Annotated in this window: 46 protein-coding genes and 1 tRNA gene (1 of these 47 only partly in view); 31 read left to right on the top strand and 16 right to left on the bottom strand. The window is 71.7% G+C overall.

The window, feature by feature from the left end:
* The first annotated feature begins 370 nt into the window (after window positions 1-370).
* Both ACIQRL_RS05045 and ACIQRL_RS05050 read left to right on the top strand, forming a co-directional pair.
* On the top strand, window positions 371-1,813 hold the full coding sequence (locus ACIQRL_RS05045) for a sigma-70 family RNA polymerase sigma factor (protein ID WP_401328104.1): 1,443 nt from the start codon (window positions 371-373) through the stop codon (window positions 1,811-1,813).
* A 147-nt stretch (window positions 1,814-1,960) separates the two neighbouring features.
* Window positions 1,961-2,737: an SDR family NAD(P)-dependent oxidoreductase gene (locus tag ACIQRL_RS05050; protein WP_401327105.1), complete on the top strand. Its 777-nt coding sequence runs from the start codon at window positions 1,961-1,963 to the stop codon at window positions 2,735-2,737.
* Between the two features lie 143 nt (window positions 2,738-2,880).
* On the opposite strand, the gene pepN is transcribed toward ACIQRL_RS05050, so the two are convergent.
* Window positions 2,881-5,469: an aminopeptidase N gene (gene pepN, locus ACIQRL_RS05055; RefSeq protein WP_401327108.1), complete on the bottom strand. Its 2,589-nt coding sequence runs from the start codon at window positions 5,467-5,469 to the stop codon at window positions 2,881-2,883.
* A 112-nt stretch (window positions 5,470-5,581) separates the two neighbouring features.
* Between pepN and ACIQRL_RS05060 the strand changes: the two genes are divergently transcribed.
* Window positions 5,582-6,058 (top strand): DUF1203 domain-containing protein, encoded by a 477-nt coding sequence (locus ACIQRL_RS05060; protein WP_401327110.1) that lies wholly within the window; start codon window positions 5,582-5,584, stop codon window positions 6,056-6,058.
* A 103-nt stretch (window positions 6,059-6,161) separates the two neighbouring features.
* Here the strand turns inward: ACIQRL_RS05060 and ACIQRL_RS05065 are convergent, their stop codons facing one another.
* Complete coding sequence (locus tag ACIQRL_RS05065) at window positions 6,162-7,649, bottom strand: FAD-dependent monooxygenase (RefSeq protein ID WP_401327113.1); 1,488 nt, start codon at window positions 7,647-7,649, stop codon at window positions 6,162-6,164.
* Window positions 7,650-7,751: 102 nt separating this feature from the next.
* On the opposite strand from ACIQRL_RS05065, the gene ACIQRL_RS05070 reads away from it, so the two are divergent.
* The gene (locus ACIQRL_RS05070) at window positions 7,752-8,429 is read left to right on the top strand and encodes a TetR family transcriptional regulator (protein WP_401327115.1); all 678 of its coding nucleotides are present in this window, start codon (window positions 7,752-7,754) and stop codon (window positions 8,427-8,429) included.
* A gap of 122 nt (window positions 8,430-8,551) precedes the next feature.
* Here ACIQRL_RS05070 and ACIQRL_RS05075 read toward each other — a convergent pair whose 3' ends face one another.
* Genes ACIQRL_RS05075 through ACIQRL_RS05085 form a run of 3 tightly spaced genes read right to left on the bottom strand, consistent with a single transcriptional unit; the run spans window position 8,552 to window position 11,274 of the window.
* Entirely contained in the window at window positions 8,552-8,791 is a 240-nt protein-coding gene (locus ACIQRL_RS05075) for a hypothetical protein (protein WP_355855854.1), read from the bottom strand.
* 57 nt (window positions 8,792-8,848) lie between these two features.
* Window positions 8,849-11,005 (bottom strand): 4-alpha-glucanotransferase, encoded by a 2,157-nt coding sequence (gene malQ / locus ACIQRL_RS05080; protein WP_401327118.1) that lies wholly within the window; start codon window positions 11,003-11,005, stop codon window positions 8,849-8,851.
* Complete coding sequence (locus ACIQRL_RS05085; protein ID WP_401327121.1) at window positions 11,005-11,274, bottom strand: hypothetical protein; 270 nt, start codon at window positions 11,272-11,274, stop codon at window positions 11,005-11,007. The genes malQ and ACIQRL_RS05085 overlap by 1 nt, the downstream gene beginning before the upstream one ends.
* Window positions 11,275-11,646: 372 nt before the next feature.
* Here ACIQRL_RS05085 and ACIQRL_RS05090 point away from each other — a divergent pair, with 372 nt between their 5' ends.
* The 4 genes from ACIQRL_RS05090 to ACIQRL_RS05105 all read left to right on the top strand — a co-directional run bounded on the left by ACIQRL_RS05090 (window position 11,647) and on the right by ACIQRL_RS05105 (window position 17,587).
* The gene (locus tag ACIQRL_RS05090) at window positions 11,647-14,856 is read left to right on the top strand and encodes a beta-N-acetylglucosaminidase domain-containing protein (protein ID WP_401328107.1); all 3,210 of its coding nucleotides are present in this window, start codon (window positions 11,647-11,649) and stop codon (window positions 14,854-14,856) included.
* Between the two features lie 135 nt (window positions 14,857-14,991).
* Window positions 14,992-15,525: a PadR family transcriptional regulator gene (locus ACIQRL_RS05095; RefSeq protein ID WP_401327124.1), complete on the top strand. Its 534-nt coding sequence runs from the start codon at window positions 14,992-14,994 to the stop codon at window positions 15,523-15,525.
* Entirely contained in the window at window positions 15,522-16,250 is a 729-nt protein-coding gene (locus ACIQRL_RS05100; protein WP_401327125.1) for an ABC transporter ATP-binding protein, read from the top strand. Before ACIQRL_RS05095 ends, ACIQRL_RS05100 begins: the two co-directional genes overlap by 4 nt.
* On the top strand, window positions 16,247-17,587 hold the full coding sequence (locus ACIQRL_RS05105) for an FtsX-like permease family protein (RefSeq protein ID WP_401327128.1): 1,341 nt from the start codon (window positions 16,247-16,249) through the stop codon (window positions 17,585-17,587). The genes ACIQRL_RS05100 and ACIQRL_RS05105 overlap by 4 nt, the downstream gene beginning before the upstream one ends.
* 114 nt (window positions 17,588-17,701) lie before the next feature.
* Here the strand turns inward: ACIQRL_RS05105 and ACIQRL_RS05110 are convergent, their stop codons facing one another.
* Window positions 17,702-18,238, bottom strand: a complete 537-nt coding sequence (locus ACIQRL_RS05110) for an HNH endonuclease (RefSeq protein WP_326787747.1) — start codon at window positions 18,236-18,238, stop codon at window positions 17,702-17,704.
* A 273-nt stretch (window positions 18,239-18,511) separates the two neighbouring features.
* Here ACIQRL_RS05110 and ACIQRL_RS05115 point away from each other — a divergent pair, with 273 nt between their 5' ends.
* A complete protein-coding gene (locus tag ACIQRL_RS05115) occupies window positions 18,512-19,627 on the top strand; it encodes a mechanosensitive ion channel domain-containing protein (protein ID WP_401327131.1) in 1,116 nt (371 codons plus the stop codon).
* Window positions 19,628-19,984: 357 nt separating this feature from the next.
* Here ACIQRL_RS05115 and ACIQRL_RS05120 read toward each other — a convergent pair whose 3' ends face one another.
* Genes ACIQRL_RS05120 through ACIQRL_RS05130 form a run of 3 tightly spaced genes read right to left on the bottom strand, consistent with a single transcriptional unit; the run spans window position 19,985 to window position 21,287 of the window.
* On the bottom strand, window positions 19,985-20,200 hold the full coding sequence (locus tag ACIQRL_RS05120) for a hypothetical protein (protein ID WP_401327133.1): 216 nt from the start codon (window positions 20,198-20,200) through the stop codon (window positions 19,985-19,987).
* A gap of 35 nt (window positions 20,201-20,235) precedes the next feature.
* Window positions 20,236-20,742 (bottom strand): hypothetical protein, encoded by a 507-nt coding sequence (locus ACIQRL_RS05125; protein WP_401327136.1) that lies wholly within the window; start codon window positions 20,740-20,742, stop codon window positions 20,236-20,238.
* A 56-nt stretch (window positions 20,743-20,798) separates the two neighbouring features.
* Window positions 20,799-21,287, bottom strand: a complete 489-nt coding sequence (locus tag ACIQRL_RS05130; protein ID WP_401327138.1) for a hypothetical protein — start codon at window positions 21,285-21,287, stop codon at window positions 20,799-20,801.
* A 528-nt stretch (window positions 21,288-21,815) separates the two neighbouring features.
* On the opposite strand from ACIQRL_RS05130, the gene ACIQRL_RS05135 reads away from it, so the two are divergent.
* The 14 genes from ACIQRL_RS05135 (at window position 21,816) to ACIQRL_RS05200 (ending at window position 41,033) form a co-directional block, all read left to right on the top strand.
* Entirely contained in the window at window positions 21,816-22,652 is an 837-nt protein-coding gene (locus tag ACIQRL_RS05135) for a hypothetical protein (protein ID WP_401327141.1), read from the top strand.
* Window positions 22,653-22,979: 327 nt separating this feature from the next.
* Window positions 22,980-24,191 (top strand): ROK family transcriptional regulator, encoded by a 1,212-nt coding sequence (locus ACIQRL_RS05140; protein WP_401327144.1) that lies wholly within the window; start codon window positions 22,980-22,982, stop codon window positions 24,189-24,191.
* A 59-nt stretch (window positions 24,192-24,250) separates the two neighbouring features.
* Complete coding sequence (locus tag ACIQRL_RS05145) at window positions 24,251-25,588, top strand: ABC transporter substrate-binding protein (RefSeq protein ID WP_401327146.1); 1,338 nt, start codon at window positions 24,251-24,253, stop codon at window positions 25,586-25,588.
* A gap of 10 nt (window positions 25,589-25,598) precedes the next feature.
* Window positions 25,599-26,540 (top strand): carbohydrate ABC transporter permease, encoded by a 942-nt coding sequence (locus ACIQRL_RS05150; RefSeq protein WP_401327149.1) that lies wholly within the window; start codon window positions 25,599-25,601, stop codon window positions 26,538-26,540.
* A 3-nt stretch (window positions 26,541-26,543) separates the two neighbouring features.
* The gene (locus tag ACIQRL_RS05155) at window positions 26,544-27,437 is read left to right on the top strand and encodes a carbohydrate ABC transporter permease (RefSeq protein WP_401327152.1); all 894 of its coding nucleotides are present in this window, start codon (window positions 26,544-26,546) and stop codon (window positions 27,435-27,437) included.
* 2 nt (window positions 27,438-27,439) lie between these two features.
* On the top strand, window positions 27,440-28,705 hold the full coding sequence (locus ACIQRL_RS05160; protein ID WP_401327153.1) for a 6-phospho-beta-glucosidase: 1,266 nt from the start codon (window positions 27,440-27,442) through the stop codon (window positions 28,703-28,705).
* Complete coding sequence (locus tag ACIQRL_RS05165; RefSeq protein ID WP_401327156.1) at window positions 28,702-29,736, top strand: N-acetylglucosamine kinase; 1,035 nt, start codon at window positions 28,702-28,704, stop codon at window positions 29,734-29,736. Before ACIQRL_RS05160 ends, ACIQRL_RS05165 begins: the two co-directional genes overlap by 4 nt.
* Before the next feature lie 288 nt (window positions 29,737-30,024).
* Window positions 30,025-31,518: a hypothetical protein gene (locus ACIQRL_RS05170; RefSeq protein WP_401327159.1), complete on the top strand. Its 1,494-nt coding sequence runs from the start codon at window positions 30,025-30,027 to the stop codon at window positions 31,516-31,518.
* A 14-nt stretch (window positions 31,519-31,532) separates the two neighbouring features.
* Window positions 31,533-32,549, top strand: a complete 1,017-nt coding sequence (locus tag ACIQRL_RS05175) for a glutamate ABC transporter substrate-binding protein (RefSeq protein ID WP_401327161.1) — start codon at window positions 31,533-31,535, stop codon at window positions 32,547-32,549.
* Between the two features lie 78 nt (window positions 32,550-32,627).
* Complete coding sequence (locus tag ACIQRL_RS05180; protein WP_401327164.1) at window positions 32,628-33,962, top strand: hypothetical protein; 1,335 nt, start codon at window positions 32,628-32,630, stop codon at window positions 33,960-33,962.
* Between the two features lie 247 nt (window positions 33,963-34,209).
* The gene (locus ACIQRL_RS05185) at window positions 34,210-36,729 is read left to right on the top strand and encodes a tetratricopeptide repeat protein (RefSeq protein ID WP_401328110.1); all 2,520 of its coding nucleotides are present in this window, start codon (window positions 34,210-34,212) and stop codon (window positions 36,727-36,729) included.
* Window positions 36,730-38,178, top strand: coding sequence for a protein phosphatase 2C domain-containing protein (locus ACIQRL_RS05190; RefSeq protein WP_401327167.1), 1,449 nt, complete (start codon window positions 36,730-36,732; stop codon window positions 38,176-38,178).
* A 100-nt stretch (window positions 38,179-38,278) separates the two neighbouring features.
* Window positions 38,279-39,625: a VWA domain-containing protein gene (locus ACIQRL_RS05195; RefSeq protein WP_401327170.1), complete on the top strand. Its 1,347-nt coding sequence runs from the start codon at window positions 38,279-38,281 to the stop codon at window positions 39,623-39,625.
* Window positions 39,626-39,698: 73 nt separating this feature from the next.
* Complete coding sequence (locus ACIQRL_RS05200) at window positions 39,699-41,033, top strand: FHA domain-containing protein (RefSeq protein ID WP_401327172.1); 1,335 nt, start codon at window positions 39,699-39,701, stop codon at window positions 41,031-41,033.
* Between the two features lie 746 nt (window positions 41,034-41,779).
* On the opposite strand, the gene ACIQRL_RS05205 is transcribed toward ACIQRL_RS05200, so the two are convergent.
* The gene (locus ACIQRL_RS05205; RefSeq protein WP_401327175.1) at window positions 41,780-42,778 is read right to left on the bottom strand and encodes a methyltransferase domain-containing protein; all 999 of its coding nucleotides are present in this window, start codon (window positions 42,776-42,778) and stop codon (window positions 41,780-41,782) included.
* A 133-nt stretch (window positions 42,779-42,911) separates the two neighbouring features.
* On the opposite strand from ACIQRL_RS05205, the gene ACIQRL_RS05210 reads away from it, so the two are divergent.
* The gene (locus ACIQRL_RS05210; protein WP_401327178.1) at window positions 42,912-43,316 is read left to right on the top strand and encodes a globin; all 405 of its coding nucleotides are present in this window, start codon (window positions 42,912-42,914) and stop codon (window positions 43,314-43,316) included.
* Between the two features lie 138 nt (window positions 43,317-43,454).
* On the opposite strand, the gene ACIQRL_RS05215 is transcribed toward ACIQRL_RS05210, so the two are convergent.
* From ACIQRL_RS05215 to ACIQRL_RS05235, 5 genes are all read right to left on the bottom strand, one after another.
* A complete protein-coding gene (locus ACIQRL_RS05215) occupies window positions 43,455-44,204 on the bottom strand; it encodes a hypothetical protein (RefSeq protein ID WP_401327181.1) in 750 nt (249 codons plus the stop codon).
* Complete coding sequence (locus ACIQRL_RS05220; protein ID WP_355855780.1) at window positions 44,201-44,611, bottom strand: thioesterase family protein; 411 nt, start codon at window positions 44,609-44,611, stop codon at window positions 44,201-44,203. The genes ACIQRL_RS05215 and ACIQRL_RS05220 overlap by 4 nt, the downstream gene beginning before the upstream one ends.
* 6 nt (window positions 44,612-44,617) lie before the next feature.
* Complete coding sequence (ettA, locus tag ACIQRL_RS05225; RefSeq protein ID WP_266758857.1) at window positions 44,618-46,282, bottom strand: energy-dependent translational throttle protein EttA; 1,665 nt, start codon at window positions 46,280-46,282, stop codon at window positions 44,618-44,620.
* 402 nt (window positions 46,283-46,684) lie between these two features.
* Window positions 46,685-46,897 (bottom strand): hypothetical protein, encoded by a 213-nt coding sequence (locus tag ACIQRL_RS05230; RefSeq protein ID WP_401327184.1) that lies wholly within the window; start codon window positions 46,895-46,897, stop codon window positions 46,685-46,687.
* Between the two features lie 446 nt (window positions 46,898-47,343).
* The gene (locus ACIQRL_RS05235; protein WP_401327186.1) at window positions 47,344-48,234 is read right to left on the bottom strand and encodes a prohibitin family protein; all 891 of its coding nucleotides are present in this window, start codon (window positions 48,232-48,234) and stop codon (window positions 47,344-47,346) included.
* A 538-nt stretch (window positions 48,235-48,772) separates the two neighbouring features.
* Here ACIQRL_RS05235 and ACIQRL_RS05240 point away from each other — a divergent pair.
* The 3 genes from ACIQRL_RS05240 to ACIQRL_RS05250 all read left to right on the top strand — a co-directional run bounded on the left by ACIQRL_RS05240 (window position 48,773) and on the right by ACIQRL_RS05250 (window position 50,809).
* A complete protein-coding gene (locus tag ACIQRL_RS05240) occupies window positions 48,773-49,582 on the top strand; it encodes a hypothetical protein (RefSeq protein WP_401327189.1) in 810 nt (269 codons plus the stop codon).
* Window positions 49,583-49,652: 70 nt separating this feature from the next.
* Window positions 49,653-49,928 carry a hypothetical protein gene (locus tag ACIQRL_RS05245; protein WP_401327191.1) on the top strand — a complete coding sequence of 92 codons (276 nt, stop codon included), beginning with the start codon at window positions 49,653-49,655 and terminating at the stop codon, window positions 49,926-49,928.
* Between the two features lie 596 nt (window positions 49,929-50,524).
* A complete protein-coding gene (locus ACIQRL_RS05250) occupies window positions 50,525-50,809 on the top strand; it encodes a DUF1876 domain-containing protein (protein ID WP_326790949.1) in 285 nt (94 codons plus the stop codon).
* 706 nt (window positions 50,810-51,515) lie between these two features.
* Here ACIQRL_RS05250 and ACIQRL_RS05255 read toward each other — a convergent pair.
* Window positions 51,516-51,591, bottom strand: a tRNA-Arg gene (locus ACIQRL_RS05255).
* 271 nt (window positions 51,592-51,862) lie between these two features.
* Here ACIQRL_RS05255 and ACIQRL_RS05260 point away from each other — a divergent pair.
* The 4 genes from ACIQRL_RS05260 to ACIQRL_RS05275 form a co-directional block, all read left to right on the top strand.
* Entirely contained in the window at window positions 51,863-53,509 is a 1,647-nt protein-coding gene (locus tag ACIQRL_RS05260) for a dynamin family protein (protein ID WP_401327193.1), read from the top strand.
* A gap of 185 nt (window positions 53,510-53,694) precedes the next feature.
* Window positions 53,695-55,707: a GTPase gene (locus tag ACIQRL_RS05265; RefSeq protein ID WP_401327196.1), complete on the top strand. Its 2,013-nt coding sequence runs from the start codon at window positions 53,695-53,697 to the stop codon at window positions 55,705-55,707.
* Window positions 55,708-55,839: 132 nt separating this feature from the next.
* Complete coding sequence (locus tag ACIQRL_RS05270) at window positions 55,840-56,331, top strand: single-stranded DNA-binding protein (protein WP_401327199.1); 492 nt, start codon at window positions 55,840-55,842, stop codon at window positions 56,329-56,331.
* Window positions 56,332-56,589: 258 nt separating this feature from the next.
* Window positions 56,590-57,671: the 5' portion of a Cys-Gln thioester bond-forming surface protein gene (locus tag ACIQRL_RS05275; RefSeq protein ID WP_401327201.1), read on the top strand. 325 nt of this gene lie beyond the right edge of the window; the window shows 1,082 of its 1,407 coding nt (coding positions 1-1,082); the start codon lies at window positions 56,590-56,592; the stop codon falls past the right edge of the window.

Consider the following 57,671-nt stretch of genomic DNA (forward strand, 5'->3'; position numbering starts at 1 on the left):
CACCCCCGCTCGGGGGCGGCGCGGGTTCGGGGGGCCGAGCCGGGGGGGGGGGGGCGGGGGGCGCCCGGGCCCCCCCCCCCCCACCCCCGCGGGGGGGGGGGGGGGGCCCCCCGGGGGGGGGCCCCCCCCCCCCTCGGGTTCTCCCCGGGTACGGCGCTTCCGCGGCGCCCCGGGTGACGGGCCGGATACCGTCACGTCGTACCCGCGTGACGAAAGCCCGGAGGTCCCCGTGGTCGTCGATTCCGTGTGCCGCAGCTGCGGAAAGGCACTGCCCGAACGGGCCGGGCGTACGGGGCGCAGCTCGCTGTACTGCTCCGCGGCCTGCCGGCAGAAGGCGTACCGGGAGCGCCGTACGGCACCGGCCGACACCGTGCACGGACTGATCGAGCAGGTCGGGCGCCAGGTCGAGGCCCTGGTGCCGCAGCCGCCGTCCGTCTTCTACTCCGGGGTGAGCGAACTGGCCTCCTCGGTCGGACGGCTGCGCCGCGTCGCCCGGGTGGCCCGGGACAGCGCCAGGGGCGATTCCGTCACCCGCGCCGCCGTGACGAAAGCCCCGGGCGCACCGGCTCCGGCCGGCGAAGCCGGTACCGGGAACTCCGCCACGGCCGGGGAGACGTCCACCGGCGGTTCCGCCCGGTCGCGTTCCGCCGCGCGGGGTTCCGCCGTCCCGGGGGCCTCGGCCGACCAGGGCCCCTCCCCCGCGCCTGATTCCGTCACGCACGACACCGTGACGTCCGGGACCGCGGCGTCCGGCTCCCCGGCGTACAAGTCCGTGCCGCGCGAGTCCGACACCCACGACTGCGTGACGCGGCGCTCCGGGGCGCACGGCTCGCTCGGTGAGAGCGACTTCGCCGCGCTCGTCGAGCCGTACCGGCGCGAGCTGCGCGTGCACTGCTACCGCATGTCGGGCTCGTACGACGACGCGGAGGACCTCGTCCAGGAAACGTTCCTGCGGGCCTGGCGGGCGCGGGAGGGCTACGCGGGGCGGGCGAGCCTGCGGACCTGGCTGTACCGGATCGCCACCAACACCTGTCTGGACTTCCAGCGGCGCACCGCCCGCCGTCCCCGGCGCTACGAGCCGGTCCCCGGCATGAACCACGGCACGGCCGAGCCCCCGGACCGCGTCACCTGGCTCCAGCCGTATCCCGACGAGGACCTGCCCTCGGCCGAGGAGCAGCCGGACGCCCGTGCCGTCTCCCGGGAGACCCTGGAGCTCGTCTTCCTGGCCGCCATCCAGCATCTGCCGGCCCGCCAGCGTGCCGTCCTGGTCCTGCGCGATGTCCTCGGGTTCTCCGCCGCCGAGACCGCCGAGTCGCTGGAGATGACGCCGGCCTCGGTCAACAGCGCCCTGCAGCGCGCCCGGCCCACCCTGCGCGACCGGCTGCCCGCCCGCCGCACCGAGTGGACCGCCGAGGCGGACGCCCGCGAGCGGGAGATCCTCGGGCGCTACATGGCCGCCGCCGAACGCCTCGACCTCGACGCGTTCACCGAACTGCTCAGCGAGGACATCCGGCTCACCATGCCGCCGAACCCGTTCTGGTTCGTCGGCCGCGCCGCGATCACCGAGTTCCTGCGGATCAGCCTCGACCCCGCGTCCCCGCTGTTCCTCGGGCACTGGCGGCACCTTCCCGCCCGCGCCAACGGGCAGCTCGCGGCCGGAGGCTATGTGCGACGCCCGGGCACGACGGTGTACCGCGCGCAGGTCCTCGACGTCCTGCGCGTCGAGGGCGACCGCATCGTGGAGATCACCTCCTTCGAGCCCCATCTGTTCCCGGCGTTCGGCCTGCCGCTGCGGCTGCCCGCCGGCCGGTGAGCGGCCCGCGCCGCACGCCGGCCGATGAATGCCGGAGGTCGCGTACGTCTGCATGACCGACCCCTGCACGACCGACACGTACGACCGGCTCGTTCGGCGAACACCTCGTACGACCGGCTCGTACGCCGAACACCTCAGGAGATCACCATGCTGCTCACCGACAAGACCGCGGTCGTCTACGGCGCCGGCGGATCCATCGGCGGTGCCGTCGCCCGTACCTTCGCCCGTGAGGGTGCCCACGTGCACCTGGTGGGGCGTACGGCCGGGACGCTGGACGCGGTGGCGAAGGACATCGCGGCGGCGGGCGGGCACGCCGGGACGGCGGTGCTCGACGCGCTGGACGAGGCGGCGGTCGAGGCGCACATCGGCTCCCTGGACGCCGTCGACATCTCCTTCAACCTCGTCACACGCGGCGATGTGCAGGGCGTTCCGCTGCTCGACATGCCGGTCGAGGACTTCGTACGGCCCGTCGAGAACGGGCTGCGCACCACGTTCGTCACCGCCCGCGCCGCCGCCCGGCGCATGGCCGAGGCGGGCTCCGGCGTGGTGCTCACGCTCAACAGCGGCTCCGCGCACGGCAGTCCGATGATGGGCGGCACGGGACCCGCGGACGCGGCCATCGACACGCTGGTGCGCAACCTTGCGGCGGAGCTGGGGCCGCGCGGACTGCGGGTCGTGGGTCTGTGGGCGGCCGGGGTGCCCGAGACCCTGACCCGGGAGAAGCTCCTCGCGGTCGACAACGCCATGGACCTCGACGAAGCCGCCCTCCAAGGACTGCTCGCGAACCTCGCCGGGATGCGCATGACCCGTCGCAACCCCACCCTGGCCGAGATCGCCGCGACGGCCGCCTTCCTCGCCTCCGACCTGGCGGGCGGCATCACCGGCACGTTCGTCAACGTCACGGGCGGGATGGTCCCCCACTGAGTCCGCGGACCACGGCGTACGACAGTGGGCGGGACACCGGACCGGTGTCCCGCCCACTGCCCTGGGCGCCGTCCTGGGCGCCGGCACGCATGCCGGTGGCCGGTGGCCGCTCACCCCTGGTGAGCGGGCACCTGGGCCAGGGACTAGGCGGTCGCCGCCTGCGCGTCCGCCGCCTGGGCCTTCAGGGCGCGCTCGACGCCCGAGCGGGACTCCGAGACGAGCCGGCGCAGAGCGGCGTTGGGCTCGGCCGAGAGCAGCCACGCGTCCGTCTTGGCGAGGGTCTCCTCGGCGACCTGGATGCCCGGGTAGAGACCGGTCGCGATCTGCTGCGCGATCTCGTGCGAGCGGGCGTCCCAGATCTCCTTGACCACGGTGAAGAACTTGTCCGTGTACGGGGCGAGCAGCTCACGCTGGTCGGTCTGGACGAAGCCCGCGATGACCGCTTCCTGCACGGCGTTCGGAAGCTTGCCGGACTCGACGACCGAGGCCCACGCCTCCGCCTTCGCCTCCTCGGTGGGACGGGCCGCCCGGGCGGTGGCCGCGTGCCGCTCACCGGCGGCCGTCTTGTCGCGCTCGTACTCGGCGGCGATCTCCGCGTCGTCGAAGCGTCCGACGGTCGCCAGCCGCTGCACGAACGCCCAGCGCAGCTCGGTGTCGACGGCGAGGCCCTCGACGGTCTCGCGGCCTTCGAGCAGGGCCTCCAGGAGGTCGAGCTGCTCCGGCGTGCGCGCGGTCGCCGCGAAGGCGCGCGCCCAGGCGAGCTGGTGGTCGCCGCCGGCCTCGGCCGCGTGCAGGTGGGCGAGCGTCGCGTCCGTCCAGCGGGTCAGCAGCGCCTCGCGGGCGGTCGGGTCGGCGTACAGCTCGATGGCGAGCTTCACCTGTCGCTGCAGCGACTGCACGACACCGATGTCGGACTCCTTGCCGATGCCGGACAGCACCAGGGCCAGGTAGTCGCGGGTGGCGAGTTCGGCGTCGCGGGTCATGTCCCAGGCCGAGGCCCAGCACAGGGCGCGCGGGAGGGAGGACTCGAAGTCGCCGAGGTGCTCGGTGACGAACGCCAGCGAGTCCTCGTCGAGACGGACCTTGGCGTACGACAGGTCGTCGTCGTTGAGCAGGATCACATCGGGACGGCGCCTGCCGACGAGCTGCGGTACGGCGGTCAGCTCCCCGTCGACGTCCAGCTCGATGCGCTCGTCGCGCACCAGCTTGCCGCTGCCGCCCTCGGCGCCGTCGAAGTCGTAGAGGCCGACCGCGATGCGGTGCGGGCGCAGCGTGGGCTCGCCCTGGGCGCCCGCGGGCAGGGCCGGGGCCTCCTGGCGGATGGCGAACGAGGTGATGACACCGTCGGCGTCGGTCTCGATCTCCGGGCGCAGGATGTTGATCCCGGCGGTCTGGAGCCACTTCTGCGACCAGGTCCCGAGGTCGCGTCCGGAGGTCTGCTCCAGCGCGCCGAGCAGGTCGGACAGCTGGGTGTTCCCGAAGGCGTGGGCCTTGAAGTAGGCCTGGACGCCGCTGAAGAACTCGTCCATGCCGACGTAGGCGACGAGCTGCTTGAGGACGGAGGCGCCCTTGGCGTACGTGATGCCGTCGAAGTTGACGAGCACGTCGTCGAGGTCGCGGATCTCGGCCATGATCGGGTGGGTGGAGGGGAGCTGGTCCTGCCGGTACGCCCACGTCTTCATGGAGTTGGCGAACGTCGTCCAGGAGTGCGGCCACCGGCTGTCCGGGTGGTAGGCCTGGCACGCGATGGAGGTGTAGGTGGCGAACGACTCGTTCAGCCAGAGGTCGTTCCACCACTCCATCGTCACGAGGTCGCCGAACCACATGTGGGCCAGCTCGTGCAGGATCGTCTCGGCGCGCAGCTCGTAGGCGGCGTCGGTGACCTTGGAGCGGAAGACGTACTGGTCCCGGATGGTGACCGCGCCCGCGTTCTCCATCGCGCCCGCGTTGAACTCGGGCACGAAGAGCTGGTCGTACTTCTCGAACGGGTACGCGTAGTCGAACTTCTCCTGGAACCAGTCGAAGCCCTGCCGGGTGACCTCGAAGATCGCGTCCGAGTCGAGGAACTCGGCCAGCGAGGGGCGACAGTAGATGCCGAGCGGCACGGACTGCCCGTCCTTCTCGTACACACTGTGCACCGAGTGGTACGGGCCGACGATCAGCGCGGTGATGTACGTCGAGATCCGCGGCGTCGCCTCGAAGGCCCAGACGTCGTCCTTGGGCTCCGGGGTCGGCGAGTTGGAGATGACCGTCCAGCCGGAGGGCGCCTTCACGGTGAACTGGAAGGTGGCCTTCAGGTCGGGCTGCTCGAAGGACGCGAAGACGCGGCGGGCGTCCGGCACCTCGAACTGGGTGTACAGGTACGCCTGCTGGTCGACGGGGTCGACGAACCGGTGGAGCCCCTCACCGGTGTTGGTGTACGCGCAGTCCGCGACGACGCGGACGATGTTGCGGCCCTCCAGGAGCCCGGGGAGCGCGATCCGTGAGTCCTTGAAGACGTCGGCCGGGTCGAGCGGGTCGCCGTTGAGGGTGACTTCGTGGACCGCCGGGGCCACCAGGTCGATGAACGTCTCCGCGCCGGTCTCGGCGGAGTCGAAGCGCACCGTGGTCACGGACCGGTAGGTGCCGCCCTCCTGCGCGCCGGAGAGGTCGAGATCGACCTCGTACGAGTCAACGGTGAGCAGCTTCGCGCGCTGCTGCGCCTCTTCGCGGGTCAGGTTTGTGCCAGGCACGCGGTCATCTCCTCGTTATGTGTGGGTTGCGCCATCCTTCCACGGGACCCGCACACAGCGCGATGACCGTTTCCCGCCGGTGCCGGGCGGGCGCGGGCGCGAGCCTGGACGTATGACGACGTTCACCGCACACCCCATCACCCCGGCCGTCCTGAAGGAGCTTCGCGACACGGACGACGCGGGCCGTCCGCTCACCCCGCTGACCGACGAGGAGGGCGGCTCCCCGCTGCGCTGCTGCCTGCGCCCCGGCGAGCCCGGCGAGCGTGTCGCCCTGGTCTCGTACGCCCCGCTGCGCCGCTGGGCCGCCGAGACCGGCGCCGAGCCGGGCGCGTACGACGAGCAGGGCCCGGTCTTCATCCACGCGGCCGACTGCGCGGGCCCGGCCACGGACGCCCTCCCGTTCACGAACGCCCACCGCACGGTGCGCCGCTACTCGGCCGAGGGCCACATCCTGGGCGGCCAACTGGTCGAACCGCCTGCCGCGTTCGCCGAGGCCTTCACAGCGGCGTTCACCGACCCGGAGGTGGCCCTGGTCCACGTACGGGCGGTGGAGTACGGCTGCTTCCTGTACGAGGTACGGCGGGGCTAGTTCTCGTACGAGCCCGGGCGCGGCGGGGCGAGTCCCTGCGCGAGGTGCGCCCGGGCCGACCTGCCGCGCCGCTTTCCGGTCGCGCCGCCTCCTGGCTGGAGCCCTACCGCGCGCCCACGGCGGCGGCGAGGGCCGCCTCGACCGCGGCCGGGTCCGGGGACTCGGCGGCCCAGGCCACATATCCGTCGGGCCGCACCAGTACCGTCGTACGCCGCTCGCCCGCCCATCGCTCCAGGGCGAGCCGGCCCGCACGCTCCCCGGTCCGCCCGTTCCCTCCGGCCTCGTACGGCTCCGGGGTGATCAGGACGAACCTCCCGCCCCGCAGGGCCTCGTAGAGCCTGCCGCTCCTCAGGGCGGTGTCCGGGGCACGGGTGCCGACCGAGGGGTGCGCGCCGCGCGGCGCCCCGTACGCGTACCCGATGCCCGTGATCCGGCCGGCCGCCCGGCGGCGTGCGGGGCCGACACGGCCGAGCACCGCGGTGAATCCGGCGCGCAGCGCCCGGGTCCAGGGTCGCTTGGCCATCGCGAGCCGTACGATGCCGCCGCTGCTGCGCAGCACGGACGCGCCGACCGGGTGGCGTTCGGTCTGGTAGGTGTCCAACAGGGCCGCCTGCGCCCACCCGTTGAACACGGCCGCCAGCTTCCAGCCGAGGTTCGCCGCGTCCTGGAGCCCGGTGTTCATGCCCTGGCCGCCGGCCGGGGTGTGTACATGCGCGGCGTCGCCCGCGAGGAAGACGCGGCCCACCCGATAGGCGGGCGCCTGGCGCTCGTCGCTGTGGAACCGGGACATCCAGCGGGCGTCGCGCATGCCGTAGTCGTGTCCGAGGGCGAGCCTGGCGATCTCCTTGACCTCGTCGAGTCCGACCGGCTCGCTGTCCGGGATGTCGCGGCCACGATGCCAGCCGATCACCCTGTAGTAGCCGTCGCCGAAGGGTGCGATGAAGGCGAAGGCATCACCGACGGCGTTGGCGGTCAGCACCGACTCCGGCTCCTCGTCCAGCCGGACGTCCGCGAGCACGACGGACCGGATGACCGACCTGCCGGGGAACGGCAGTCCGATCGCCGCCCGCACCGCGCTGCGCATCCCGTCCGTCCCGACGACGTAGTCGGCCGCCAGCTCGCCCGGCACGCCGCCCTGCCCGCGGACTTCGAGCGTCACCCCGTTCACGTCCTGCCGCAGTCCGGTCACCTCGGTCTCGTACAGGAACCGCACCCCGGCGTCCTCCGCCCGGCGCTCCAACGCCTCCTCCACCTCGTACTGCGGAATCACCAGCAGGTGGTTGAAACGGGAGGGGAGCGTGTCCAGCGCGAGCGTGAGCCCGCCGAAGAGCCGGATGCGGTCGAGGGCCTGCCCCTTGCCCTCCAGACCGTCGGCGAGCCCGCGGGCATCGAGCTGCTCCAGGGTGCGGGCGTGCAGGACGAAGGCACGGGAGAGATTGCTGATCCCGCCGGGGCGCTTCTCGACAAGGGTGACCGGGACACCGGCGGCGGCGAGGTCGCCGGCCAGCAGCAGACCCGTCGGACCCGAGCCGACGACGACCACCTGCCGGGGGGTGATGGGGGGCGTGTGCGTGTGCGTGTTGCCGGTCATGACGGCCTCCTCACAATGCCAACGCTCGTTGGCAAACGCTTGTTGGCAAACATAGGAGGACGCGACTGGACTGTCAACACCTGTTGGCCTACGGTCGTTGGCATGCCAGTCAAGGAACAGCACGCATCCGACGCCGACGCCGGTGCCGACTCCCGGTCCGGCTCCGGCGCAAGGTCTGAGTCCGGCGTGGCAGCCCGCCCGGGAGCCGGCACCGCACCCGAGGTGGCGCCCCGCCGCTCCGACGCCACCCGCGGCGCGATCCTCACCGCCGCCCGCGAGCGTTTCGCGACGGACGGCTACGAGCGCGCCACGATCCGGGCCATCGCCAAGGACGCGCGCATCGATCCGTCGATGGTCATGCGCTACTACGGCTCGAAGGAGGGGCTGTTCGCGGCCGTGCTCGACGTCGATCTGCGGCTGCCCGATCCGGCGGCTCTCGACCCGGCCGACGTGGGCCGGGTGCTGGTCGGCCACTTCCTCGACCTGTGGGAGGAGAACGAGGTCCTCACCGCGATGCTCCGGGTCGGCGTGACCAACCAGTCCGGCGCCGAACGGATGCAGAGCATCTTCAGGGACCAGCTCGCGCCGGTGGCCCGGCGCGCCTGCCCCGACCCCGAACAGGCTCCGGCCCGCGCCGCGCTCTGCGCCTCTCAGCTGCTCGGACTCGCGCTCGCCCGCTACATCCTGCGGCTGGCCCCGGCCGTCGCACTGCACCGCGAGGAGATCGTGGCGTGGCTGGGCCCGACGGTGCAGCGGTATCTGACGGCGCCGCACCCCTAGAACTTGTCGGGCCCGGGCCCGGGACAGCGGGCTCGGGACGACAGCGGAAACGCGGCGAGGGAGTCCCCGCACGCAGTGGTGCGGGGACTCCCTCGGCGGAGAGTTGGTACGAAGGGCCGGGCTCAGCCCTGCTTCGGCTGCTTGTGGGACTTGTCCAGGACCATCACGAGGCCGGCGATGCCCAGGAACAGTGCGATCGGCAGCACGACGTAGAGGCCGAGCGTCTCGATCACGCTCAGGCCGGAGCCGGGGTCGTCACCGTCGTCGCGGGTCAGCGCGAGCGCGGGGGACGACATGAGCAGCATCATCAGCGTCGTACCGGCGGCCAGGGCACCGGCGCGCAGAGCGTTCTTCTTGTCCACGGTGCAAACGTAGCGAACACCCTTCGGGGCCGCGCGCCCGGGGGTGCCGTACGGAGGTCACGGGGCACGGCGCGGGGGCTCCGGAGGGCTCCCGGGCGCGCCGGCGCGGCCGCTCTCCGCCCGCACCACGTCGATCAGGGCGTGCAGCCGGGGTGAGGCGGCCAGCTCCTCCAGGGTCACCGGGCGGCCCTCGGCGTCGGCGATGGGCAGGCGCCAGTTGGGGTACTCGTCCGAGGTGCCGGGGAGGTTCTGCGGGCGGCGGTCACCGACCCCGTCCGGGAGCCAGACGCCGATCAGGTGGGCCGGGGTGCGCAGCAGGAAGCGGTGCACGGCCTGGATCTCCGCCTCCTCGGCCGAGGCGGGTTCCCCGCCGTCGGCGCCGCGCAGCAGCCCGAGCCGGGAGAGCAGCGCCAGCCACTCCCGGGTGTCCGCGGCGGCTGCCGCCCGTTCCTCGTCGAGGGATCGGGTCAACAGGCCGAGCCGGTCGCGGAGTTCGACGTGTTCGCCGGTGAGCCGGGCCGCGGTGGGCGGCAGGTCGTGGGTGGTGGCGGTGGCCAGGCAGTCGGCACGCCAGCTCTCGGGCGGCAGGGGCATGCCGTCGCCGTCCCAGTCGCGTTCGAACCACATCACCGAGGTGCCCAGCACTCCGCGTTCCTGGAGCGTCTCGCGCACCCCGGGTTCGACGGTGCCGAGGTCCTCGCCGATCACCAGGGCCCCGGCCCGCGAGGCCTCCAGCACCAGGATCGCGAGCATCGCCTCGGCGTCGTAGCGGACGTACGAACCCTCGGTGGGCGGTTGTCCCTGGGGAATCCACCAGAGCCGGAACAGGCCCATGACGTGGTCGATGCGCAGGGCGCCGGCGTGCCGCAGGAGGGCGCGCAGCAGGCGCCGGTAGGGGGCGTATCCGGAGGCTGCGAGCCGGTCGGGCCGCCAGGGCGGCAGGCCCCAGTCCTGGCCGCGCGCGTTGAAGGCGTCCGGGGGCGCGCCGACGGACATGCCGGGCGCGAAGTACTCCTGCTGGGCCCAGGCGTCGGCCCCGTCGGGGTGGACGCCGACGGCGAGGTCGTGCACGAGCCCGACGCTCATGCCCGCGTCGCGCGCGGATCGCTGGGCGCGCGCGAGCTGGGCGTCGGTGAGCCAGGCGAGCCGGCTGTGGAAGTCGACGCGGTCCATCAGTTCGCCCCGTGCGCGGGCGGTTCCGGACGAGCGGGGGTCGCGCAGTGCCGGGGGCCAGTTCCGCCAGTCGGAGCCGTGCGCCTCGGCGAGCGCGCACCAGGTGGCGTGGTCCTCCAGGGCCTGGCCCTCCTCGGCGAGGAAGTCGGCGTACGCGGCCTGCCGGCCGGGCCCGAGGGGCACCGCGCGGACGGATTCGAGCGCCTCGCGCTTCAGGTCCCACACGGCGTCCCGGTCGATCAACGCGCCCTTGCGCAGAACGGATTCGCGGAGCTGCTCGGCACGCTCCAGCACCGTGCGCAGCCGCTCGCGGTCCTCGGCGTACGGGTACTCGGGGATGTCCTCGACGCGCAGGTGCACCGGGTCGGGGAAGCGGCGGGAGGACGGCCGGTACGGGGAGGGGTCGGTGGGATCGCCGGGTACGGCCGCGTGCAACGGGTTGACCTGGACGAATCCGGCGCCCAGCGCCCGCCCCGCCCAGGCGGTCAGCTCGGCGAGGTCGCCGAGGTCGCCCATGCCCCAGGAGTGGCGGGAGAGCAGGGAGTAGAGCTGGACGAGCAGGCCGTACGTGCGTCCGGGCGGCGCGGGCAGCCGGGTGGGGGCGACGACGAGGTGGGCGTCGGCGGTTCGGCCGTCGGGGGCGGTGGCGCGCAGCGTGTGGACGCCGGGCGGGAGGTGGTCCGCGGAGTCCCGGGTCTCGCCCTGTTCGGTGGTGATACGGAGCCGGGTGGCGTCCGGCAGTCCGGCGAGCTCGGCGGGGGCGAGACCGCCCCAGCAGACCAGGGTCGGCGGCAGCAGCCGCCCGGCCGTCCCGGCCTCGTGGCGCGCGAGGGCGGCGTGCACGGCGTCCGGGGTGCTCGCGTCGACGTCGAGCGCCGCCAGGATCGCGACGAGCGCGGTGTCCGAGGCCGCGACCGTGCGGTCCGGCGAGGGGTTGTAGGCGGGGGCGACACCGTGCAGTTCGGCGAGCCGGGACAGGGGTGTCCGCGGCGCCGGCTCCGATGCCGTCCGCGACGGGTCGGCGGGCCCACTGGGTGCCATCAGACCCCCGACGCGGCGCCGGTCGAGGTGGGCTCGCTCGTCAGATGCGCGGCGTCCGCGAGCGGCGGCTCACTGGTCAGCGGTTCGGCCTCGGGCAGCGGGGGCTCGCTGGTCAGCGGCACCTCGGCGCGGGCGCCTTCCGCGCCGGGCGGACACGGCTGGGCACGCTCGGGCTCGGCGGACGCCCGGCCCGCGCGGGGGCCGGGGACGGACGGCTCCGCTCCGCGTTCGGACAGGGCCGAGAGGAGAAGGTGTGCCGATGCGGCCACGGGGGCCTCCTTGTCGAGGTCGGATACGGCGGCCGAGGGCATTCCGGCGCATCCTGCCGGAAACGGATGCCCTGGCGGTCACCGCAGCCCTACCCCGTGGGCGCGACGGCAGACGCGCACGGAGGGAGAACGTGCTTCCGGTCACATTCCGTCGCCGTCGCGCATGTCCGGGCCGCCCCTCCAGGCTGGGGTAATCCCGGCACTTCGGCCACTCTCGTTGACACCTTCACCGCCCGGATGGTGGGCTCGACGCCACACCGACGCCGCAGCCGGGGTGGCGCTCTACGAGGGGGAACCGTGCGACTCGGGCGTGGAAAAGGAGCGGCCGTACTGGCGTTCGCCGTGGTCGCGAGCGCGTTCGGCACGGCCCCCATGGCTGTCGCGGCGCCGCACGGTCCGGCGGCCTCCGCGGACGACCGACAGCCCGTCGGGAGCGGTGTACCCGCCGTCTGGCCCCGCCCGCAGTCCCTGCGCGCGAACGGCGATCCGGTCGCGGTCACGGACGAGGTCGTCCTCGTCACCGGCACGACCGACCCGGCGGCCGCCGGGTCACCCGGCACGTTCGGCAGCACGCGCTCCGACTCTCCGGCCGGCTCGAACTCTCCCGGCACACCCATCACCCCGTACGCCCCCGGCGTGAACATCGACGCGAACACCTCGGACAGCACGCTCGATCCGTACGCGCTCGAAGCGCTGCGCACCCTGCTGCGGCAAGCGGGCGCCCGTACGATCACGACGGCGCGCGACGGTGACGCGCTCCCGGCGCACGCGCTGGTGGTACGCCTGGGCACGGACCCGGCGAACACCGGTCGGCGGAGCGCGAGTTCCTTCGCCGACCCGCTCGCCGCCCCGGGCTCCCTCGAACGGGCGCTCACGGCGCTCGGCGCCGCGCCCCGCGCCGATCTCCCCTCCGGCGGCTACCGGCTGGCCGTCGGCCGCACCGACGGCCGCGACACGGTCGCCCTCGCGGGAGTCGGCGAGGACGGGCTGTACCATGCGGTGCAGACGCTGCGTCAGCTCATCGGCGCCGACGGCCGGATCGCCGGTGCGGTCGTCCGGGACTGGCCCGGCACCGCCGTGCGCGGCATCACCGAGGGCTTCTACGGCAGCCCCTGGACCGCCGAACAGCGCCTCGCGCAGCTCGACTTCATGGGCCGGACCAAGCAGAACCGCTATGTCTACGCGCCCGGCGACGACCTCTTCCGGCAGGCGCGCTGGCGTGAGCCGTACCCGGCCGCGGAGCGCGCCCAGTTCCGCGACCTGGCGGAGCGGGCGCGCCGCAATCACGTCACGCCGACCTGGGCGGTGTCTCCCGGGCAGGCGATGTGCTTCTCCTCGGACGCCGACCTGAAGGCCCTGACGCGCAAGGTCGACGCCATGTGGGCGCTCGGGTTCCGCGCCTTCCAGCTCCAGTTCCAGGACGTCAGTTACACCGAGTGGCACTGCGGGGCGGACGCGGACGCGTTCGGCTCCGGGTCCGAGGCGGCGGCGAAGGCGCAGGCACGGGTGGCGAACGCCGTGGCCCGGCATCTCGCCGCCCGCCACCCGGAGGTGGCCGCGTTGTCCCTGATGCCGACGGAGTACTACGAGGACGGTTCGACCGACTACCGGCGGCAGTTGGCGAGCGCCCTGGACGAGCGCGTCGAGGTCGCGTGGACGGGCGTCGGTGTCGTGCCGAGGACCATCACGGGTGGCGAACTGGCGCGCACCCGCGAGGTGTTCGGCAGCCACCCGCTCGTCACGATGGACAACTACCCGGTCAACGACTACGCGCAGGACCGGGTGTTCCTCGGCCCCTACCAGGGGCGTGAGCCGGCGGTGGCCACGGGCTCGGCGGCTCTGCTGGCGAACGCGATGCCCCAGGCCGAGGCCTCCCGCATCCCGCTGTTCACGGCGGCCGACTACGCGTGGAACCCGCGGGACTACCGGCCCCAGGAGTCCTGGGGAGCCGCGATCGAGGACCTGGCGGGCGGTGACGCGCGGAGCGCGGACGCGCTGCGCGCGCTGGCCGGGAACGACGCCTCCTCCGTCCTGGGCGGCGAGGAGTCGGCCTACCTGCGCCCGCTCATGGAGGCCTTCTGGCAGGCGCGGACCACCACGGACCGGGCCGCGAACGAGAGCGCGGCCGAGCGGCTGCGCGCCGCTTTCACGGTGATGCGCGAGACGCCGAAGCGGCTGGCGGGGCGCCCGATCGCCACCGAAGTGGAGCCCTGGAGCGAGCAGTTGGCGCGCTACGGCGAGGCCGGCGAGACGGCCGTGGCACTGCTGAGCGCCCAGTCGAACGGTGACGCGACGGCGGCGTGGACGGCGTACCGCACGCTGAACCGGCTGCGCGCCGAACTCGCGGCGAGCGGGGTGACGGTCGGCAAGGGCGTCCTCGATCCGTTCCTGACGCGGGCCCGCACGGCCTACGAGAAGTGGGCCGGGCTCGACAACGAGCCCTCGACGGGCCACGACGCCCCGAAGGACCCCGGAGCGCCGGGGGACGGCGGCGCGGGCACCGGCGGCGGCGCCGCACCGGGCGACGACGGAGGCGCGGCCGGCGGCACCGCGGACAACGGCGGGACCGCACAGCTCGACCCGCCGCAGGACGGCGGCACGCCGGGGGACGGCGACACGCAGGACGGCCGCGTCGTCCTCCTCCCGCACCCCCGTACCCTCAGCGAGGTGAGCGTGCTCACCGACCCGGGCACGACGGGTTTCGTCGAGGCGCATGTCCCGGGCGAGGGCTGGCGGTACCTCGGCGCGCTCGATGCCGGGGGCGCGACGGAGATCGGCGCGGCGGACGTCGGCGCGGCGGGCCTGCGCACCGACGCGCTCCGGGTCACCGGTCCGGAGCGCTCCCAAGTCCGCCATCTCGTAACGTGGTTCGCCGACTCCCCCGCCGCGGCACTGGAGTTGGCCCGCTCCACGACGGACGTGGAGATCGGCGGCACCCAGTGGATCACGGCCCGGCTGACGTCACTGCGCCCGACCGACGTCAGCGGTGAACTGACCGCGACGGCCCCGAAGGGCATCCAGGTCAAGGTCTCGCGGCCCGCGCCGACCCTTCCGCGCGGCGCCGTCGTCGACAGCCTCGTCGAGGTCACGGTCCCGCCGGGGACGCCGTCGGGCTCGTACGACGTCACGGTCTCCTTCGGCTCACAGACCCGCACCCTGACCGTCCGCGCCTTCCCGCGCACGGCGGGCCCCGACCTGGCCCGCACGGGGACGGCCTCCTCGTCCGGCGACGAGACCTCCGACTTCCCGGCCTCGGCGGCCAACGACGGTGATCCGGCGACCCGTTGGTCCTCCCCCGTCGACAACGGCGCCTGGTGGCAGGTGCGGTTCGCCGAGCCGGTGCGCCTCGGCCGGCTCGTGCTGAGCTGGCAGGACGCGTACCCGTCCGCGTACCGGGTCCAGGTCTCCACCGACGGACGCGTATGGCGCACCGCGACCACCGTGAACGACGGCCGCGGCGGCCACGAGTCGCTGCGCTTCGACGAACGGGACGTCCGTTACGTACGCGTCCAGGGAATCCAGCGGGCGACGCCGTACGGGTACTCGCTGTGGTCGGCGGAGGCGTACGCGGTCGCGGACTGACAGCCGGTGGCGGCCTGACGACCGGCCAGGACCGCGCAGCGGGCGGGCACCTTCCGGCGATCGATCATCGGTGATCTTCGGCCATCTCGCCCCAACTATTCACTCAGTACATATCTTGAGTGCATACTGATCTCCATGAGCACCCGTCACATCCTGTTGGGGCTGCTCGCCGGAGGCCCCAGCCATGGGTACGACCTCAAGCGACGGCACGACGAACGCTTCCCGCAGGCCCGCCCGCTGGCCTACGGGCAGGTCTACACCACCTTGCAGCGGCTGGTCCGCGACGGTCTCGCCACGGTCGACGGAACCGACTCGGACGGCGGTCCCGAGCGGACGCTGTACCGCTCGACCGACGACGGATCGAGTGAACTGACCCGGTGGGCGGGCGAGATCGCACCGCCCGCGCCCTTCGTGACGAACGAGATCTTCGCCAAGGTCGTCGTCTCGATCCTCGCCTCGGCGGACCCGGCCGGCTATCTGCTGGCGCAGCGCGCCGCGCACATGGCACGGATGCGTGAGCTCACGGCGCTGAAGACGGCGCCCGGCGCCGATCTGGCGACCGTCCTCTCGGCCGACTACGCCCTCAGCCACCTCGACGCCGACCTCCGATGGATGACCACCACGGCGGACCGGCTCACCACCCTGACCGCGGAGGTCGACACAGCATGAGCACCCCCCTTCTGGCCGCCAGGGACCTGTTCAAGTCGCACGGTTTCACCCCTGCGCTGCGCGGCGCCTCGCTGGAACTGGCCGCGGGCGAGATCCTCGCCGTCACCGGGGCCAGCGGCAGCGGAAAGTCCACGCTCCTCCACTGCCTGGCGGGCATCGTCCCGCCCGACAGCGGCACGGTGGAGTACGCGGGCGAGCGTCTCGACCTGCTTCCCGAGAAACGGCTCGGCGAGCTGCGCCGCACGGACTTCGGGGTGGTGTTCCAGTTCGGGCAGCTCATCCCGGAACTGACCGCCGCCGACAACGTGGCACTGCCGCTGCTGCTCGCGGGCACCTCCCGCACGGCGGCGCGGGAGCGGGCCCGCGCGTGGCTGGAGCGGTTCGGCGTACGGGGGCAGGAGACACTGCGGCCCGGTGAGATGAGCGGCGGCCAGGCCCAGCGGGTGGCGCTGGCGCGGGCCCTGGTGACGGCCCCCAAGGCCGTCTTCGCGGACGAGCCGACCGGCTCGCTGGACTCCCTCGCCGGGGAGCAGGTGATGACCGCCCTGATCCACACCGCCCGGGAGACCGGCGCGGCCGTCGTGCTGATCACCCACGACGCCCGGGTGGCCGCGTACGCGGACCGGGAGGTGTCGCTGCGGGACGGCGTGGTGACCGGCTCCGGCACCCTGCCGACGGCCTCGGCCGCCGCGCCGTCCTCGGGCTCCACGGAGGTGTCCCGATGAGGACCGACCTCCGGCTCGCGCTGCTCCTGACCAGCGGTTCCGACCGGCGGGAGTGGTGGCGGGTCACGCTCACGGCCGTGGGCGCGGCCCTCGCCACGGCGCTCTGCCTGGCCACCGTCGCCGTCGCCTCGCTCCAGGGGCAGTACCACGTGCGCCTCGCCTCGGGCCTGCTCGACCAGCCGGGCGAGCGGGCGGGCGTGGTCCTCACCCTGCTGCTCCTGCTGGTGCCGGTGCTCGGCTTCCTCGGGCAGTGCGCCCGCGTCGGCGCCGTGCACCGCGACCGGCGGCTGGCGGGGCTGCGCCTCGTGGGGGCCTCACCCGCGCAGGTGCGACGGATCGCCGCGCTGGAGGCGGGGCTCGCCTGTCTCATCGGCTCGGCCGTCGCCACCCTCGTCTGCACGGCGGTCCTGCTGCGCCGGTGGCAGAACCCGCCCGCCACCGTCTGGGCCGGCTGCGCGGGGGTCGCGCTCGCCGTGCCCGTGGTGGGCGTACTGGTGAGCACCTTCGCCCTGCGCGAGGTGGTGGCCTCCCCCCTGGGCCGGGTGCGCCGGGTACGCCCGAGCGGCGGGCGGCGTCCCGGCCTCGCCGTCCTCGCGGCGGCTCTCGTGATGCTTCTCACCGGGTTCGCCATCGCTCCGCGCCACTTCGGCGGGTTCGACACAGCCCCGGTGCCCGCCTTCACCGTGGTGATTCTCACCGGCTTCGGAGCCATCTGGGCGGTCGGCGCGAGCGCCCGGCTGACCGGTCGCCTGCTCGCCGGTCGGACCCGGAACCCGGCAACCCTGATCGCGGCCGAGCGGCTGCGGGACGATCCGTGGGCGGGCGCCCGCACGCATGCGGCGGTGCTGCTGGTGACCGTCGTGGGGACGGGTTTCGCCGGCGTGCGGCAGGTGCTGCTCGACGACCTCGCCGGGCGCGACCGCGCCTCGCTCTCCTCGGACCTGTCCTTCTACACCACCGGCATCGACCTCATGGGCGCCGCGATCCTGGTCGCCCTCGCGATCACCCTTTCCGGGCTGGCCGTGGGGACCGCCGAGTCACTGGCCACCCGGCGCCGCGGCCTCGCAGCGCAGGCCGCCGCCGGGGTGCCGCGGGCCGTGCTCGGCCGGGCCCTGCTCCTCGAGACGGCGCTGCCGCTCGCCCCCGCGGTCGCGCTGGCCGGTGCCGGGGGCCTCGGGATCGGCGTCTGGTACGGCCGGCTCGCGGGCGGCGGAACGGTCCCGGTGCTGCCGGCGCTCGTCCCGGTGGCCGTCTACGCGGCCTGTCTGCTGGCCGCGGCCACCTCGCTGCCCCTGCTGCGCCGCTCGGTGCGCCCGGCGGAGCTGCGCCACCTCTGACCGCGCCCGCTCCTGCCCCTGGGCAGGTCCGGCTCCCCGGGAGGCACGGGGGTCCTCCCGGGGAGCCGGAACAGGCGCCCAAGGGTGCCGCCGCCAACGCAAAAGCCCGGATCGTCAGGCTGAAATGCCGTCGATCCGGGCCATGGCGTCGTCCGCGCCGTACGGTTGCAGGTAGGGCATCCAGCGTGGGTCCCTGTGCCCTGTTCCGATGATGCGCCATGCGAGCCCCGTCGGCGGGGCGGGTTTGTGGCGCAGGCGCCAGCCGATCTCGACCAGATGGCGGTCGGCCTTGGTGTGGTTGCAGCGGCGGCAGGACGCCACCACATTGTCCCAGGCGTGCTGACCTCCGCGTGAGCGCGGGATGACGTGGTCGACGCTGGTTGCGACGCCACCGCAGTACATGCACCGGCCGCCGTCACGGGCGAACAGAGCTCGCCTGGTCAGCGGGACGGGCCCTCGGTAGGGAACCCGTACGAACCTCTTCAGCCGGACCACGCTGGGTGCGGGGACAGTAACGGTCGCGCTGTGCATGAAGGCGCCGGATTCCTCGAGAGAGACGGCTTTGTTCTCAAGGACGAGGACGAGCGCGCGGTGGAGCGGTACGACGCCGAGCGGCTCGTACGACGCGTTGAGGACCAGGACGTGCGGCACGGATGCCTCCTTGTACGCCGGCGGCGCGTGGCTCGCGCCGGGACGATCTGTAGCCAGTCTCTCCTCATGCCTGGTGGAAGCGCCACCATGTCCCGGTAACGGGCTGGGAGTGTTTTCGACCACACCCCCATCATCCCCAGGTGAGCACGGTCTCTCCCCTGAACATGGCAACGAGCCTCGCGCGTTGCCCCGTTAGGGTTGTAGTTCTGCCCCGACGGCATCCCTCTCGTGTCCCCGGCCGCGGGCAGACCGCTACGCCTGGAGGTACCTGCTGTGTCCCTGCCCGTCCTATTGGCCCTGGCCGCCGGTTCGACCCCGTCGCCGTCTCCCTCGACGTCGACCGGTCCGGTGACCCCCACGCTTCAGGACGCCCAGGAAAGTGCGACCCACGCGGCGAGCTGGGTGGAGGAGAACTGGTCGACCTGGCTGGCCATAGGTCTGCGCGTCCTGCTGATCCTGGTGGTCGCCGCCGTACTGAGAGTGTTCGTGCGGCGGGCGATCACCAAGCTCATCGATCGTATGACCCGCACCGTCCAGGCCGTCGACGGCACGGCGCTCGGCGGTCTGCTGGTCAACGTGGAGCGCCGCCGGCAGCGCTCCCAGGCCATAGGGTCGGTGCTGCGCTCGGTCGCGTCCTTCTTGATCATGGGTACGGCCGCGCTGATGATCCTCGGCACGTTCGAGATCAATCTGGCCCCGCTGCTCGCCTCGGCGGGTGTGGCCGGTGTCGCGATCGGTTTCGGCGCCCGCAACCTGGTCACCGACTTCCTCTCCGGGGTCTTCATGATCCTCGAGGACCAGTACGGCGTCGGCGACGTGATCGACGCGGGCGTCGCCTCCGGCGAGGTCATAGAGGTGGGCCTGCGCGTGACCAAGCTGCGCGGCGACAACGGCGAGATCTGGTACGTCCGCAACGGCGAGGTCAAGCGGATCGGCAATCTCTCCCAGGGCTGGGCCACGGCCGGCGTGGACGTCACGGTCCGCGCCTCGGAGGATCTGGACCGCGTCCGCTCCGTGATCGGCGACGTCGCCGAGACCATCAGCAAGGAAGAGCCCTGGAACGAGCGCCTGTGGGGCCCGATCGAGATCCTGGGCCTGGACAGCGTCCTCCTCGACTCCATGGTGGTCCGCGTCTCGGCCAAGACGATGCCCGGCAAGGCCATGTCCGTGGAGCGCGAGCTGCGCTGGCGCATCAAGCGCGCCTTCGACGCGGCGGACATCCGCATCGTGGGCGGCCCCACGGCACCGGTGGACGAGGAGCCCCTCGACCCGACGGCCGCGGTGGCGGCCCCGTCGGCCCTGGGGAACCCGGCTTCCCCCCAGTCGGAGGCGACGGCCCCCATCCCGGCCCCCGGCTCGGTCCCGGCTCCGTCGGGCGCGCCGAAGTAGGCCGACTGCAGGCAAGAGGCCGGGACAGCACCGGCCGTGCGTGAGAGGGGCGGCACCCGGATGTTCCGGGTGCCGCCCCTTCGTCCATGTGGGCGGGCCCACAAGCTCCGGCATCAGCCGAACCGGCTTCACCTGCACCACTACGATCCGCTCCCCGCGCACATCGGTCAGATAGTCCGAGATGAGCGCCCCGCTGCTCTCGGTCCGGACGCCCGGCCCAGGCCCTGTGTAGGCGGCCCCTCCAGAAAAGCCATCGACTCACGTACGGCGATCTCGTTGGCCGGCCGCTCGACCGCGGCGTGCGCCACTTCTGGGAGCCCGTCCGACAGGTCGTCCTGAAACGGCTCTCGGCGCCAGTCAGCCACCGGCGACCTCACGGTGCGCGGCCCGCACGATCTCACCGGCCTCACGGACGGCACGGTCCCGTACCGCCGGGTCCGGGCTGCTGATCGCCTGCTCGGCCGCGTGCAGGCGACGTGCCATCTCCGGGTGCCGCTCGATCTCGACGACGACGCCCCACTGCCGGTAGAACATCCGGATCGGTACGACGCTGTCCTCATCGCCGGCCCGCACGAAGGCCTTCTGCAGGTCCTCGAAGGTTCGACGGATCAGCCACGCGCGCTCCCGGACACCAGCCCGGTGGCCCCGGCTATCTGGCACATCGCGGTGAACGAGGCCCCCTTGCCGAGTCCGGCCACCCCCAGCAGCCCCTCGTCGTCCCGGACGTCGAGGACGACGTCTCCCGAGAGCGCGTCGACGGACATCGACCCCAGGACGGACCGGTCGCCCCGTCCCGGACGCCACCGGAAGTGGATCTCCTGGTGGAAGTCCCCGATGACGAGGAACACCCGCTTCGAAGCCAGCAGTTCCCCGCGGACCCGCTCCTGCCACCCGTCCGAGAACGACACCGGGCGCAGTAGGTGCGTCTGCCGTTGGTCCAGCGCTCCGACGGAGAGGGCGATCCCGGTCGCACGGGCCCGGCGCCGCAGCGACCGCACCGCGAAGGCCGCCAGCCCGAGCGACAGGATCCCCCACACCAGAGGCTTGACGAGCAGGTTCTCGACCACGGTTTCCCATGTGAGACCGTGGTCCGCGAAGCGGAGAAACATCGTCATGAAGGCCAGCTTCATCCACTTGGTCGCTGCCGCGCGCCAGCACGCCATGAGCAACTTCATGAGTGACCCACCGGGCACACCAGGTCGTACGCCTCCCGAAACCACTTGGTCCTGTCCGGCACGATCCCGCACTCCATCGAGGCCTCGCTGTTCCCGTACCACGAGGTGAGGGTGCCGTAGACGGGTGTGCCGGTGACGCCGTGGGTGCCTGAACAATCGAGCGCGAAGCTCGCGTCGACGACTCTCACTGCCGCGGCCTCGACAAAATGCCCGGGATGCCCAAGGTAGTCGACACGGCCGAGCTCATCCTTCTCCAGCCGGGCGGACGTCGATGCCCCCGGCCTCTCGAAGGTCGGCGAGTCGTACCCGAGCCGCTTCTCCAGCGAGGCGAAGACGCGCCGCGTCGGCACACCGATACCGCCGGCCTCGATACGGGACGTCACGGTCCGCACGTGGTGGGGCGACATCTCGGACCACCCGCGCTTCTGGCCCTCCTCCACCGTCACCAACTGCGAAACGGCGATCAGCTTCTCGCCCACCGTCACCTTGCCCCACCGTATGGAGGCCTTGGAGCAGTCCGGTGAGGCACTGGACGCCGGGGGTGCCACCCGGGAACGTCCCCCTGGAGCCGAACGATTCACGCCATCACCGCCCCCGCACGACACGACGAAGGCCGCGACCAGACAGGTCGCCACAGCCCACGCCGAACGGTTCGCTTTCATGCGGCGGATCATAAGAAGGAGATCCTGTGACGGTGGCTCCGGAGCGCCTGAGCCACCGTCACGCGAGCGGCCGGGCGCCCGCTCTCAAGGGGTCGCATCGCTACAAAACCCTGCAGATCAGCCCACCTCACACCGGCCGATCGTGACGAAGCCGTGATGGCCGCCGAGCACCCCGTCACTGACGTGACGCCAGCCCCACTCCACCCATCACCCGCGCGCCCGCAGACGCGATCCCCTTCACACGAACCCCGCATTTCAGCCACATTGTTCAACCGTCTACTGTCGCCCCAACAGCAGGCCCTTGTTCTGGAGCTCAACGCCCGGGGGCCCGCTTCGAATGTGGGGAAGTCCATGCGCAAGTACGCCACAGGCGCCGTCGTTTCCGGCGCCCTGGCCCTGTCCGCCCTGGCCGTGCCGTCCGCGTCGGCCGCCACTCCGGACCTCACCTTCTCCAACGTGGTGGTCAACAACGGCAAGGCGATCGTCGCCGGCACCGCCGCCACGGTGAACGTCCCGGTCAAGTACACCCTGGTCCGCCCGGCCGGCCTCGTCATCGACGGCTTGACGACCGAGGCGGGCATCGCCCTGTACCGCGGAACCTCGCTCTCGAGGCTGCAGAACGAGATGGAGCCGGACGCACCCTCGAGGTGCACCACGACGGCCACGACCGCCACGACGGTCACCGCGTCCTGCACCGAGGTCATCTCCATCGCGCCCCAGGACTACTTCTTCGACGCGGCGGACGCCGGTACCTGGAAGGCGGCCGGCTTCTACGGCCGCTCCACCTCGACCACCGAGGACTCCGGCAACCACATCGGCTTCAGCTTCGACTACGACATGTGGGGCCTCCCCGGCACCGCCCAGGTCAAGCGCGCAGCCAGGCTCACCACCGACGCCACCCCCGAGCCGGTGAAGAAGGGCAGCACCCTCACCGTCAAGGGCGCGCTGACCCGCGCCGACTGGGCGACCATGAAGTACGCCGGCTACAAGGGCCAGCCGGTCGCCCTCCAGTTCAAGGCCAAGGGCGCGACCGCCTACAAGACCGTCAAGACGGTGACGTCCGGCACCGCGGGCGCGCTGACCACCACGGTCAAGGCCGCGGCCGACGGCACCTACCGCTACACGTTCGCGGGCACGACCACCACGGGCACCGCCACGGCCACGGGCGACTACGTCGACGTGAAGTAACCGAGTCCAACCCTCCCGGGCCGCCCCCTCCCCAGGTCGGCCCCGAGCCGCCCCCGCCGCAGACGAGTTCGTCCGCGGCGGGGGCGGCTTCGCGACCGGCGAGGAAACCCGCACGTCGGACTCGATCCGGTCGGCCCCACCCTCAACCCCCGCCCCCCAGGTAACGACTCTGTTGCCTCGGGGGCGGTTTCTCTTGACGCCTCTGACCAGTCCGGCCTACCTTCCTCGCACCAGCAATAGGAAACTTTCCTAACAATGATCTTGCGGTGGACTTCCGAAGGCACCTCGGGGAAGCTGGTCGGCCAAGAAGGGCAGGTGGCGACAGACATGGCAGGATCCGCCGGCACGCCGGGCACTCCCCGCGTCCTCCGCGCGATGAACGACCGCGCCGCCCTCGATCTGCTGCTCGCGCACGGACCGCTCTCCCGGACCCGGATCGGGAAGCTCACCGGCCTGTCCAAGCCCACCGCCTCGCAGCTCCTCGCCCGGCTGGAAGCCGCCGGGCTCGTCCTGGCCACCGGCACCAGCGAGGGACGGCCGGGCCCCAGCGCCCAGTTGTACGAGGTCAATCCGGGCGCCGCCCACGCGGCGGGCCTGGACGTCACCCCCGAGCGCATCCTCGCCGCCGTCGCCGACGTCACCGGCCGGACGGTCGGCGAGTACGAACTGCCCACCCCGGGCCGCCGCCCCGCCCAGCCCGTCGTACGCCAGGTCACCGACGCGCTCGACGGCGCGGTGAAGGCCGCCGGGCTCGCCCGGGACGACGTCCGACGCCTGGTCATCGGCACCCCCGGCGCCTTCGACCCCAACACCGGGCGACTGCGGTACGCCTCCCACCTGCCCGGCTGGCACACCCCGACGCTTCTCGACGAACTGGCGGCCGCGCTGCCCATGCCCGTCGAGTACGAGAACGACGTCAACCTCGTCGCCATCGCGGAGCAGCGCCTCGGCGCCGCCCGGGGCCACGAGGACTTCGTCCTGCTGTGGAACGAGGGCGGTCTCGGCGCCGCGCTCGTCCTCGGCGGCCGGCTGCACCGCGGCTGGACCGGCGGCGCCGGCGAGGTCGGCTTCCTGCCGGTGCCCGGCGCGCCCCTGGTGCGCCAGGTGACCCGGGCCAACAGCGGCGGCTACCAGGAGCTGGCCGGTTCGCAGGCCATCCCCAAGCTCGCCCGCGAACTCGGCATCAAGGACCTGCCCACAGGCCCCTACGCCGAGGTCGCGGCCACCGTCGTCGAACGGGCCGCCGCCGTCGACGAGGGCCCCTACCGGCAGCTCCTGGAGACCTACGCGACCGGGCTCGCCACCGGTCTGGCCTCCCTGGTCTCCGTGCTCGACCCCGAACTCGTCGTCCTCAGCGGATCGTCGCTCACCGCGGGCGGGGAACCGCTGCGCGCCCTGGTCCAGGCCGAGCTGGAGGAGCTGGCCGCGTCCCGGCCGCGCCTCGTCGTCGGCGACGTACACGAACACCCCGTGCTGCGCGGCGCGTTGGAGAGCGCCCTGGCAGCCACCCGCGACGAGGTCTTCGACACCTCCCGCTGAACCCGCCCCAAGCCCGCAACTCCCCCGTCCCGTCCCATCCCTCGCAGGGAGATCTCGCCATGCCCGGAATGTCCCGAAAGGCGGCTGTGGCCCTCGCCGCCTCCGCCTCGATAGCCCTCCTCGCCACCGCCTGTACCGGTCAATCGAGCACGGGCGGAAGCGACGACGCGTCCAAGGACCAGACGATCAACTTCTGGCACGCCTGGAGCGCGCCGAACGAGGTCAAGGCCGTGAAGTCGCTGGTCGCGGGCTTCGAGAAGGCGCACCCCAACATCCACGTGAACATCGTCGGCAACATGACCGACGACAAGATCAACCAGGCACTGCGCGCGGGCGGCGACAAGGCCCCCGACGTGGTCTCCTCCTTCACCACCAACAACGTCGGCAAGTTCTGTTCGTCCGGTGCCTTCATCGATCTGAACCCCTTCTTCAAGAAGGCGGACATCGACCCCGAGACGACGTTCCCGAAAGCGATGAACGAGTACACCCAGTTCGACGGCAACCGCTGCACGGTGCCACTGCTCGGTGACGCGTACGGGCTCTACTACAACAAGGACGCGTTCAAGAAGGCCGGGATCGCCGGCCCTCCGAAGACGTGGTCGGAGTTCGAGAACGACGCCAAGAAGCTCACCGTCTCCAAGGGCGACTCGTACTCCCAGCTCGGCTTCATGCCGGACTACCATGGCTGGGAGTCCACCACCGAGCACTACTTCGGGCAGTTCTCACCGACGTACTTCGACAGCAACGGCAAGTCGAACATCGCCAAGGACCCTGCTTTCACCGCCGGGTTCACCCTCCAGAAGAAGCTCGTCGACGAACTCGGCGGCTTCAAGAAGCTGGAGACCTACCGTTCCAAGCTCGGTGACGAATGGGGCCCCAAGCACCCGTTCCACACCGGTCAGGTCGCCATGCAGCTCGACGGCGAGTGGCGGCTCGGCATGGCGGAGGAGGCCAAGCCCGGCTTCGAGATCGGCGTCGCCCCGCTGCCCGTCCCCGACGACCAGGCGGACCAGTACGGCAAGGGCTACATCACCGGAACCATCGCGGGCATCGCGGCCACCAGCAAGAAGCGGAACGCGGCCTGGGAACTGGTCAAATACATGACCACGAACACGGACGCGGTGGTCGGTTTCGCCAACGACATCCACAACGTGCCCTCGACGCTCGCGGCCCTCAAGTCGCCGAAGCTGAAGTACGACCCGCGGTTCAAGACGTTCCTGGACATCGCGTCGAACCCGAACTCGACGACGACTCCGGCGTCCATCAACGGCGGTACCTACCTCGTGACGATCCAGCAGTTCGGATACGACTACGAGAGCGGCAAGACCAAGGATCTGAAGGCGGGCCTCGCGTCCACCGCCCGGCAGATCGACACGGACATCGCGCAGGCGAAGTAGCCGCACGCCGATGAGTACTGTCACGCTGGCTTCGAAGCGCCGCCGTTCGGCGCTGCGGACCCTCGCCTTCATGTCGCCCTGGCTGATCGGTTTCGCGGTCTTCTTCGCCTACCCGCTGATCTCGACCGTCTACTTCTCCTTCATGCACTACGACGGCTTCAAACCGCCGACGTGGAGCGGAACGAAGAACTGGACCTACGTCTTCGAGAACTACCCGCTGTTCTGGCCCGCGTTGCGCAACACCCTGTGGCTGGTCCTCGTCATGGTGACGCTGCGGGTGCTGTTCGGACTCGGTGTCGGACTGCTGATCACGAAGATCAAGACGGGCACGGGTGTCTTCCGCACGCTCTTCTACCTGCCCTACCTCGCTCCGCCGGTGGCGGCCACCATGGCCTTCGCCTTCCTCCTCAACCCCGGTACCGGGCCGGTCAATTCGCTTCTGGAGAAGACCGGCATCCCGGCTCCTGGCTGGTTCAACGACCCCGCCTGGTCCAAGCCGGCCCTGACCCTGCTGGCCCTGTGGGGCATCGGCGACCTGATGGTCATCTTCATGGCCGCCCTGCTCGACGTACCGACGGAGCAGTACGAGGCCGCCGAACTGGACGGTGCCTCGGCCTGGCAGCGCTTCCGGTACGTCACCCTGCCGAACATCTCGCCGATCGTGATGTTCGCCGTGGTCACCGGCGTGATCCAGACCATGCAGTACTACACGCAGCCGCTGATCGCGGGGAAGGTCGCCTCGGGCGTCATCCAGGGCGCCGGTACGCAGTTCGAGCCCGGCTATCCCGACAAGTCGACGCTCACCCTGCCCCAGCTCGTCTACAACCTCGGCTTCCAGCGCTTCGACTACGGCTCCGCCTGTGTGGTCGCGCTCGTGCTGTTCGCCCTGTCCATGGTGTTCACCGCGTTCCTGATGCGGCGCCGGGGCGGTCTCATCCAGGCAGGTGACTGACCGATGACTCAAGTACTCGACAAGCCGGTGGAGTTGGCCGCACAGGTCTCCCCCGCCGAGCGCACCGCCCGCCGCAAGGCCCTCCTGGAGTGGGTCGCGATCCACTCCCTCGGTCTCGCGGCCGCCCTCTTCTTCGTGCTGCCCTTCGTGTTCGTGTTCCTGACCTCGCTGATGAGCGACAGCCAGGCACTGAGCCGCGATCTGATCCCGCACACCTGGGAGTGGGGCAACTACAAGAAGGTCTTCGACACCCCGGGCTTCCTCACCTGGTGGAAGAACACGCTGCTGTACGCCGGTGCCGGCACCGTCCTGACGGTCGTCTCGTCGATCCCGGTCGCCTACGCGCTCGCCAAGTTCCGCTTCCGCGGCCGGAATCTGTCGCTGATGCTGGTCATCTCGATGATGATGCTGCCGCCGCAGGTCGTGATCATCCCGATGTACCTGTTCTGGGCGAAGCAGCTCGACCTGTCCGGCACGCTGTGGCCGCTGATCATCCCGATGGCGTTCGGGGACGCGTTCTCCATCTTCCTGCTGCGCCAGTTCCTGATGACCATCCCGAACGAGTACCTGGACGCGGCCAAGGTGGACGGCTGCGGGGACCTGCGGACGCTGCTGAAGGTCGTCCTGCCGATGGCGAAGCCGGGCATCGCGGCCGTCGCGCTCTTCCAGTTCTTCTACGCCTGGAACGACTACTTCGGGCCGCAGATCTACGCCTCCGAGAACCAGAACGCCTGGACCCTGTCCTACGGCCTGGAGTCGTTCAAGGGCGCGCACCACACCGACTGGAACCTCACCATGGCCGCGACCGTCCTGGTCATGGCCCCCGTGATCCTCGTGTTCTTCTTCGCGCAGAAGGCGTTCGTCGAGGGTGTCACGCTCACCGGAGTGAAGGGCTAACCATGAAGCTCACCGTGGTCGGCGGAGGGTCGACCTACACCCCCGAACTCATCGACGGTTTCGCGCGGCTCAGGGACACCCTGCCCGTCGAGGAGCTGGTCCTCGTCGACCCGGCCGCCGAACGCCTGGAGCTGGTCGGGGGCCTGGCCCGCCGGATCTTCGCCAGGCAGGGCCACCCGGGCCGCATCGTCACCACGTCCGACCTGGACGCGGGCGTGGAGGGCGCCGACGCGGTGCTCCTGCAGCTCCGTGTCGGCGGTCAGGCGGCCCGCGAGCAGGACGAGACCTGGCCGCTGGAGTGCGGCTGCGTCGGGCAGGAGACGACGGGCGCGGGCGGCCTGGCCAAGGCGCTGCGCACGGTCCCTGTGGTGCTGGACATCGCCGAGCGGGTCCGCCGTACCAACCCGGACGCGTGGATCATCGACTTCACCAACCCGGTGGGCATCGTGACGCGCGCCCTCCTCCAGGCGGGCCACAGGACGGTCGGGCTCTGCAACGTGGCGATCGGCTTCCAGCGGAAGTTCGCCGGACTGCTCGGGGTCTCCCCCGCCGAGGTGCATCTCGACCATGTGGGCCTCAACCACCTCACCTGGGAAACAGGTGTGCGCCTGGGCGGTCCCGAGGGCGAGAACGTCCTGCCCAAGCTGCTCGCCGAGCACGGCGCCGCCGTCGCCGAGGACCTGCGTCTGCCGCGCTCCCTGGTCGAGACCCTCGGCGTGGTCCCCTCGTACTACCTGCGCTACTTCTACGCGCACGACGAGGTCGTCGGGGAGCTGCGCACCAAGCCCTCCCGGGCCGCCGAAGTCGCCCAGATGGAGCGGCAGTTGCTGACGATGTACGGGGACCCCGCGCTCGACGAGAAACCGGAGCTGCTCGCCAAGCGGGGCGGCGCCTACTACTCCGAGGCGGCCGTCGACCTCGCCGCCGCGCTGCTCGGCGGGGGCGGCAGCCCCTACCAGGTGGTGAACACGTACAACCGGGGAACGCTGCCGTTCCTGCCCGACGACGCGGTGATCGAGGTACAGGCCGCGGTGAGCTCCAAGGGGCCCGCTCCGCTGCCGGTGCCGGCCGTGGACCCGCTGTACGCGGGTCTCATGGCGAACGTGACCGCGTACGAGGACCTCGCTCTGGAGGCCGCCCTGCGCGGCGGCCGCGACCGGGTCTTCCGGGCGCTGCTCGCGCACCCCCTCATCGGGCAGTACGCCTACGCCGACACCCTGACCGACCAGCTGATCGCGCACAACCGGGAGCACCTCGCGTGGGCATGACGTCAACGGAATCCGGCGCCGGGACGGCCGCCGGGTCCGGCCCCGCCGACGCCGGATCCGGTCCCGCGGGCCTCGTACTGGCCATCGACGCGGGGAACAGCAAGACCGACGTCGCCGTGGTGGCGGCGGACGGCCGGGTGACCGGCACCGCGCGCGGGGGCGGCTTCCGGCCCCCCGCGGTCGGCGTCGAGACGGCGGTGGACGCGGTCGCCGACGCCGTGCGGAGGGCCTTCGCCGAGGCGGGGGTCACCGCGGTCGGCCATGTCTCCGCCTGCCTCGCCAACGCCGATCTGCCCGTGGAGGAGGAGCAGTTGGCGGCCGCGCTGCGGGCGCGCGCCTGGGGCGCGGAGGTGGAGGTGCGCAACGACACCTTCGCCATCCTGCGGGCCGGGATCGCGGAGCCGCGCGGGGTCGCCGTGGTGTGCGGGGCCGGCATCAACTGCGTCGGCATGCGGCCCGACGGCCGCACCGCCCGGTTCCCCGCCATCGGCCGTATCTCCGGTGACTGGGGCGGCGGCTGGGCTCTGGCGGAGGAGGCCCTGTGGCACGCGGCGCGGGCCGAGGACGGCCGGGGCGGACCGACCGCCCTGGCCCGCACGCTGCCCGCGCACTTCGGTCTGGACTCCATGTACGCGCTCATCGAGGCGCTGCACCTGGAGCACATCGGCAACGCGCGGCGGCACGAGCTGACCCCGGTCCTGTTCGCCACGGCGGCGGACGGCGATCCGGTGGCCCGCGGACTCGTCGACCGGCTCGCGGAGGAGGTGGTCGCGATGGCCACGGTGGCCCTGACCCGCCTCGGTCTCCTGGCCGAGGAGACCCCGGTCCTGCTCGGCGGCAGCATCCTCGCCGCCCGTCATCCCCAGCTCGACGACCGTATCCACGAACTGCTGGCCGCCCGCGCGCCGAAGGCGGTCCCCCGCGTGGTCACGGCCCCACCGGTCCTGGGAGCGGCGCTCCTGGGCCTGGACCACGTACAGGCCGCCGGCGAGATCCACGCGCGCGTGCGGGCGTTCTACGAACGGGGCTGAGGAGGTCCGCGGGGCGGGTGACGCCGGCTCGGGTGGACGACTGCCCCCGTACCGCCATGACCTGGCGCGAAGGGGCGGGAACCAAACAGAACCGGAACACGTGTTCATGGGAAGGGGGGTGGCGCGGGGGAATCGTGCTGCGCCGTGATCCGAACAAGATCCAGGCAAGGCCTGTGCGGATGCCGGTCCCGGCGGCGATACTTGCCGCCGTGCACGTACGCCGGTGGGCCGCGCTTCCCGCGACCGCGGCGAGCGTGACCGACCGGATGACCATGGGGGAGGTCAACAGTGACACACCCGCCGAAGGGCAGCGCGGCGCCACCGGGGCCGGGCGCGCCGGCGATGCCGGCCGTGCCGGCGCAGTCCGGGCCTCCCGTGCCGCCGGGCGGCTCCCCCGTGCCCCGGACCGGGTCCGGCGCCCCCCGCGGCGTCCCCCCGGCTCCCGGCGCGACACCGCGGCGTACGGCGTGGGCGGAGGGTGTGGACCGGCTGCGGGCCGCGGCGACGACGGAGCCCGGGCGGCTGCGGATCATCGGCGCCGTCCTCGCCCTGCTGGTCGTCGCGTTCGGCGCGGTCACCGCCTGGCAGATGACGGAACGTTCGGCCGCCGCCGACAACGTGCTGCACAGCAGCCAGCCGCTGAGCGCGAGCGCCGCGGACATCTACCGCTCCCTCGCCGACGCCAACACCGCGGCCTCCAGCGGATTCCTGGCGGGCGGCCAGGAGACGAAGGCATCGCGCGAGCGCTACGAACAGGACATCAGGACGGCGGCCGCGAAGCTGATCACCGCGGCCAACAGCGCGGACCCGGGATCCCCTTCGGCCAGGACCATCTCCGAGCTGAACCAACTGCTGCCCGAGTACAAAGGGTTGATCGAGCGGGCCCGCGCCAACAACCGGCAGGGCTACCCGCTGGGCGGCGCGTACCTGCGGTACGCGAACGACAAGATGCAGCACGAGATGCTCCCGAAGGCCCAGCGGCTCTACCAGCGGGAGAACCAGCGGCTGAGCGCCGACTACGCCGACGCGAAGCCCTACCCGTGGGCCGCGATCGCCCTCGGTCTCGTCGCGCTCGGCGCCCTCGCCTGGGCCCAGCGGCGCAACTACCGCCGTACGAACCGGGTGCTGAACCAGGGCATGGCCGCCGCCACCGCCGCGTCCCTGGTCGTGCTGCTGTGGCTCACGGTCGGACACACGGTCGCCCGGTCCGGGCTGAACGAGTCCTACGACCACGGCGTCCGTTCCCTGAACGTGCTGCACGACGCCCAGATCGCCTCCTTGAAGGCCCGCGGCAACGAGAACCTCACCCTGGTCAGCCGGGGCGCCGAGACGAAGACCCTGGCCGACGGCAAGACGACCGTGGACCTGTACGACTACAACTTCGACCAGGACATGAAGGCGCTCACCCAGGGCCTCGCGGTGGCGGCGAACCTCGCGAACGACCCCGCGGGCGAGAAGCCCGTGGAGGCCGCGACCGCCAACATGAAGGTGTGGAAGCTGCGTCACCAGGAAGCCCGTACGGCCGACAACGACGGCAAGTACCAGCTCGCGCTCGACCGGGTCATCGGCTCCGCCGACAAGAAGCCCACGGGCGAGTGCTTCGACGGCGTCGACCAGAACCTGAAGCTCGCGCTGGCGCACGAGGAGAGCGAGTTCCAGCGGGCGGCGGGCAACGGCCTGGGCGCCATGACCGGCCTCCCGGTCGGCGCCGCGGTCCTCGCCGTGCTGGCCGCGGCGGGCGCGGTGTTCGGCGTCGGGCGCAGGCTTTCGGAGTACCGGTGAGAGGGGGAGCGGCGATGACCGCACGACGTCTGAGGGCGAGCCTGAAGGGCTGGGGCGGCGTGGGCGCGATGGCCCTCGCCTGTGCGACGGCCCTGGTCCTCGCGCTGCTGCTGCCGAACTCCGCGCGCGGGGACGGCGGCACGAGCCTCGGCGGGCAGGGCCTGGCCCGGGGCACCCAGGCCAGGGCCGCCGAGTGCTCCGACCCGCAGAACCTGAGTCTCGCCCCGTCCGGCGCGGACGGGACGACGATCGACGCCATCAAGAACCGCAAGGACCGGCGGCTGATCGTCGGCGTCGACCAGAACAGCTACCACTGGGGCTACCGCGACCCGAACAACCCGAAGGCCGGCAGCGACCTGGAGGGCTTCGACATCGACGTGGTCCACGCGATCGCCAAGGACATCCTGGGCGACGCGAACGCCGTCCAGTTCCGGGCCATACCGACCAGCCAGCGCATCCCCGCGATCCAGAGCGGCAAGGTCGACATGGTGGTGCGCACCATGACGATCACCTGTGACCGTCTTCAGCAGGTCGCGTTCTCCGCGCCCTACTTCAAGACCGGCCAGCAGGTGCTGGCCCCGGCGAAGTCCGGCATCACGGGGTACGACAAGTCCCTGGCCGGCCGGCGGATCTGTTCGGCGGCGGGGTCGACCGCGTACGACCGGCTGACGGCGGACCGGAAGGCGGGCACGCTCGCCCCCTCCGCCGACATCGCGCCCCCCGTGCCCAACCAGCTCGACTGTCTGGTGCGCCTCCAGCTCGGCGAGGTCGACGCGGTGGTGACCGACGGCGCCCTCGCCGCGAGCCAGGCCGCCCAGGACCCCACGGTCGAGCTCAAGGGCCGCACCTTCACCACCGAGTACTACGGCGTGGCGATGAAACGGGGCTCCGACGATCTGGTACGCCGGGTCAACCGGATCCTCGCGGACTACCGCAGGAACGGCTGGCAGCAGTCGTACGACAAGTGGCTCGCTCCGACCCTCGGGGCGAACTCCCCCTCGGAGAACCCGCCCGTCGCCCAGTACAAGTGACCGACCTGATACCACTGGAGAGTTGACCCGGCGCACACACGCGGCGCGCGGGGAACGCACGAGAACGAGAGGTGATCGATGGGCGTCACGGGACCCCCCGAGCCGGTGATGGACCGGGACGAGGCGGACCGTGCGCTGGCGCGCCTCGGCGCGGAGCACGAGGCCATCGAGACCTCGCTCCTCGCCCTGCAGGACCACGCGGGCCGCAGACTCCTGGAAGGCGCCGAACTCACCGGCACCACCAAGGAGCGCTGGGCGTCCGCGGACGCGTCGATCACCTTGCTGTGGGCGTACTTCGACGCGTACGCGGACGCGCTGCGCTCCGCGCGCGAGATCCGTTCCCGCAGACGCTGGTCCAGCCGTGAGGACCTGGTCGAACTGACCGAACTGCTGCGCGGTTCGGGCATCACGGTCGCCGGTTCCACCACGGCCACCGCGAACGCGCCGACCCTGGCCGGCACCGGCAAGCTCAGCGAGCGGTTCTCGCTGGCCGCGCTGGTGGACCGGATGAACGAGCTGTACGCGACCTCGCTCGACATGGTCGTCACCGCGGACGCCGTGTGGTCCGCGCTGCCCGCCCGGATCGATTTACTGGCCGCGGAGCTCCAGCGCACCCGCGCGCTCGCGCACTCCGTGGGCGTACGCCCCGGCGAGCACCCCTCGGGCGACGACCTGGAGCGGATCACCCGGACGCTGACCACCCTGCGCGACCGGGTCGTCTCCGATCCGCTGGCCTTCTGGGTTCCCGCGCAGGGGAGTTCGGCTCCGGGCGGCGGCCGCCCCGACACCACGGCGTACGACCGTGAGGCGCGCGCCCTGGAGGAGGTGCGCCGGGAGATCGAGGCGGTGCTCACCGTGCGGCAGGACGCGGAGGCGCGGCTGGTGAAGCTGCGGGACGTGCTCAGCCGCGCGGACCGCACGCTCGCCGAGGCGCGCAGTGCCCGCGGCGAGGTCCTCGCGAAGATCGCCGCGTCCGAGGTGCCGGCCGTCAGCGGTCCGCCGACGGCGCTGCACGAGCAGCTCGCGACGGCTGCCGAGTACCGCAGGCACGCCCAGTGGCATCGCCTCTCGCCGCTCCTGGAGGCGCTGGAGGAGAAGGCGGAGGACGAACTCCTGCGCGCCCGCGAGTCGTTGACAGCGGTCACGCAGCCGCTGGCGGTCCGCGCGGAGCTGCGCGGCCGGCTGGACGCGTACAAGGCGAAGGTCGCCCGGCACGGCTTCGCCGAGGATCCGTTCCTGGTGGAGCGCTACGACGCGGCCCGGCGCATGCTGTGGAGCGCTCCCTGTGACCTGCGGGTGGCGGAGGAGGCGGTGCTGCGCTATCAGCGGGCGGCCGTCGAGCTGCTGAGCCCGCAGGTGCCCGAGCAGGGCGGGCCTCATGACCGTGCGGACCGGAGGGGGCCCGACGCGTGAGCGTTGAAGGGGATACGGCGTGAGTGAGCAGCCGGTGAGTGAACAGAAGTGCGCACGGCCCGGTTGTGAGGGGTCGTACGAGGACATGGGCGGCGGCGAGCTGTACTGCGACACCTGCGGACTCGCCCCGGTCGCGTCGGCGTCGGGGTCCTCCCGGTCCGGAAGCGTGGCGAAGCCGGGTACGGGCGAGCAGCCCGCGGCTGAGCGGACCTGCGATCGACCCGGTTGCGAGGGGTCGTACGAGGACATGGGCGGCGGCGAGCTGTACTGCGACACGTGCGGACTCGCCCCGGTCGCGTCGGCGTCGGGGTCCTCCCGGTCCGGGAGCGCCCGGAACTCCGGTGAGGGCATGGCGAGTTCGGCGCCAACCGGCGCGGCCGGGGGCGTCCGGGGCTACGACAGCGGCAGCGCGCGCGGCGGTTCACCCGCCAGCTCGCGTACGTCGTCGCGCTCCTCCCAGTCGCGGCGCTCGGTCTCCGGCCGGCTGTCCCGGTCGCTGTCGCTGTCGGGCAGTTCGACGGGCCGTTCGGTGTCGGTGCGCAGCTCCGGCTCGGCGGCGTCCTCCTCCGGGCGGGGCCGGCTCGGTGCCGGTCTCGTCGAGGTCCCGGGCGTGCCGCGGCCCGACCCGCGCGGGATGGTCCTGGATAACCCGGAGGTGCCCGAGCGCAAACGCTTCTGTTCGCGCTCCGACTGCGGTGCCCCGGTGGGTCGTTCGCGCGGCGACCGGCCCGGTCGCACCGAGGGGTTCTGCACGAAGTGCGGCCACCCGTACTCGTTCGTGCCGAAGCTGCGCACCGGTGACATCGTGCACGGGCAGTACGAGGTGATGGGCTGTCTGGCGCACGGCGGGCTCGGCTGGGTGTACCTCGCCGTCGACCGCGCGGTGTCCGACCGCTGGGTGGTCCTCAAGGGGCTGCTCGACACGGGCGACCAGGACGCGATGGCGGCCGCGATCTCCGAGCGGCGCTTCCTCGCGGAGATCGAGCACGCCAACATCGTGCGGATCTACAACTTCGTCGAGCACCTCGACCAGCGGACGGGTTCGCTGGACGGTTACATCGTCATGGAGTACGTGGGCGGCAAGTCGCTGAAGGAGCTCGCCAACGGGCGCCGCACGGCGGACGGAAAGCGCGACCCGCTGCCGGTGGAGCAGGCCTGCGCGTACGGCATCGAGGCCCTGGAGGCGCTCGGCCATCTGCACAGCCGCAACCTGCTGTACTGCGACTTCAAGGTCGACAACGCGATCCAGACCGAGGACCAGCTCAAGCTGATCGACATGGGCGCCGTGCGCAGGATGGACGACGACGAGTCGGCCATCTACGGCACGGTGGGCTACCAGGCCCCCGAGGTGGCCGAGGTGGGCCCCTCGGTCGCCTCCGACCTCTACACCGTCGCCCGTACGCTCGCCGTCCTCGCCTTCGACTTCCAGGGCTACACGAACGTCTTCGTGGACTCCCTGCCCGACCCCGACAACATCGAGGTCTTCCGCCAGTACGAGTCGTTCTACCGGCTCCTCGTGCGGGCCACCGACCCGGACCCGGCCCGCCGTTTCGCCTCCGCGCAGGAGATGTCCGAACAGCTCACCGGCGTGCTGCGCGAGGTGGTGTCGCTCCAGACGGGGCGTGCGCGGCCGGCGCTGTCGACCCTGTTCGGGCCCGAGACCAAGGTCACGGACACGGAGTTGTTCGGGAGTACGGCCGAGGACGTGTCGCGGCTGGGGGCCCGCGTGGTCCCCGTACGGGCGAGGAAGGGCGCGCGTCCGCTGCCCGCGGGGACGAACGGGATCCGTCCGCTGCCTCCCGGGCCGGCCTCCGCCACACTGGTCAGACCCGTTCAGGCGGTGGGCACCGCGCTCGCGCTGCCGGTGCCACGGGTGGACCCGGGCGACCCGAACGCCGGATTCCTCGCGGGGCTCATCGCGTCCGCGCCCGCGGAGCTGATCGCCGCGCTGCGGGCGGCGCCGGCCGGGTCGCCCGAACTGCGGCTGCGGGAGCTGCGGGCCCGCCTGGAGATGGGCGAACTGGGCAGTGCGGGAACGGCCGTCGCGGCACTGGAGACGGATCACCCGGACGACTGGCGCGTGGTCTGGTACCGCGGTGTCACGGCACTGGCGACCGGCGAGAACGAGATCGCGGCACTGTCCTTCGACGCGATCTACGACGCCTTCCCCGGCGAGCCCGCGCCCAAGCTGGCCCTCGGCGTGTGCGCGGAGGTGCTCGGCCAGCTCGACAACGCCGCCGAGTACTACCGGCTGGTCTGGACGACCGACCCCAGCTATGTGAGCGCGGCGTTCGGCCTTGCCCGGGTGCAGCTCGCGGCGGGGGACCGCGGCGGCGCCGTACGCACCCTGGAATCCGTACCGGAGTCGTCGATCCACTACACGGCGGCCCGTGTCGCCGCCGTGCGGGCGCGGCTGCGGCGGCGGCCGGTCACGGAGGCGGCGGCGCAGCCGTTCCTGGACGAACTGACGGCGGCCGCCGGGCAGGTCGAGGCGCTCGACGGATTCGGTCTGGACGCGGTGCGGCGCGAGCAGTTGTCGACGGAGGTCCTCGGCTGCGCCCTGGACTGGGTACTCTCCGGTAGCCAGGGTTCCGCTCCGGCTTCCGGCGGCGGACCCGCGCTGCTCGGCAGCGAGTTGGACGAGCGTGGCCTCCGTTTCGGCCTCGAACGTTCGTACCGGACGCTGGCCCGGCTCGCGCGGGGCGGCGAGGAGAGGATCGACCTGGTGGAACGTGCGAACCGTTACCGCCCCCGGACGTGGGTGTGATTGATGTCCCAGATGCCCCAGCCGACGGCCCTTTCGCGGTGCCCCAGTTGCGAGGAGCCGCTGGAGGCGGCCGATCGTTTCTGCGGTGCGTGCGGCTACGACCTGTCGGCGGTGTCCGCACCGCCGCGGGACCACCCCACGATCACCATGAACGGCACCTCGGCCGGCCTTCCGCCGGCCGTCCCGTCCGTGGACTGGCCCCTCGTGCCGGAGGCCGGCAGCGCGGACGTGCCCGCGCCGGTGCACCGCGCCGCCGACATCCGGGGCACCGATTCGGGTGGTTCCGAACTGCCGCACCCTGAGCATCAGGAGCACCCGCACGGGGATCCGGCGGGCGTACGGCCGTCCGCCACCAAGCGGCCCGCCGGACAGCCCTCGGGCGTACGGTTCGACCGGCCGTCGGAGCCCGACGAGTACCCGCTCGCTCCTCCGGCCGGCGAAGCCGGGACCGCGCGGGGCCTCCCGGCGGACGGCCAGGACCCCGAGGTCCCCGCCGATCCCCGGACCGGCGAGCTCCCGGCTCCCCCCGCGGGCGCCAAGCTGTGCGTGGCCTGCCGTGCGGGCCAGGTGGACACCGACGGCTACTGCGAGAACTGCGGGCACGCGCAGCCACGGGAACGGGACCACATGGAAAAGGAGTTGGGCGCGGTCGCCGCGGTCAGCGACCGTGGTCTGCGGCACCACCGCAACGAGGACGCGTTCGCGATCTCCTCGACCGCGCTGCCCGACGGCTCCCCCGCGGTCGTCGCGATCGTCTGCGACGGGGTCTCCTCCGCGACCCGCCCGGACGAGGCCTCGCTCGCCGCGTCCCGAGCGGCCAACGAGTCGCTCCTGGCCGCTCTTCCGCTGGGCACGCACCCCCAGCAGGCCATGCACGAGGCGATCGTCGCGGCCTCGGAGGCCGTCAACGCGCTGGCCGACCCGTCCACCGCTCAGGGCGAGCACGCGCCGCATGTGAACGCGCCCGCCTGCACCATCGTCGGCGCCGTCGTCACACCGACCCTGCTGATCGTCGGCTGGGTCGGCGACAGCCGCGTCTACTGGGTGCCCGTCGACCGCTCCTCGCTGCCGGCCCGGCTCACCGAGGACGACTCGTGGGCCGCGCAGATGGTCGCCGCGGGTCTGATGAACGAGGCGGAGGCGTACGCCGACGAGCGGGCCCACGCGATCACCGGCTGGCTCGGCGCCGACGCCTACGAACTGGAGCCGCACACCGTCTCGTTCAAGCCGGACCGGCCGGGTGTGGTCGTGGTGTGCACCGACGGTCTGTGGAACTACGCGGAGGCGGCCGAGGACATGGCCGAGGCCGTCCCCCTCGACGCCGCGGAGAGGCCGCTGCACAGCGCGCAGGTTCTGGTAGGCCACGCCCTGGACGGCGGGGGCCACGACAACGTAACAGTGGCCGTCATGCCGTTCCCCGCCCCCTCGCAGGGGGCAGGATCGGCCTGAGGCCGCGAACGAACGGGGGCGGCCGCGGACCGGAGGGGACCGGTCCGCACACAGTCAGCACCTCCGCCAGAGCCGGAGGCCCTAGGGGGACAGAGAAGGCATGGCCAATTTCTCGAAGTCGAACGTGCCGCAGTTCTCGGTCGACGTATACCAGAACGAGTATCTGCCGGAGGGCGGCCGCGAGGTCAACGCGATCGTCACGGTGAGCGCGACCGGCGGCGGCACCGTCGGAAGCGCGGTCGCCGCGCCGCACCTGTACACGGCGGGGCAGGGTCCGGACGCCGCCGTGGCCATCATGGTCGACTGTTCGGGCTCGATGGACTACCCGCCGGCCAAGATGCGCAACGCCCGCGACGCGACGGCGGCCGCGATCGACACCCTGCGTGACGGAGTTCACTTCGCAGTGATCGGCGGCACGCACCTCGCCAAGGAGGTCTATCCGGGCAACGGGCGGCTCGCGGTGGCGGACACGGCCACCCGCGACCAGGCCAAGCAGGCGCTGCGCAAGCTGAGCGCGGGCGGCGGCACGGCGATCGGCACCTGGCTCCGGCTCGCCGACCGGCTGCTGTCCTCGGCGGAGGTGTCGATCCGGCACGGAATCGTGCTCACCGACGGCCGCAACGAGCACGAGTCGCCCGAGGACCTGCGGGCCGCGCTCGACTCCTGTGCCGGACGTTTCACCTGTGACGCGCGTGGAGTCGGCACCGACTGGGAGGTGAAGGAGGTCACCGGGATCGCCTCGGCGCTGCTCGGCACCGCCGACATCGTCGCCGACCCGGCCGCCCTCGCCGCCGACTTCACGCACATGATGGAGACGGCCATGGGCAAGGAGGTCGCCGACGTGGCCCTGCGGCTGTGGACGCCGGTCGGCACCGAGATCAAGTTCGTCAAGCAAGTGGCGCCCACCGTCGGGGAACTGACGGACCGTCGCACCGAGGCGGGTCCGCGCGCGGGCGACTATCCGACCGGTTCCTGGGGCGACGAGTCGCGCGACTACCACGTGTGCGTCCAGGTCCCGACGGCCGGGGTCGGCCAGGAGATGCTCGCCGCCCGGGTCTCGCTGGTGATCCCGCAGGGCGACGGCAGTGTGCAGAACCTCGGCGCACAGGGGCTCGTACGGGCCGTGTGGACCGACGACATGGTCGCCTCGACGTCCATCAACCCACAGGTCGCGCACTACACAGGTCAGGCCGAACTGGCACAAGTCATCCAACAGGGTCTTGACCTTCGCAAAGCGGGAGATGTCGACGGAGCAACGGCCAAGCTGGGACGCGCCGTTCAACTCGCCGGAGCCTCCGGAAACGCCGATACTGCGAAACTGCTCGCGAAGGTGGTGGACGTGGTCGACGTCGCGGCAGGTACTGTGCGATTGAAAGCAAGGGTCGCAGAGGCTGACGAGATGACCCTCGAGACACGGTCCACAAAGACTGTTCGTGTAAAGAAGTAGCGAGCCCGGTTCCCGTGGGGAGCCGGAGAAATCCGGTCACAACGGCCGGAAGAGGAGAGGGGGAAGCGCCGACATGCCGACATGCCCGAACGGACACCAGTCGGGTTCCGACGACTGGTGCGAGGTCTGCGGTCACCGCATGGCCGGTACCGTGCCCCCGCTCCCTCCCCCGCCGCCTCCCGGCGCCGGTTACGGCTACCCGACGCCCGGCTCGCCGCCGCCGGGACCCGGCGGCCGGTCCCACCAGCCCGGAATGCCGGGCGTCGACCCGGAGTTCTGCCCGCAGTGCCGTACGCCCCGTGAGGGGGCGGCGCCGTTCTGCGAGGAGTGCCGGTGGAACTTCCTGACCAACACCGCGACCTCGTACACACCGGCGGCACCGCGTCCGGCCGCCGGCGCGACGGGCGGCCCCGGTGGGCAGTCGCCGTACGGCGGTCCGGGTGGCCCCGGCGGTCAGGGTGGCCCTGGTGGCCCCGGTGGCCCCGGTGGCCAGAATCCCGCGCTGCGGTTCCAGCAGCAGGGGCCGGGACAGCCGGGCGGTCCGGGTGCCGGTGGCCCCGGTCACGACCCGTTCGAGTACCAGAGCTCGCGGCCCTCGCAGATGAACAGGCCGGCCGAACCGATTCCGCCGGGCCCGCAGGCCCAGCCGTACGGCGGTCCGCAGGGCTTCGGCGGCGACCCGTCGCGCCCGCCTCAGCAGGGCGGCCCCGGCGCGCAGCAGCAGGCCTACACCCAGCAGCCCCCGTCGCCCTTCACCCAGGGCGGACCGCCGCAGCAGGGCGGCCCGCAGTCCGGTGGCCCGGCCTTCGGCGGCGGTGACGACGACTGGGTGATCCCCCCGCCGTCGTCCGGTCCGCCCGGCGGCCCGGGTGGTCAGGGCGGCCCGAACGGCCCGGGCCAGGGCGGCTACGGCTACCCGCAGCCCGGCGCCACGCAGGCCCCGCCCGGTCCCGGTCCCGGCTACCAGCAACAGCAACAGCAACAGCAACAGCAACAGCAGTCTCTGTCCTGGAGCGCGACCATCGCACCGGACCGCGAGTACTTCATGGCGATGATGCAGCGCTCCGGGCCCGAGGCCGCGGGCCTGAACCTGCCCGCGTACTCGCCGGAGCTGCAGCGCCCGCTCCTCGGCAACCAGATCACCATCGGCCGCCGCCGGCACTCCACCGGCGAATCCCCGGACATCGACCTGTCGGTGCCCCCGGAGGACCCGGGCGTCTCGCACCAGCACGCGATGCTGGTCCAGCAACCGGGCGGCACCTGGGCGGTCGTCGACCAGAACTCGACGAACGGGACCACGGTCAACGGCGGCGAGGAGCCCATCCAGCCGTTCGTCCCGGTACAGCTCCAGGACGGCGACCGGGTACACGTGGGCGCCTGGACGACGATCACGATCCGCCGCGACTGACGTTCACCCGGGCGGCACGGGGCTGGGCAGCGTCCTGGGCACCCCGGCGGGCTGAACACCGTCTCGCCGGACCCTGGGGGCTGGGCATGATCCCGGCCACTCCGGGGCTGGGCATGATCCCGGCCACTCCGGGGCTGGGCATGATCCCGGCCGCTCCGGGGGCCGGGCGGCAGTCCGGCCACTCCCTCGGCCGGGCAGCATCGCGGCCATCCGGGGGCTGAGCTCCGGCTCGGCTGCCCCGCGGGTTGGGCAGCAGCCTGGCTACTCGGGGGCTAGGCAGCATCCCAGCCGGCCCGGGGGCTGAGCGGCGCCTCGGATACGCCGGGGCCGGGCGCCAGTCCGGCCACTCGGGGGGCTAAGCACCATCCCGAGAGCCCAGCGCCCTTCCTGCCACACCAGGGTCTGGGCATCACCTCGGCCACTCTGGGGCCGGTAAGCATCCCGGCCCGACTCCCCGGGGCCAGCCCGGCCACCCCCGGGGGGGCTGAACGCCGTCACACCGGTCCCCGGGGCCTGAAGTGCCACCCCGGCCGCTCCACGGGACAGGGCGCCCTCCCGGCCGCCCCGGAAGCTGAACACCGTCCCGGCGGACCTCAGGGGCTGAGCGCCGCCGCGGCCGCCGCGGAGCGGTGAACACCGTCCCGGCCGGATGAGCCGAGCAGGGCTTTCACGGCCGTTCCGGGTGATTTCCGGTGCCGGGGCCGTTCCTCGGGCCCCGGGGCGTGCAGAACCCCGTCGTGGGCGGCTCAGGGCAGCGGCCAGGTGTACGGCCCCTCGGGGTCGTCCAGCCAGGCCCAGACACCCTCTTCGCCGACCGTGACCCCGTACCGCTCCCGCTGCGGCCGCCCCTCGCGCTCCCACAGCGCGTAGGCGTCGTTCGGGTCCAGGCTGCCCGCCGTCAGGGCCAGCAGGAACCGGAACAGGTCCTGGCCGCGGGCCCGGCGCGGCACCCCGCCGGTCCGGGCCGGCTCCGGCTCCGGCCCGGACCGGGTGGCACCGCGCAGCGGCACGAAGAAGGCGGACGTGTGCAGGAAACGTCCCTCGGCATGCCCGGGGTCCCGCACCCGCAGCGCGATCAGGCCGGTGGCCAGCGGCGCGAGGATGCGGGCGCCCGGACGGCACTGGGGCATCCAGGGGCGCGGGATCGTGCTCAGCGTGCAGGTGGCGATGATCCGGTCGAAGGGAGCCCGCTCGGGCACCCCGCGTGCGCCGTCACCGGTGACGACGGTCGGGTGGTACCCGGCGACGGCCAGATGCCGTCGCGCGGCCTCGGTGATCTCCACGTCGAGGTCGACCGTGGTCACCAGGTCGTCGCCGAGACGGTACGCGAGCAGGGCCGCGTTGTAGCCGGTCCCGGCGCCGATCTCCAGGACGGCGTCCCCGTCCCGTACCGCCAGCTCGGTCAGCATCGTCGCCATCAGCGACGGCTGGCTGCTGGAGGAGACGAGTTCCCCGTCCCGCACCCGGGTCGCCAACGGGGCGTCCGCGTACGCGCCGCGCAGCCAGCGGTCCCTGGCCCGCGGGTCCGGGTCCTCGCCCCAGACGCGCTCGAAGCCACCGGTGACGCCGAGGTAGTAGTAGGGCACGAAGAGGTGGCGCGGGACGGCCTCGAAGGCCTCCCGCCAGACCGGGTCGTCCTCCCAGGCCCCGCTCCGGTCGATCTCGCGCACCAGGGACGCCCGCGCCAGATCGGCGAGGTCCTCGGGGCCGGGATCGGAATCATCGGCGAGAGCGTGCGCGCCCATACCTCCACTGTGCTGCCGGACGGGCCACGAAGCGAGCGCCGGCCCGGCCGATCCGGAGCGGGTGCGTCCGATGCGCTTCGTGCGTGGTCCTAAGCCTTGAGTCCTCGGTCACCCCGTCTGAGACCATGGGGGCGTGAAAGAGATTCGGCGCGGCACGCTTCAGGAGCAGACCTTCTACGAGCAGGTCGGCGGCGAGGAGACCTTCCGACGCCTCGTGCACCGTTTCTACGAGGGTGTCGCGGGCGATCCGCTGCTGAAGCCCATGTATCCCGAGGAGGATCTCGGCCCGGCCGAGGAGCGCCTCACGCTGTTCCTGATCCAGTACTGGGGCGGCCCGACGACGTACAGCGAGAACCGCGGCCATCCCCGGCTGCGGATGCGGCACGCCCCCTTCCAGGTCGACCAGGCGGCGCACGACGCCTGGCTGAAGCACATGCGCGTGGCGGTCGACGAGCTCGGCCTCTCCGAGGAGCACGAGCACACGCTGTGGAACTACCTGACGTACGCGGCCGCTTCGATGGTGAACACGGCGAGCTGACCGCCGCTTCGGACGGTCGCCCACCTCCACACGCCGGCGCGCGGCCAGCGGCCTCGGTTCACCGAGGAAAACGGTGAACCGAGGGGTTCGCTGAACGCGGGGGGTCGCTGAACGCGGGGGGTCGCTGAACGCGGGGGATCAGTGAACGCTGACGCCCAGCGCGCCAAGTCCCGCCCGGCGGACGGCGACCGACCCGAACGGTGTCCGCAGGCGCAGCCAGGCCCCCGACGAGTACAGCGCCAACGGGCTGACACTCGGCGGGCTTGCGCTCAACGCGCCTCCGCCCGAGGGGACTTGCCCCGGAGCGGACGAGGACGCGGCCGTCGGCGGTACGGGCCGCAGGAAGCCCAGCGACTGCGCGGCATGCGCGGCGCGCACGGGAAGTCCGGTGTCACCGATCGGCCGGGACCATATCTCCCGCCCGAGACGGTCGAGTTCGGCACGGGTCCGCAGCTCGGGCGCCAACTCCTCGGTGCGCGACCGGAATTCGGCCACAGCGGCGGCGACCTTGGCGCGTACGGCGTCCGGGGCGGGCAGCCCCGGCTCCTGCCGCCAGCCGCCGCGGGGCGGCAGCACGCCGGCCCACGGAGGCCCGGTGACCGCGACGGGAACGCCGACGGTGGCCGCCGACTCCTCGACGGACTCCAGGAGTTCACCGGCGGACACGGTCACGTCGAGGGTGACGTCGAGCCCGTTCTCGTACGGCTTGGCGAGCCGCGCCGTACGGATCGCGAGGACCTCGAACGACGGCGGCCGGCCGAAGACCGCGAGCGTGGTGCCGTGCGCCTGGAGGCGCACGGCGGCCGCGCGGTCGTAGTGGACGAGCCGGGAGAGGAAAGCGGCGAGATCGGCCGCTTCCCCCGCGTCGGCGAGGTGCAGGACGGTCATGCCGCGACGGCCTCGTCCTCGTCGTCGCGGTACGACTCCAGGAAGTCGCGTTCCTCGGCCGTGATCCGGCGAGGGCGCTGCTGCTCGAAGTCGAACGGCACGATCACCGTGGCGGCCGTGACGTAGACCTGGTCCGGGTCCTTCACCTCGTAGGCGATCGTGAAGGACGCGGCCCGGATCTGCGTCACCCAGAGCTCGATGTCCACCGGCGCGTGCCGGTGGACGAGCTGCCGCTTGTAGTCGATCTCATGGCGCGCCACCACGGACCCCTGCTTGAAGTCCTTCTCCGGGCGGAACAGGAAGTCGATACGGGCTTCCTCCAGGTAGCGGAGGAACACCACGTTGTTGACGTGGCCGTACGCGTCCATGTCCGCCCAGCGCAGCGGGCAGCGATAGATGTGGCGCAAGATCGATCAGCCCCGGGTCAGCTTCTTGTAGGTGGCGCGGTGCGGGCGTGCGGCGTCCGCGCCGAGCCGCTCGACCTTGTTCTTCTCGTACGACTCGAAGTTGCCCTCGAACCAGTACCACTTCGACTCACCCTCGTACGCGAGGATGTGCGTCGCGACCCGGTCCAGGAACCAGCGGTCGTGGGAGATGACCACGGCCGCACCGGGGAACTCCAGCAACGCGTTCTCGAGCGACGACAGGGTCTCCACGTCGAGGTCGTTGGTGGGCTCGTCGAGGAGCAGCAGGTTGCCGCCCTCCTTGAGGGTCAGCGCCAGGTTCAGCCGGTTGCGCTCACCACCGGAGAGGACACCCGCGGGCTTCTGCTGGTCCGGGCCCTTGAAGCCGAAGGCGGACACATAGGCCCGCGACGGCATCTCGACCTGACCGACGTTGATGTAGTCGAGCTCGTCGGAGACGACGGCCCACAGCGTCTTCTTGGGGTCGATGTTGGCGCGGCTCTGGTCGACGTAACTGATCTTGACCGTCTCGCCGACCTTGATCGCGCCGGTGTCCGGCGTCTCCAGGCCCTGGATCATCTTGAACAGCGTGGTCTTGCCGGCGCCGTTCGGGCCGATGACACCGACGATGCCGTTGCGCGGCAGCGTGAAGCTGAGGTCGTCGATGAGGACCTTGTCGCCGAAGGCCTTGGAGAGGTTCTGGACCTCGACGACGATGGAGCCCAGGCGCGGGCCCGGCGGGATCTGGATCTCCTCGAAGTCCAGCTTCCGCATCTTGTCGGCCTCGGCCGCCATCTCCTCGTAACGGGCGAGGCGGGCCTTGGACTTGGTCTGACGGCCCTTGGCGTTGGACCGGACCCACTCCAGCTCTTCCTTGAGCCGCTTGGCGCGCTTCTCGTCCTTGCGGCCCTCGACCTTGAGGCGGGAGGCCTTCTTGTCGAGGTACGTGGAGTAGTTGCCCTCGTAGGGGATCGCGCGGCCGCGGTCCAGTTCGAGGATCCACTCGGCGACGTTGTTCAGGAAGTACCGGTCGTGAGTGACGGCGACGACGGCGCCCGCGTACTTCGTGAGGTGCTGCTCCAGCCAGTTCACCGACTCGGCGTCGAGGTGGTTGGTGGGCTCGTCGAGGAGGAGCAGGTCCGGAGCCTCGATCAGCAGCTTGCAGAGCGCCACGCGGCGCTTCTCGCCACCGGAGAGGTTGGTGACCGGCCAGTCGCCGGGCGGGCAGCCCAGCGCGTCCATGGCCTGCTCGAGCTGCGCGTCGAGGTCCCAGGCGTTGGAGTGGTCCAGGTCGTCCTGGAGCTTCCCCATCTCCTCCATGAGCGCGTCCGAGTAGTCGGTCGCCATCAGCTCGGCGACCTCGTTGAAGCGGTTGAGCTTGCCCATCAGCTCGGCGGCACCGTCCTGGACGTTCTCCAGGACCGTCTTGGACTCGTCCAGCTCCGGCTCCTGCATGAGGATGCCGACGCTGAAGCCGGGCGACAGGAACGCGTCACCGTTGGAGGGCTGCTCGATGCCCGCCATGATCTTGAGAACGGTGGACTTACCGGCACCGTTGGGACCGACCACGCCGATCTTCGCACCCGGGAGGAAGCTCAGGGTGACGTCGTCGAGGATCACCTTGTCGCCGTGCGCCTTGCGCGTCTTGCGCATGGTGTAAATGAACTCAGCCAAGAGAAACCGTCCGGACGCTTGAAATCGGCAGTGGGCAGATACACCCCATCTTGCCTGACGGCTAGCCCTCGGGGGAAACGCGTTCGGTCACGGGGCCGTGACCTGGCCGTTCATCGACCGCCCTGATAGCTGTCCTGTCACTGGTTGTCACCGCCGGTCGCTGTCGAGCGACCTCGCACGGCCCAGGGACGGCCCAGGACTCGGCCAGCTGGTGCCCACGCCGGAGCAGGATGCGACGGCTCGCCGATCACTCAAGAGGTTGGGGAGCGACTGGGAGCTGTTCGCTGTGGAGCCAGTCAAAAGTGCGGTCCGGTTCGAGGTGGGCTTGTCCCCAATGGATGGCATGGATGCCGCTCTCGACGTCGGCCGTGAAGAACACGCAGACCAGCTTCGTCGAGGCCCCTAGCTCCTCAGGTACTCCCGCACGGCCTCCGCGAGGGTCACACCGTAGGGACTCCGCTTCTTCAGTCCGGCTGTGAGGTGCGTGGCGTGAGCCTTCGCATGAGCCTTGGCCAGCTGCACCGGGACCGCCGCAGCGAGCCTGCCGGCCTGCTGCCCAAACCGCTCGATCGCCCAGACCGACGGCGCGACCGGACCGCCACCCAGCACTGACATACAGCGCCCCCTCCCCCTGGTCACCCACCTCTCAACTGTTTGACACGTACACGAAGGGCACACAAGGAAGCAATCCGGCCACGGAGGAAGGAAGGGGGACCACAAGGCGGCGGGCAGATCAGGCGACATCCGCCTTGCAAGGGTGGACGTGGTCGATCGCGGGGATGTCCAGGTCACTCCGGCCGTAGCACCGGCCCGGCTCATCGGCGCATCTCGACCGTGGCGGGCCGTCGTTGACCGTGGTTGACCGCACTATGTGGCACGACTGCTGCACGCACAGAGTGGCTACAGGCGTAGAAGGCGCCTTACCTCGTCAGGCCCGCCCTGGTGGCGACCAGCGCCTTTCCCCGAAACCAGCAGTTCGCTGGGCAGACTTCGACACGTCGGCCCTCGCCCTCCCGCTCGGGGGGCGAAAGCCGAGAGACGTCATGGACCAGACAGCGGCATCACTTCTTCCGGCCGTCCACGATGACCGGCGTGCCGTTGGAGTCCGTACCGCACGGCACCGCGTACACCGGGTTGGACTTCGCGGCTTCCTTGTACGCCTCGAGGCACTGGTTGTACAGCACCTTGTCGCTCAGCGACTGCTCGATGATCTTGTTGGCGCGGGCGATGCCCTCCGCCTCGATCCGCTTGCGCTCCGCCTCCGCCTTGGCCGTACGCGCCGCCTCGGTGGCCCGCTCGGTGGCCTGCTCCTGCTGGATCTTCTTGTCGATCTGGTCCTGCAACTTCTTCGAGGGCCTCACATTGCGCAGATTGACGGAAGTGACGTCGATGCCGCGTGGTGCCAATCGCTCCTTGACAAGGCCCGCGATCTCCGAGCCGATCTGTTCGCGGGCGGACGCATAGCCTTCCTCGCTGGTGTGCTTCGCGAAGACGTTGCGGATGATCTCGCGGCTGTCCGGCAACACCAGCCGACCCTCGACAGCCTCCTCGCTGCCCGCCAGCCGGTACAGCGCGACCGCCTTGGCCGGCACCACGGCCCACTTGATGGTGACGTCCGCGTAGAGCACACCGCCCTGCGAGGAGCGGACCTCAACCACGTCCTTGTCGATGAGGTCGAGGTCCACCGGGCGGGTGGAGAAGGACGTGACGTCGGTGAACGGTGACTTGAAGTGGATGCCCGAGACCATCGGTGCCCCGATCCTGCCGAAGGTCACCGGCACGCCGACCTCGGAGGCACTCACGACATGGACACAGGCGAAGGCGCCCGCCAGTAGCCCCGCCACGGCACTGAGTGCCGCCCCGAGTCTCCAACGGCCCGCGGCAGTGGGGCCCCGGCCGACGAGAAAGAGCACTACCGCCGCTATGAGCAGCACGATGGACAGCACGAACACGGAGATCCCCCTCTGGAAACGTTTCCGCGCCTCCTTGGGCGCGGCCCCGGCGCATCGTAGCGATCCCGGGGCCGGGCCGTGTGCAGCTCAACCCGCTCAAGAATCACGGGAGTTGACTCGGCGCCGGTGCGGGAGTCGGCGGACGACGCGCCCTGCGAGCAAAGCGTCCGACGCCGAGCCCGGCAGCGGCCTCTCGCGGTCGGCAGCAGCGGCCCAGTGCGCATGATTCCGGTCAAGTGGCCGACTTCACATGGCTCGTTCGGCCCGCGCGATACCCCTCGTCAAAACGGGGCGAACCATCCAAGGTTCACCATGGGACCACCATATGCAGGCAATGAGTCATTTATGCCACAGACGCGAGGGCGCCGGTCACAGGAAGTTGATCTTGTTGACCCCCGGGCAACCGTGTGAAGATCCCCCGGCCGACGAGATCGGCACAGACCAAACAGGGGGAACTGTTTTGCACATATCGAGAGTTGGACATCTGACCCTCGTTGCCGGGGCGGCGGCACTGACCATGCTCGCCACACCCTGCGCCATGGCTGACACGTCATCACACACCGCGACACCGTCGACGGTGATCGAGAAGGCGACGGGCACGCAGGAAATTCTCAAGGGCTCGGGCACGGTGGCCGCAGAAGGCGCCCGGGTGTCGCTTCCGACCCGCGCCGACGATCCGATCAGCGCGACCAAGGGAGAGGACACCGTCCAACTCGCCCTTCCCGGGGTCGGCGAGAAGGAAGCCTCCAGCACGAGCGGCACGACCGTCTTCGCCGGCCGCGACGACTCGGTCTCCACCGCCGCGCAGGCGACGACGGACGGCGGCTTCCGCGCGCTCTTCACTCTGGAAGACGCCAACGCTCCACGACAGCAGTCGTTCAAGCTGACGCTGCCGGCGGGTGCCACGATTCGGCAGACCGCCGAGGGCGGCCTGGTCGTCTTCGACGCCTCCGGAGAGATCATCGGCGGACTGGAGACGCCCTGGGCGAAGGACGCCAACGGCGCCCCGGTGCCCACCGCTTACCAGGTCGAGGGAGACACCGTCACCCAGACCGTGGAGACCGGTGCGAACACCGTGTACCCCATCGTCGCCGACCCGAAGTGGACCTGGGGAATCATCAGCGGAACGGTCTACTTCAACAAGAAGGAGACGGCCCACCTGGCTTCCAACGCCGGGTTCGTGGCCGTGCTGTTCGCGGCCGCTCCGCCGCCGTTCGATGCGTACGGCATCCTGAACGCGGCGAACATATCCCGGGTGGCCTGGAACGCGGGCTCCGACGGCAAGTGCGTCGAGGTGAAGGTGCCGACCTTCCTTCCGTACGAATACAAGGGCGGATACTGCAAGTAGATCCGCCGTACGTCACGGGGTACATCGCGGGGAGTACACCGCGGGGAAGCAGAGAGGGCACACGCAGGTTATGGACAGCTTTGCAGGACCGACCATCCTGGTATTGGTCGCCGCGGTGATCGTCGTTCTCAAGTACCGTCGGCGCGCGGCTGGGCAGGTTCCCCTGCTCGCGGTCAGCGGAACGCCCGGGCGGATCGCCGTGGCCGTGGCCTTCGCGGTCGGCTGCGCCTGGGCCTGGTCTCAAGGTCCCTCGGTCATCAACGCAGGTGTCCTGGGCCTGAGCCTTGCCCTGCTGACCGCGGCCGCCGCCGAATTCCTGGCGCGCAGGAGCGCCCGGCGCATGTGATGAGCGCGGGCGCCTGAAGGGCGACCCGGCGAGTCCGCAGGACGCGGTCCGCAGGACGCGGTCCGCAGGACCGGACGGCTTCGGCATCGGTGGCACGCGTGTGTCGCCGAGTCGAACCAGGCAAAGGGCCGGCCCGGGAGGGAAACCTCCTGAGCCGGCCCTTTGTTCTGTGCCTCCGTCCGGCAGCGTTGATGTCAGCGGCGGAGGGAAGAAACCGGCGGCCGCACGGCGTCGCTGCCCCTGGCCATACGGCTGATCATGTTCGCGCTCGGCTCGCTCACGACCAGTTCTGCCTCCTCGGCGACGCCGTGGAGGACCGTCTGCCGGCCCCTGATCCTTGCCAGGCCCGCGTTCCTGGTCCCGGGCCCGCGCCGCCCGTCCACGGGCACCTCACAGGTCTTCGTCGGCGCTCCGGGACCGGCCCGGCACCGCCGTCGGCACCACCCGCCGGCACGGCCCCACCACTCGGTGTGACCCCCTGCGGCCTCGCCTCGTGCCCCGCCTGTCCGAGGAGGACACTTCTTCCTAGGGGCTCCATCAGTCTCCGCGGGGGTTCACCGGGGGCAACGGCTTCGGAGGTGATCGCGATGACACAGATGACAGCGATGCAGGCACGGACCACGGTCGGCTGGCACGTCGAAATGGAGTTCCAGGAGGACGACCACCGCACCCGCGCGGCCGCCCTGCTGCGCCTCCCCGACGGCAGCGAGGTACGCGCCCACGGCTACGCCAGCCGCCACCCCTCCGACTCGAACCAGCCCAGGGTCGGCGAGGAGGTCGCGGGCGCGAGGGCACTGAACGAACTCGCCATGCAACTGCTGACGAAGGCCCACGACGAGATCGACGCGGCTTCTGGCAGGACATCACACACGCTGAGGTGACCGGGACGGCCGTCTCGGCTGGGCCGATCCGGAGAGGGGCCGGCCTGATGGCGACAGCCTCGGCCATGTGTCGGCGACCTCGATGAGCGCGAACCAAGGGGCGGCGCTCCTCGACCGGCTCCGGCGCCGGCCGCGGAGGACCGCGGCTGCGTCCCGCGCTGACGCGCATCCTGCGGCAGCACATCGAGGACGAACAGCTCAAGCCCGGTGACCTGCTGTTCCAGGGGGAGACGGGCGGGATTCTCGCGGGTTCGGTCAGCCGCCGAGCGTGGCGCAGTGCGCGCAAGGGCGTCATGCCCCCGCAGGTCTGCGAGTCGCCCACAGGAAGGCGGGTCTACGACAACCGGCACACGCGCCTGACGAAGTGGCTCAACGACGGGATTCCACCCGCCCAGGTGGCGGACTGGGCCGGAAACAGCGTCCCGGCGCTCCTGGCGACCTACGCGCGATGCGTCGAGGGGCAGCTGCCTGACCTGAAAAGGCGCCTCGAAGCCGCCGGAGATCTTCCCGAGCGGCCCGATCCGGCCTGAGGCTTCTCGCCGAAAACTTCGACACGTATTCGACAGGGCCACCCGCGAAAACCCGGTGCCAGCCGGACGGCCCCGGACCTTCCCCTTGATCATCGGGGAGGTGTTCGGGGCTTCGTCGTATCGAGTGAGACATGTCCTGACCAGCAAAAAGCCCTCCCCAAAGGGAGGGCGGAGACTGGCGCCCCCGGCAGGACTCGAACCTGCGGCCAAGCGCTTAGAAGGCGCCTGCTCTATCCACTGAGCTACGGGGGCCGGGTGTGTCGGCCTGTGTCCTGGTGCCCGGGTGTGGGCCGATCCTTGACCTTGCCGGGGACAAGAATAGGGCTCCCGCATCCCTGTCCCTCATGCTTCGCCTCCGTGGCTCAATGTGGAGGTTCAGTGAAGCGGTCCTGATAATCGCAGGCAGGTACGAATCGTGCACCGCTTTTGGCGTCTCGCGCATCGGGTGTTGTGCACTCGTTATGCCTGCGCCCCAGTCGTCCCTTCCGCCCCGTCTGTCCTGTCGGCGCGCAGACATACCCATATGCTTCAGAAAGACTCCAAAATTGGGCATTCTTCGCATGTGGTGACCTTGGACGTACGGCCTCAGCTGCTCGACGCACTTTCCGCCCTGCGCGACCGTGTCGCCGCCGCACGCTTTCCGCTGCCCCTGGCAGGGGCTCCACGCGCGCGTGCCAACCGCGACGAACTGCTCGCACAGCTCGACGACTATTTGGTGCCCCGGTTGAGAGAACCCGAAGCACCCCTTCTCGCCGTCATCGGAGGGTCCACCGGTGCCGGCAAGTCGACCCTCGTCAACTCCCTTGTGGGGCGCCGGGTCAGCGAAGCGGGCGTACTGCGCCCGACGACCCGTACGCCGGTGCTGGTGTGCCATCCGGAGGACCATCACTGGTTCAGCGGCATGCGCGTGCTGCCCCAGCTCACCCGCGTGTGGGTGCCCCATCAGGAACCCGGCGACGATCTTCCCGCCCCCACCGAACACGGGGAGCGGGTGTTGCGTATCGAGACCGCCGACACGCTCCCCCGCGGCCTCGCCCTCCTCGACGCGCCCGATGTCGATTCCCTGGTGGCCGACAATCGCGTGCTGGCCGCCGAACTGATCTGCGCGGCCGACATCTGGGTGATGGTGACCACGGCCGCGCGGTACGCAGACGCCGTGCCGTGGCATCTGCTGCGCACCGCCAAGGAACAGAAGGCGACCCTGGTGACGGTCCTGGACCGGGTGCCGCACCAGGTGGTGTCCGAGGTCTCGCGGCAGTACGGCGCACTGCTCGCCAAGGCGGGACTCGGTGAGGCACCCCGCTTCACCGTGCCCGAACTGCCCGAGTCCGCCTGGGGCGGCGGCCTGCTGCCCGCCACGGCCGTCGCACCGCTGCGTACGTGGCTCACGCACCAGGCCCAGGACCCGGGTGCCCGCCACGGGGCGATGGCCCGTACGGCCCGCGGTGCCCTCGACTCCCTGAAGTCGCGGATGCCGGAACTGGCCAGCGCCGCCGCCGCTCAGTACGCCGCCGCGACGCGGCTCACCGCGGCCGTCGACGGGGCGTACGACAGCGAGCACACGCGCGCGAAGGGGCGTCTGCAGGCCGGGGCCGTGCTCTCCGGGGACGCTCTCAAGCGCTGGCGCGCCTATCCCCTCGACTGCACCGCCGAGGAACTGCTGGACGCGCTCGTGGAGAGCCTGTCCGCCCTGCTGCTGTGCTCCGTCGCCGCCGCCGACGAACGCGTGGACGACGCCTGGCGTCGCGAACCGGCCTCGGGGGCTCCAGGGCTGACGGATCGTGATCCGACACTGGAGAGCGCCGAGCACCGGATCGGTCTGTCCGTACGGCGCTGGCGGCGCGTCCTGGAGGAGTACGCCGAGGACGAGGTGCGCGATCTCGACAAGAGTGTCGCGCCGGACCCCGCGGTCGTGGCCGCGCTGGTCGCCACGGCGCTCCTGGGCGGCCGCAGGGCGCGCAGCGCGGGCGAGGGGCTCGCCGAGCGGATCGGGGCGCACGGCGCGCTGCGGCTGCGCGACAAGGGCGGCCGGTTGCTCACGGACCTCATCGACAAGGCGCTGCAGGCCGAACGCGAGCGCCGTCTCGCCCCCCTTGAAGCGCTCGAGGTCCATCCGGAACCCCAGGCCGGACTCATCGCCGCGCTGTCCGTACTGCAGAAGGAGAGGTGACCGCGGTGACTGCCGTCACTGACCACACGGATCAGGCCGACCGCCCCGGAGACGAGCGACCCGAGAACGGCCGTCCCGAAAACGGCCGTCCCGAAGACACGCGTCCCGCAGATGGCCGCCCCTCGGATGGCCGCCCCGAAGACGACCACTCCGAAGACGGCGCCCCTGAAAACGCCCCCTCCGGGATGAGCACTCCGGGCACGCCGGGTACACCGGGCACCCCGAGCACGACGAGCACGACGAGCGCCGAGAACGCTTCGGAGAACCGTTCGGAGAACGGTCCGCCCGGTGCGGCGCGTTCCGGGGCCGGGTCCAGGACGGACACCGAGGGAGGCACGACGGACACCGAGGAAGCCGAGGGAGGCGTCGGCGGCAACGCCGCACGGAACGGCGGCGCGGCCGGACGGGACACCCCGCAGGACACGTCCGAAGCGGAGCTCCGCGCGCGCGGGGAGGGCGACGACCCGGCACGCGCGGAGGACGGCCCCGTCTGGGACGACGGCCTCATCGCGCGACGCGTGGCCGAAGGGGCCCCCGGCCGCTACCAGGCGCCTTTGGTGGAGGCCAAAGCCGCCGTCTCGGCGGTGCCCGCCCCCCTCGCGTACGACGGGCCGCTGCGCTCGCGCCTGGACGCGCTCCGCGAACTGGTGGGCCTCTCCCGCGCCCGTCTCGACAGCAGGACGCTCGCCGAGGCGGGCCGGGTCCTGGACGAGGCGGCGGCCCGCCGCAAACTCTCCGGGGAGCACACCGTCGTCGCTATCGCCGGGGCCACGGGCAGCGGCAAGTCGCAGCTCTTCAACGCGCTCGCGGGCGTGGCCATTTCTGAGACCGGCGTGCGCAGGCCGACCACCTCCGCCCCCATCGCGTGCACGTGGAGCGACGGCGCGGCCACCCTCATCGACCGGCTCGGCATCCCCGGGCGGCTGCGCAGACGCCCGCTGCAGAGCGCGGAGGCGGAGGCACAGCTGCGCGGCCTGGTCCTGGTCGACCTGCCCGACCACGACTCCGCGGCCGTGCAGCACCGCGAGCAGGTGGACCGCGTCCTGGCGCTCGTCGACGCGGTCATCTGGGTGGTGGATCCGGAGAAGTACGCGGACGCCGTCCTCCATGAGCGCTATCTGCGGCCCCTGGCCGGGCACGCGGAGGTGACCTTCGTGGTCCTCAACCAGGTGGACCGGCTCCCCGGAGAGGCCGCCGACCAGGTGCTCGACGATCTGCGGCGGCTGCTCGACGAGGACGGCATCGCGCTCGGCGAGTACGGCGAACCGGGCGCGACCGTCCTCTCGCTGTCCGCGCTCACCGGGGCCGGAGTTCCCGAACTGCGGGAGTGTCTCGGCCAGTTCGTGGCGGAACACGGGGCCGCCGCACGGCGGATCTCGGCCGATCTCGACGCGGCCGCCGCACGGCTGCGGCCCGTCTACGCGACCGGGCGGCGGGTCGGGCTCAGCGAGGAGGCACGCGACGAGTTCGCGGACCGGCTCGCGGACGCCGTGGGCGCCGTCGCGACCGGTGAGGCCGCCGAGCGGGCCTGGCGGCGCAACGCCAACCGCGCGTGCGGCACGCCCTGGCTGCGGCTGTGGCGCTGGTATCTGGAGCGGCGCGAGCCCCCGACCGGGCGCCTGCCCGTGCGCGCTCCCGCGGACGAGGAGGCCACCGCGCGTCAGCGTGTCGAGCAGGCGGTACGGACAGTCGCGGACCGGGCCGCGTACGGACTTCCGGCGCCCTGGGCCCAGGCGGTGCGTGAGGCCGCCGTACGGGGCGCACAGGGGCTGCCCGAGGCACTGGACCACATGGCGGCACGCGCGACGGCTCCGGCGGGACGGCCGCCGCGGCCCGGCTGGTGGCCCGTCGCGGTGCTGGCGCAGGCCGCGATGACGATCCTCCAGGTCATCGGCGGACTCTGGCTGGTGGGCCAGATCATCGGGGTCATGTCACCGAACCTGGGGGTTCCGGTGCTGTTGATGGTGTCGGGCATCGTCGGCGGCCCGGTCGTCGAGTGGGGCAGCAGAATGGCGGCCCGCGGGCCGGCCAGACGCTACGGCCTGGAAGCGGAACGCCGATTGCGCGAGGCTGCCGCCGGGTGCGGAAGAGCGCGGGTGCTGGATCCCGTGGCCGCGGAGCTGCTGCGCTACCGCGAGGTACGGGAGCAGTACGGCCGGGTCATGGGGACGGCGACGGCGGGTACTCCGGTCAGGTGACGCGGTTTTCCACAACCGGCCGGTAGCACACAGCGCCCAGCGGGCCCGGCCCGGCGGAGGCAGTCTGATCCCGCGGCGATCGCAGCGCATGCGCTCGCCGCGGCAGACGGATTCGCACGGGAGGGATGCACGATGAACGAGACCATGGTGTGCGCGGTGGGCAATGTGGCGACACGGCCCGTGTACCGGGAATTGGCGAACGGCGCGTCGGCGCGGTTCAGGCTGGCGGTGACCTCGCGGTACTGGGACCGCGAGAAGAGCGGGTGGACGGACGGACACACCAACTTCTTCACGGTGTGGGCCAATCGAGCGCTCGCCACGAACGTGGGAGCCTCGGTGTCGGTGGGCGACCCCGTCATCGTGCAGGGCCGGCTGAAGGTGCGCACCGAGACGCGTGACGGGGAGAACTGGACGTCGGCGGAGATCGACGCGGTGGCGATCGGCCACGACCTCTCCCGCGGTACGTCGGCCTTCCGGCGCCCGTCCAAGGAGGGCGAGCCGGCTGCGGCCCACCGCCCCGAGCCCAGTTGGGAATCGGCGCCCGACACCCCACCCGGCGGCGCGCCCGGCACTCCGCCCGGCAGCGCCCCCCAACAGCGGCCCGAACCGGTTGGGGTGACGTGATGTCAGAGAGAGCCACGATCTGACCGAACTGCGGCTTATCGACAAATACACTGCGAACACCCCTCGTAGATTTGTCGATAGGCCCAGCTCACCGACGTGATCGCGATAACGATTCCGAGTCGGATCGGTTATCGGATGACATGACCGGGGAGAGCGATGCACCGCTTCTTTAGGATGCCGAACACAGCTCTCGGGGCTTCTGATTCTGCTGGCGGGACCGTCCCCCATGTCAAAGGGTCCTGCTCGAAGGGGAATTCTGTGTCTTCTGCGTTCTCTGCGTTGTCCGCGCGCGGTCGAGGGGCGGCCCGCCTCGCCGCCGCGGCGTTGGTGTGGGGGCTCGCGGCCGCGGGGACGATCGCCGCAGCCGGTACGGCCGCCGCCGACGGGACCCCGCAGAGCCAGGGTGGAGCGACCGCCACCATCGGCGACCTGAAGACATACGGGTCGGCGGTCATCCATGAGAACGGCGAGGACTCCTGGGTCTCGGCCGGCCTGTTCGAGATGTCCGTCGACAACGGCGGCATGCTGCAGACCTACTGCATCGACCTCCACAACCCGACACAGCGGGACGCCAGATACCAGGAGACCTCCTGGAGCGGCACATCGCTGAACGGCAACAAGGACGCGGGCAGGATCCGCTGGATCCTGCAGAACTCGTACCCGCAGGTCAACGACCTGGCGGCGCTGGCCCAGGAGGCCGGTGCCACCGGCCTCACCGAGCAGGACGCGGCGGCCGGTACGCAGGTGGCCATCTGGCGGTTCTCGGACGGCGCCGACGTGGAGGCCGCGGACCCGCGGGCGGAGAAGCTCGCGGACTATCTGCAGAAGAACGCGCGGAACCTGCCGGAGCCCGAGGCCTCGCTGACGCTCGCGCCGGCCGCGGTCTCCGGCCACCCGGGCGAGCGGCTCGGCCCGGTCACGGTGCACACCAACGCGGGCAGAGTGACGGTGACACCCCCCACCGACACCGCCGCCAGCGGGGTGAAGGTCGTGGACAAGGACGGCAAGGCGATCACCTCCGCGGTCGACGGCAGCCGGCTCTTCTTCGACGTGCCGAAGGACAGCACGGACGGTTCCGCGTCGCTCACCGTGCAGGCCTCCACGACCGTGCCGGTCGGCCGGGCCTTCACCTCGGACACCCGCAGTCAGACGCAGATCCTCGCGGGCTCCAGCGAGTCCACCGTGTCCGCAACGGCCACAGCGACCTGGGCCGCGAAGGGTGCGATACCCGCCCTGTCCGCCCAGAAGAACTGCGCCAAGGGCGGTGTGGACATCACGGCGGCCAACAAGGGCGACGAGGCGTTCACCTTCGACCTGATGGGTGTCGAGCACACCATCGC

The sequence above is a fragment of the Streptomyces sp. NPDC091209 genome (assembly GCF_044757755.1).
GTDB lineage: Bacteria > Actinomycetota > Actinomycetes > Streptomycetales > Streptomycetaceae > Streptomyces.

Bases quoted from the DNA above. Each gene is read 5' to 3' on its own strand.
- ACIQRL_RS05050 (WP_401327105.1), top strand. From the start codon at position 1,961: ATGCTGCTCACCGACAAGACCGCGGTCGTCTACGGCGCCGGCGGATCC.
- ACIQRL_RS05060 (WP_401327110.1), top strand. From the start codon at position 5,582: ATGACGACGTTCACCGCACACCCCATCACCCCGGCCGTCCTGAAGGAG.
- ACIQRL_RS05065 (WP_401327113.1), bottom strand. From the start codon at position 7,649: ATGACCGGCAACACGCACACGCACACGCCCCCCATCACCCCCCGGCAG.
- ACIQRL_RS05070 (WP_401327115.1), top strand. From the start codon at position 7,752: ATGCCAGTCAAGGAACAGCACGCATCCGACGCCGACGCCGGTGCCGAC.
- malQ (WP_401327118.1), bottom strand. From the start codon at position 11,005: ATGGCACCCAGTGGGCCCGCCGACCCGTCGCGGACGGCATCGGAGCCG.
- ACIQRL_RS05090 (WP_401328107.1), top strand. From the start codon at position 11,647: ATGGCTGTCGCGGCGCCGCACGGTCCGGCGGCCTCCGCGGACGACCGA.
- ACIQRL_RS05095 (WP_401327124.1), top strand. From the start codon at position 14,992: ATGAGCACCCGTCACATCCTGTTGGGGCTGCTCGCCGGAGGCCCCAGC.
- ACIQRL_RS05100 (WP_401327125.1), top strand. From the start codon at position 15,522: ATGAGCACCCCCCTTCTGGCCGCCAGGGACCTGTTCAAGTCGCACGGT.
- ACIQRL_RS05105 (WP_401327128.1), top strand. From the start codon at position 16,247: ATGAGGACCGACCTCCGGCTCGCGCTGCTCCTGACCAGCGGTTCCGAC.
- ACIQRL_RS05125 (WP_401327136.1), bottom strand. From the start codon at position 20,742: ATGACGATGTTTCTCCGCTTCGCGGACCACGGTCTCACATGGGAAACC.
- ACIQRL_RS05135 (WP_401327141.1), top strand. From the start codon at position 21,816: ATGCGCAAGTACGCCACAGGCGCCGTCGTTTCCGGCGCCCTGGCCCTG.
- ACIQRL_RS05140 (WP_401327144.1), top strand. From the start codon at position 22,980: ATGGCAGGATCCGCCGGCACGCCGGGCACTCCCCGCGTCCTCCGCGCG.
- ACIQRL_RS05145 (WP_401327146.1), top strand. From the start codon at position 24,251: ATGCCCGGAATGTCCCGAAAGGCGGCTGTGGCCCTCGCCGCCTCCGCC.
- ACIQRL_RS05150 (WP_401327149.1), top strand. From the start codon at position 25,599: ATGAGTACTGTCACGCTGGCTTCGAAGCGCCGCCGTTCGGCGCTGCGG.
- ACIQRL_RS05155 (WP_401327152.1), top strand. From the start codon at position 26,544: ATGACTCAAGTACTCGACAAGCCGGTGGAGTTGGCCGCACAGGTCTCC.
- ACIQRL_RS05160 (WP_401327153.1), top strand. From the start codon at position 27,440: ATGAAGCTCACCGTGGTCGGCGGAGGGTCGACCTACACCCCCGAACTC.
- ACIQRL_RS05165 (WP_401327156.1), top strand. From the start codon at position 28,702: ATGACGTCAACGGAATCCGGCGCCGGGACGGCCGCCGGGTCCGGCCCC.
- ACIQRL_RS05175 (WP_401327161.1), top strand. From the start codon at position 31,533: ATGACCGCACGACGTCTGAGGGCGAGCCTGAAGGGCTGGGGCGGCGTG.
- ACIQRL_RS05180 (WP_401327164.1), top strand. From the start codon at position 32,628: ATGGGCGTCACGGGACCCCCCGAGCCGGTGATGGACCGGGACGAGGCG.
- ACIQRL_RS05185 (WP_401328110.1), top strand. From the start codon at position 34,210: ATGGGCGGCGGCGAGCTGTACTGCGACACGTGCGGACTCGCCCCGGTC.
- ACIQRL_RS05195 (WP_401327170.1), top strand. From the start codon at position 38,279: ATGGCCAATTTCTCGAAGTCGAACGTGCCGCAGTTCTCGGTCGACGTA.
- ACIQRL_RS05200 (WP_401327172.1), top strand. From the start codon at position 39,699: ATGCCGACATGCCCGAACGGACACCAGTCGGGTTCCGACGACTGGTGC.
- ACIQRL_RS05205 (WP_401327175.1), bottom strand. From the start codon at position 42,778: ATGGGCGCGCACGCTCTCGCCGATGATTCCGATCCCGGCCCCGAGGAC.
- ACIQRL_RS05215 (WP_401327181.1), bottom strand. From the start codon at position 44,204: ATGACCGTCCTGCACCTCGCCGACGCGGGGGAAGCGGCCGATCTCGCC.
- ACIQRL_RS05230 (WP_401327184.1), bottom strand. From the start codon at position 46,897: ATGTCAGTGCTGGGTGGCGGTCCGGTCGCGCCGTCGGTCTGGGCGATC.
- ACIQRL_RS05240 (WP_401327189.1), top strand. From the start codon at position 48,773: ATGGCTGACACGTCATCACACACCGCGACACCGTCGACGGTGATCGAG.
- ACIQRL_RS05245 (WP_401327191.1), top strand. From the start codon at position 49,653: ATGGACAGCTTTGCAGGACCGACCATCCTGGTATTGGTCGCCGCGGTG.
- ACIQRL_RS05250 (WP_326790949.1), top strand. From the start codon at position 50,525: ATGACAGCGATGCAGGCACGGACCACGGTCGGCTGGCACGTCGAAATG.
- ACIQRL_RS05260 (WP_401327193.1), top strand. From the start codon at position 51,863: ATGCTTCAGAAAGACTCCAAAATTGGGCATTCTTCGCATGTGGTGACC.
- ACIQRL_RS05265 (WP_401327196.1), top strand. From the start codon at position 53,695: ATGAGCACTCCGGGCACGCCGGGTACACCGGGCACCCCGAGCACGACG.
- ACIQRL_RS05270 (WP_401327199.1), top strand. From the start codon at position 55,840: ATGAACGAGACCATGGTGTGCGCGGTGGGCAATGTGGCGACACGGCCC.